At 37.8% G+C, this 57,671-nt stretch carries 48 protein-coding genes (1 of these 48 running past the window's edge); 16 read left to right on the top strand and 32 right to left on the bottom strand.

The window, feature by feature from the left end; all coding sequences use genetic code 11:
* Window positions 1-987, top strand: partial view of a phosphoenolpyruvate carboxykinase (ATP) gene (gene pckA, locus AAOP42_RS07180; protein ID WP_349527799.1) — the 3' portion only. It extends 633 nt beyond the left edge of the window; only the last 987 of its 1,620 coding nucleotides appear in the window; its start codon lies off the left edge, out of view; it ends in the stop codon at window positions 985-987.
* Between the two features lie 59 nt (window positions 988-1,046).
* Here the strand turns inward: pckA and AAOP42_RS07175 are convergent, their stop codons facing one another.
* The 10 genes from AAOP42_RS07175 to AAOP42_RS07130 form a co-directional block, all read right to left on the bottom strand.
* Window positions 1,047-2,975 carry a c-type cytochrome gene (locus AAOP42_RS07175; protein ID WP_349527798.1) on the bottom strand — a complete coding sequence of 643 codons (1,929 nt, stop codon included), beginning with the start codon at window positions 2,973-2,975 and terminating at the stop codon, window positions 1,047-1,049.
* A 5-nt stretch (window positions 2,976-2,980) separates the two neighbouring features.
* Window positions 2,981-4,858: a 3-keto-alpha-glucoside-1,2-lyase-like domain-containing protein gene (locus tag AAOP42_RS07170; protein ID WP_349527797.1), complete on the bottom strand. Its 1,878-nt coding sequence runs from the start codon at window positions 4,856-4,858 to the stop codon at window positions 2,981-2,983.
* 129 nt (window positions 4,859-4,987) lie between these two features.
* On the bottom strand, window positions 4,988-5,947 hold the full coding sequence (locus AAOP42_RS07165) for an ROK family protein (protein ID WP_349527796.1): 960 nt from the start codon (window positions 5,945-5,947) through the stop codon (window positions 4,988-4,990).
* A gap of 178 nt (window positions 5,948-6,125) precedes the next feature.
* On the bottom strand, window positions 6,126-7,931 hold the full coding sequence (locus AAOP42_RS07160; RefSeq protein ID WP_349527795.1) for a sodium:solute symporter family protein: 1,806 nt from the start codon (window positions 7,929-7,931) through the stop codon (window positions 6,126-6,128).
* 171 nt (window positions 7,932-8,102) lie between these two features.
* Window positions 8,103-8,363 (bottom strand): HAD-IA family hydrolase, encoded by a 261-nt coding sequence (locus tag AAOP42_RS07155; RefSeq protein WP_349527794.1) that lies wholly within the window; start codon window positions 8,361-8,363, stop codon window positions 8,103-8,105.
* Window positions 8,335-8,712 carry an HAD family hydrolase gene (locus tag AAOP42_RS07150; RefSeq protein ID WP_349527793.1) on the bottom strand — a complete coding sequence of 126 codons (378 nt, stop codon included), beginning with the start codon at window positions 8,710-8,712 and terminating at the stop codon, window positions 8,335-8,337. The genes AAOP42_RS07155 and AAOP42_RS07150 overlap by 29 nt, the downstream gene beginning before the upstream one ends.
* A gap of 43 nt (window positions 8,713-8,755) precedes the next feature.
* Window positions 8,756-9,391 carry a polysaccharide deacetylase family protein gene (locus AAOP42_RS07145; RefSeq protein WP_349527792.1) on the bottom strand — a complete coding sequence of 212 codons (636 nt, stop codon included), beginning with the start codon at window positions 9,389-9,391 and terminating at the stop codon, window positions 8,756-8,758.
* Between the two features lie 5 nt (window positions 9,392-9,396).
* Complete coding sequence (locus AAOP42_RS07140) at window positions 9,397-10,611, bottom strand: GAF domain-containing SpoIIE family protein phosphatase (RefSeq protein ID WP_349527791.1); 1,215 nt, start codon at window positions 10,609-10,611, stop codon at window positions 9,397-9,399.
* 4 nt (window positions 10,612-10,615) lie between these two features.
* Entirely contained in the window at window positions 10,616-10,870 is a 255-nt protein-coding gene (locus tag AAOP42_RS07135; RefSeq protein WP_349527790.1) for a transporter, read from the bottom strand.
* A 29-nt stretch (window positions 10,871-10,899) separates the two neighbouring features.
* Window positions 10,900-12,027 carry a glycosyltransferase gene (locus tag AAOP42_RS07130; protein ID WP_349527789.1) on the bottom strand — a complete coding sequence of 376 codons (1,128 nt, stop codon included), beginning with the start codon at window positions 12,025-12,027 and terminating at the stop codon, window positions 10,900-10,902.
* Between the two features lie 127 nt (window positions 12,028-12,154).
* On the opposite strand from AAOP42_RS07130, the gene ruvC reads away from it, so the two are divergent.
* A complete protein-coding gene (gene ruvC / locus AAOP42_RS07125; RefSeq protein ID WP_349527788.1) occupies window positions 12,155-12,721 on the top strand; it encodes a crossover junction endodeoxyribonuclease RuvC in 567 nt (188 codons plus the stop codon).
* A gap of 23 nt (window positions 12,722-12,744) precedes the next feature.
* On the opposite strand, the gene AAOP42_RS07120 is transcribed toward ruvC, so the two are convergent.
* Window positions 12,745-13,200, bottom strand: coding sequence for a CBS domain-containing protein (locus tag AAOP42_RS07120; RefSeq protein WP_349527787.1), 456 nt, complete (start codon window positions 13,198-13,200; stop codon window positions 12,745-12,747).
* A 306-nt stretch (window positions 13,201-13,506) separates the two neighbouring features.
* Between AAOP42_RS07120 and AAOP42_RS07115 the strand changes: the two genes are divergently transcribed.
* From AAOP42_RS07115 to AAOP42_RS07090, 6 genes are all read left to right on the top strand, one after another.
* Window positions 13,507-14,379: a sigma-70 family RNA polymerase sigma factor gene (locus AAOP42_RS07115; RefSeq protein ID WP_349527786.1), complete on the top strand. Its 873-nt coding sequence runs from the start codon at window positions 13,507-13,509 to the stop codon at window positions 14,377-14,379.
* Between the two features lie 159 nt (window positions 14,380-14,538).
* Window positions 14,539-15,633 carry a Nif3-like dinuclear metal center hexameric protein gene (locus AAOP42_RS07110; RefSeq protein WP_349527785.1) on the top strand — a complete coding sequence of 365 codons (1,095 nt, stop codon included), beginning with the start codon at window positions 14,539-14,541 and terminating at the stop codon, window positions 15,631-15,633.
* Between the two features lie 6 nt (window positions 15,634-15,639).
* Window positions 15,640-16,416, top strand: coding sequence for a zinc ribbon domain-containing protein (locus AAOP42_RS07105; RefSeq protein WP_349527784.1), 777 nt, complete (start codon window positions 15,640-15,642; stop codon window positions 16,414-16,416).
* 90 nt (window positions 16,417-16,506) lie between these two features.
* The gene (locus AAOP42_RS07100) at window positions 16,507-17,943 is read left to right on the top strand and encodes a tetratricopeptide repeat protein (RefSeq protein WP_349527783.1); all 1,437 of its coding nucleotides are present in this window, start codon (window positions 16,507-16,509) and stop codon (window positions 17,941-17,943) included.
* 56 nt (window positions 17,944-17,999) lie between these two features.
* Window positions 18,000-18,452, top strand: coding sequence for a hypothetical protein (locus tag AAOP42_RS07095; protein ID WP_349527782.1), 453 nt, complete (start codon window positions 18,000-18,002; stop codon window positions 18,450-18,452).
* A gap of 50 nt (window positions 18,453-18,502) precedes the next feature.
* Complete coding sequence (locus AAOP42_RS07090; RefSeq protein ID WP_349527781.1) at window positions 18,503-19,006, top strand: FKBP-type peptidyl-prolyl cis-trans isomerase; 504 nt, start codon at window positions 18,503-18,505, stop codon at window positions 19,004-19,006.
* Window positions 19,007-19,274: 268 nt separating this feature from the next.
* Here AAOP42_RS07090 and AAOP42_RS07085 read toward each other — a convergent pair whose 3' ends face one another.
* The 5 genes from AAOP42_RS07085 to AAOP42_RS07065 form a co-directional block, all read right to left on the bottom strand.
* Window positions 19,275-20,279 carry an LLM class flavin-dependent oxidoreductase gene (locus AAOP42_RS07085; protein ID WP_349527780.1) on the bottom strand — a complete coding sequence of 335 codons (1,005 nt, stop codon included), beginning with the start codon at window positions 20,277-20,279 and terminating at the stop codon, window positions 19,275-19,277.
* A gap of 169 nt (window positions 20,280-20,448) precedes the next feature.
* A complete protein-coding gene (locus AAOP42_RS07080) occupies window positions 20,449-20,820 on the bottom strand; it encodes a VOC family protein (protein ID WP_349527779.1) in 372 nt (123 codons plus the stop codon).
* Between the two features lie 199 nt (window positions 20,821-21,019).
* Window positions 21,020-24,052 carry a PVC-type heme-binding CxxCH protein gene (locus AAOP42_RS07075; RefSeq protein WP_349527778.1) on the bottom strand — a complete coding sequence of 1,011 codons (3,033 nt, stop codon included), beginning with the start codon at window positions 24,050-24,052 and terminating at the stop codon, window positions 21,020-21,022.
* A gap of 181 nt (window positions 24,053-24,233) precedes the next feature.
* Window positions 24,234-26,030: a 4Fe-4S binding protein gene (locus tag AAOP42_RS07070; protein ID WP_349527777.1), complete on the bottom strand. Its 1,797-nt coding sequence runs from the start codon at window positions 26,028-26,030 to the stop codon at window positions 24,234-24,236.
* Between the two features lie 6 nt (window positions 26,031-26,036).
* Complete coding sequence (locus AAOP42_RS07065; RefSeq protein WP_349527776.1) at window positions 26,037-27,368, bottom strand: NAD(P)/FAD-dependent oxidoreductase; 1,332 nt, start codon at window positions 27,366-27,368, stop codon at window positions 26,037-26,039.
* Window positions 27,369-27,505: 137 nt separating this feature from the next.
* On the opposite strand from AAOP42_RS07065, the gene AAOP42_RS07060 reads away from it, so the two are divergent.
* Complete coding sequence (locus tag AAOP42_RS07060) at window positions 27,506-28,231, top strand: DUF547 domain-containing protein (RefSeq protein ID WP_349527775.1); 726 nt, start codon at window positions 27,506-27,508, stop codon at window positions 28,229-28,231.
* Between the two features lie 94 nt (window positions 28,232-28,325).
* Here AAOP42_RS07060 and AAOP42_RS07055 read toward each other — a convergent pair whose 3' ends face one another.
* Window positions 28,326-29,465, bottom strand: coding sequence for an aldose epimerase family protein (locus AAOP42_RS07055; RefSeq protein ID WP_349527774.1), 1,140 nt, complete (start codon window positions 29,463-29,465; stop codon window positions 28,326-28,328).
* Window positions 29,466-29,612: 147 nt separating this feature from the next.
* Here AAOP42_RS07055 and AAOP42_RS07050 point away from each other — a divergent pair, with 147 nt between their 5' ends.
* Complete coding sequence (locus AAOP42_RS07050; protein WP_349527773.1) at window positions 29,613-30,314, top strand: NUDIX hydrolase; 702 nt, start codon at window positions 29,613-29,615, stop codon at window positions 30,312-30,314.
* Window position 30,315: 1 nt separating this feature from the next.
* Here AAOP42_RS07050 and AAOP42_RS07045 read toward each other — a convergent pair whose 3' ends face one another.
* The 9 genes from AAOP42_RS07045 to AAOP42_RS07005 form a co-directional block, all read right to left on the bottom strand.
* Window positions 30,316-31,545 (bottom strand): NAD(P)/FAD-dependent oxidoreductase, encoded by a 1,230-nt coding sequence (locus AAOP42_RS07045; RefSeq protein ID WP_349527772.1) that lies wholly within the window; start codon window positions 31,543-31,545, stop codon window positions 30,316-30,318.
* A gap of 35 nt (window positions 31,546-31,580) precedes the next feature.
* On the bottom strand, window positions 31,581-32,486 hold the full coding sequence (locus AAOP42_RS07040; protein ID WP_349527771.1) for an endonuclease/exonuclease/phosphatase family protein: 906 nt from the start codon (window positions 32,484-32,486) through the stop codon (window positions 31,581-31,583).
* A gap of 102 nt (window positions 32,487-32,588) precedes the next feature.
* A complete protein-coding gene (locus AAOP42_RS07035; protein ID WP_349527770.1) occupies window positions 32,589-34,361 on the bottom strand; it encodes a RagB/SusD family nutrient uptake outer membrane protein in 1,773 nt (590 codons plus the stop codon).
* Between the two features lie 24 nt (window positions 34,362-34,385).
* Complete coding sequence (locus AAOP42_RS07030; RefSeq protein WP_349527769.1) at window positions 34,386-37,835, bottom strand: SusC/RagA family TonB-linked outer membrane protein; 3,450 nt, start codon at window positions 37,833-37,835, stop codon at window positions 34,386-34,388.
* A gap of 169 nt (window positions 37,836-38,004) precedes the next feature.
* Window positions 38,005-39,021, bottom strand: a complete 1,017-nt coding sequence (locus AAOP42_RS07025) for a FecR family protein (protein WP_349527768.1) — start codon at window positions 39,019-39,021, stop codon at window positions 38,005-38,007.
* Window positions 39,022-39,170: 149 nt separating this feature from the next.
* A complete protein-coding gene (locus AAOP42_RS07020) occupies window positions 39,171-39,863 on the bottom strand; it encodes a carboxypeptidase-like regulatory domain-containing protein (RefSeq protein ID WP_349527767.1) in 693 nt (230 codons plus the stop codon).
* 115 nt (window positions 39,864-39,978) lie between these two features.
* Entirely contained in the window at window positions 39,979-41,841 is a 1,863-nt protein-coding gene (locus AAOP42_RS07015; protein ID WP_349527766.1) for a SusD/RagB family nutrient-binding outer membrane lipoprotein, read from the bottom strand.
* 12 nt (window positions 41,842-41,853) lie between these two features.
* On the bottom strand, window positions 41,854-45,630 hold the full coding sequence (locus tag AAOP42_RS07010) for a SusC/RagA family TonB-linked outer membrane protein (protein WP_349527765.1): 3,777 nt from the start codon (window positions 45,628-45,630) through the stop codon (window positions 41,854-41,856).
* Between the two features lie 148 nt (window positions 45,631-45,778).
* Window positions 45,779-46,783: a FecR family protein gene (locus AAOP42_RS07005; protein ID WP_349527764.1), complete on the bottom strand. Its 1,005-nt coding sequence runs from the start codon at window positions 46,781-46,783 to the stop codon at window positions 45,779-45,781.
* Between the two features lie 102 nt (window positions 46,784-46,885).
* Here AAOP42_RS07005 and AAOP42_RS07000 point away from each other — a divergent pair, with 102 nt between their 5' ends.
* The 3 genes from AAOP42_RS07000 to AAOP42_RS06990 all read left to right on the top strand — a co-directional run bounded on the left by AAOP42_RS07000 (window position 46,886) and on the right by AAOP42_RS06990 (window position 50,172).
* Window positions 46,886-48,349, top strand: coding sequence for a DUF1501 domain-containing protein (locus tag AAOP42_RS07000; protein WP_349527763.1), 1,464 nt, complete (start codon window positions 46,886-46,888; stop codon window positions 48,347-48,349).
* A 71-nt stretch (window positions 48,350-48,420) separates the two neighbouring features.
* Window positions 48,421-49,068 carry an AbiV family abortive infection protein gene (locus tag AAOP42_RS06995; protein ID WP_349527762.1) on the top strand — a complete coding sequence of 216 codons (648 nt, stop codon included), beginning with the start codon at window positions 48,421-48,423 and terminating at the stop codon, window positions 49,066-49,068.
* 129 nt (window positions 49,069-49,197) lie between these two features.
* The gene (locus AAOP42_RS06990; protein WP_349527761.1) at window positions 49,198-50,172 is read left to right on the top strand and encodes a sugar phosphate isomerase/epimerase family protein; all 975 of its coding nucleotides are present in this window, start codon (window positions 49,198-49,200) and stop codon (window positions 50,170-50,172) included.
* Window positions 50,173-50,453: 281 nt separating this feature from the next.
* Here AAOP42_RS06990 and AAOP42_RS06985 read toward each other — a convergent pair whose 3' ends face one another.
* The 6 genes from AAOP42_RS06985 to pdxH form a co-directional block, all read right to left on the bottom strand.
* Window positions 50,454-50,840: a hypothetical protein gene (locus AAOP42_RS06985; protein WP_349527760.1), complete on the bottom strand. Its 387-nt coding sequence runs from the start codon at window positions 50,838-50,840 to the stop codon at window positions 50,454-50,456.
* Window position 50,841: 1 nt separating this feature from the next.
* Window positions 50,842-51,981, bottom strand: coding sequence for a serine hydrolase domain-containing protein (locus tag AAOP42_RS06980; protein ID WP_349527759.1), 1,140 nt, complete (start codon window positions 51,979-51,981; stop codon window positions 50,842-50,844).
* A 105-nt stretch (window positions 51,982-52,086) separates the two neighbouring features.
* Complete coding sequence (locus tag AAOP42_RS06975; protein WP_349527758.1) at window positions 52,087-52,854, bottom strand: LytTR family transcriptional regulator DNA-binding domain-containing protein; 768 nt, start codon at window positions 52,852-52,854, stop codon at window positions 52,087-52,089.
* Between the two features lie 49 nt (window positions 52,855-52,903).
* A complete protein-coding gene (locus AAOP42_RS06970) occupies window positions 52,904-54,016 on the bottom strand; it encodes a Gfo/Idh/MocA family protein (protein WP_349527756.1) in 1,113 nt (370 codons plus the stop codon).
* A gap of 83 nt (window positions 54,017-54,099) precedes the next feature.
* Window positions 54,100-55,362 carry a glycosyltransferase family 2 protein gene (locus tag AAOP42_RS06965; protein WP_349527755.1) on the bottom strand — a complete coding sequence of 421 codons (1,263 nt, stop codon included), beginning with the start codon at window positions 55,360-55,362 and terminating at the stop codon, window positions 54,100-54,102.
* On the bottom strand, window positions 55,359-56,006 hold the full coding sequence (gene pdxH / locus AAOP42_RS06960; RefSeq protein WP_349527754.1) for a pyridoxamine 5'-phosphate oxidase: 648 nt from the start codon (window positions 56,004-56,006) through the stop codon (window positions 55,359-55,361). The genes AAOP42_RS06965 and pdxH overlap by 4 nt, the downstream gene beginning before the upstream one ends.
* Window positions 56,007-56,137: 131 nt before the next feature.
* Between pdxH and AAOP42_RS06955 the strand changes: the two genes are divergently transcribed.
* The 3 genes from AAOP42_RS06955 to AAOP42_RS06945 all read left to right on the top strand — a co-directional run.
* A complete protein-coding gene (locus AAOP42_RS06955) occupies window positions 56,138-56,722 on the top strand; it encodes a MiaE family protein (RefSeq protein ID WP_349527753.1) in 585 nt (194 codons plus the stop codon).
* Between the two features lie 12 nt (window positions 56,723-56,734).
* On the top strand, window positions 56,735-57,313 hold the full coding sequence (locus AAOP42_RS06950) for a YqgE/AlgH family protein (protein ID WP_349527752.1): 579 nt from the start codon (window positions 56,735-56,737) through the stop codon (window positions 57,311-57,313).
* Window positions 57,314-57,363: 50 nt separating this feature from the next.
* The coding region (locus AAOP42_RS06945) for a hypothetical protein (protein ID WP_349527751.1) at window positions 57,364-57,671 on the top strand (308 nt) is incomplete at its 3' end.

Below are 57,671 nucleotides of genomic sequence, written 5' to 3'. Positions count from 1 at the left end.
CTTCCTCAAGAAAAAGGTGTCCTTTCAATGCATTGCTCTGCCAATATTGGGATAGAAAAGCACGACTCAGCAATTTTTTTCGGCTTATCTGGTACCGGCAAAACAACCTTGTCAGCAGATCCAAACCGGCTACTCATTGGAGATGACGAACATGGTTGGACCCAAAGTAATATATTCAATTTTGAAGGAGGATGCTATGCAAAGGCTATTGACCTGACCAGAGAAAAAGAACCTGAAATATATGATGCCATTCGCTTTGGAGCACTTGTTGAAAATACCAGATTTTATCCTGACACTCATACTGTAGATTACGAAAATGTATCAGTAACAGAAAATACAAGAACTGCATATCCTTTGTATCATATTGCCAATGCTGTTTCTCCATCTATTGGAGGAATACCAAAAAACATATTCTTTCTAACTTGTGACGCTTACGGTGTGATTCCTCCTATCTCCATACTTACCAAAGAGCAAGCGATGTATCATTTTATTTCCGGATATACTGCAAAAGTCGCTGGTACGGAAGCCGGAATCACTGAACCTCAAACGGTTTTTAGTGCCTGTTTTGGCGCACCCTTTTTTCCGCTCCATCCTACCAAATATGCTGAAATGCTTGGTAAAAAGATGGAAGAACACAATACAAACGTATGGCTAATCAATACAGGATGGACAGGAGGGCCTTATGGTATTGGCTCCAGAATAAAGTTGAAATACACCAGGGCAATGATAACTGCTGCTTTAAATGATTCATTATCGAATGTCGGATTTCGGCAACATTCTGTTTTTGGCATTTCTATCCCTATGACATGTCCAAATGTGCCATCAGAATTGCTCAGTCCACGTGAAACTTGGAAAAATGATATTGGCTACTACCAAAAAGCAAATGAATTAGCCAGGCAGTTCATTGAAAATTTCAAAAAATACACAGAGTTTGCCAATGACAAAATAATGTCCGGAGAACCAAAAGAAAACTTAAAGTATTTGTAAAAACAAAAGCACCCGGATTTGGGTGCTTTTGTTTTTCTATTCTTTCCAACTACCTAAAATCATTTCAGAGAATTGATCCAGGCTGCTATTTTCAATGCCTGATCTCTTGGGACCTGTGGCATTGGAGCCATAGGAGTAGCGTACTCCGGCCAGTTTTTAGGCTGAGGATTGTAAATCAATTCTACAATCTTCTCATTAGAATAGTTGCGCTTTGCTACTGCCTGAAAAGAAGGCCCTACTACTCTTTTGTCTTTCTGATGGCAGGCATTACAGGTGTTTCTTGTCAACAACCGGCCTATTTCAGCATCACTAAGTACTTCTTCTTTTTTAACCACAGCCTTAGAAATTTGCTTTTTTACGATCTTCTTTGGCTTTGCCTGTGCACTTGAACGTTTCGTTGACAACTCACTGACAGGTAGCTTTGTTCCCTCTGGAATATTATTCAATGTATAGTAAAAAGAAGGGTGTAATATGCCAGTTCCTTCTGCATCTTTAACTCCTTCCAAATTAAATTCATGCACATAAAATTGACGCATGTTGTCCATCACTATCCTTACTTTTAACCCATCATCACTCACTTTCACTCCTTTTACTTTGGCTTCTTCCAGATTGGTCTGAGGACTACCGTAAACTGCGTGATATTTATAGATATAGCTTTTTCCTAAATAAGAATCTAAATCTTCAGCTGATTCGCGATCAACAGGCTTGGTAAATTCTACTTCAAAACCATCAGCTTTTGACTTCACTGATTTCATTTCGAAAGGCATTTTTCCTGTCCAGGTTAAATATTCCAATCCGGAATTTTTCGGACCAGCTGATCCCCAACCTCTGTTGGTTTCTCCAACAAACAGGTTGCCATTTTGATCGTAATCCATTCTCATTACCCCTGACTGAAAACCTTGTCTAAAATCAAATGCAACCCCCTGATATTCTCCTTTTACTTTTTCCAACACCACTCGCATAATTTTACTTTGCCCCTGATCTCCTATAAAAACCTGGCCTTCAAACGGACCAAATTTCCCCATCGATTTATCTACAATCAACTGGGAGTTGGAAATACCCAATATACCATGTGGCAAAATCACAGATGGCAATTGAATCTGAGGAAATTTCTCCTTCATTTCATATACAAAATCAGGATCTTCCTCATTCTCAATATTAGCAGGCTTCACATATCTGCCATTTAGTATTACCTGACGCTTATCTATGTTTGCGTAAAATTCTTCCTCTGAGATTTTTACCGGAGAATCAGGATGTCCTGCCCATTTTAAACCCGCCGGATTAGAAGTAAATGCACCTTTTGGCAAATGCCACAATCCACCGGATCCAACCCAATCACCTTGATTCTCAGTGTAAAACAATTCATCGTCAATCAATCCATATCCGGCTGGAGAACGCATTCCTGTTGCCCATGGTGTCATTTTTCCATCTTCCGTAATATTAAACATCCAACCTCTCCAAGGCACCAGACTTTGACCTCTCCACCATTCCTGGCCTTCAAAACCCACATTTGTAGAAACAAAAAATGAATTGTCCGGAGCTATCACAGGGCCATAAGAATACTCATGATAATTTGTGGAAATTGGCCAGGCATATATGGTTTCGTAACTGTCAGCAACTCTGTCTCCGTCCAAATCGGTCAATTTAGTCAGTTCACCACGCTGAACAGTATATAAAGAACCTTCCTTAAATGCCAATCCTAATGGCTCATGTAAACCTGAAGCAAACTTCTTGAAACTTGGCTGAGTACCGCCTTCCATTGTTGGGTTTTCTATGAACCATACATCCCCTCTTCGAGTGGCAATAGCCACACTTCCATCTTGCAAAACCTGTACTCCTCCGGCTTCCAATAAAACACCTTCAGGCACAGCTACGGTTGTTATTCTATAATAATCCGATTCTTTGGGTTCGTTTTGAGCACTTAAATTAGAGGCACAAAATAGAGCCACTGCCAATACTGGCATATATATATGTTTGAAAATATTCATAACCATTACCATATTATTTCATACTTAATTTTTGATCCATCTACCGGCAATACCAACTCCTGGACATTGTCTATTGTTCTGATTTTAGGCACCTGACCTGACAATACATTTACATAGTATTGTTGATCATTGATGGCATAAGAACCGTCAGGCATTTTTCTGATGTTGCCATCGGCTACCTTATAATACCAATTGCTCAAGTTGGATTGTGAAAAAGCTACTTCGTGGATCAAATATGTTTCTGATGCGTCTGCAACAACTTTATTTTCAATTTCTACCCCTTTATAAATATGCTTAAAAACAGGTAAACCTGAAGCCTTATCTAATACATAACCTTTTGGTTTAAAATCAGCAAAATCTGCTTTATCAGGAAATGGGCTCTCTTCACTGGATAATTCAGCTAAAGGTTGATTCAAAAAAGTCCACTGCACTGCTCCTCTTGGTTCAAATGTCGCATTGCCTCTATTGTGCCACATAGGAGTAGCATCTACAAAATCACCTCTCCACACTCCTATCAGGTTTGCTGAATTCAAATCATAGACATAATTGAGTCCATCAGGAGTACCCACACCGATGGTATGCGAAAGTTTCTTACTACCTTCAAAACTCACAAAAGCTCTTAACAAACGTGGTTTTTGTTCTGCATTTACAAAAATCGGTGAAACCGAAGATGGCTTTTCCGGATATGAATCATATTGATGGAAAGATTTTTTGTTGGAATTGTTTCCTTTGATACTAAGACCCAGTCGGGAAGCCCTCCATTCTGCGGATTTATAATTGTAAATGGTAAAAGGATATGTCCCCGAATTCAACTTCAGAGTTTCACTGGAATTTCCCTGTGCTGAAGAAGAAAGGTTTTCTACAATAGTTTCATTGTTTAAAACGAATTTTACTCCTCCGGTATATCCTACAGAAAAGGTGTATTCATCTGTTTCAGGAATGACCAATGACCCTGAAAATATCAAGGCGTAATTGTCTTCATCGCCTGCCAGACTTACATCGATCAACGATGTGCTACCCTCCTTTACAGGTTTTTCATTCTCAAATTCTTCTATTCCTTTAAACTCTCCATGATAACTTTTGAAGGTTAAACCATTCATTTCAACTTTAGAATCTGCAAGCAGTTTATATTTAATGTTTTTGATGGCCACCGGGCCATGATCCCCTTGTATCACTAATGGCCCCATAGCCACTTCTTCCCCTGAAATAGGCCCACCTGTAGGCAATGTTACGTCTGCATTGGTATGTATTCTTACTCCATTGAGATCAACAGATACAAACTTGGCATTTTTGATTTTATTTCCTGCGGCATCAAATCTTGGTGCCTGAAAATGGATTTTCATTTTTTGCCATAAACCAGGTGCCTTTGCTGCATTGGTTGTAGGTGGGATACCTATCATCTTTTTACTATAGTCATTACCATGACTTTGATAAATCCCTCCAATATCGGTGAATTTAGGGCTTTTTACTCCCCAACTGTCGAGCAATTGTATTTCATATCTTCCTTGTAAGTAAATCCCTGAATTTGAACCCTTAGGCATCATTACTTCCAACTCCAATTCTATATCACCATGTTCCCAGTCGGTAATAAGTTTGTCTTTTTTCTCCTTATTATTAATGTTTAGTAAAATACCAGTTCCGGCTGTAAATGTCACCGCTTGTAACTCTTCAACAACGTCTTTCTTCTTTTTCTTCTTTTTTGAATCAGCAGTAGGTTCAGGTTTATAGTGAACATCCACTTGACGATTCATGACAACATCACCAACGATTTGCCAGTTACCTGCCTGAGGTTTAAAATCATCCAGGTTTTCCAGCGAGAGCTGGGTTTGAGCCATCACGCTATTGGCAAAAGCAATGACGACAGCACATAAAAGTATTCTCATTTAGTTTGTATTTATATAAAAAATTGTAGTGATTTTAAAAAAGTGCAAAGTATTTGCTTTTATCTTCCAGTAAGTGGATTTTTTATACATTATATTGGAAAAATTGGCACTTAAAATACTTCATTCATTTTATTTTATCTTATCCCAAACCAGGCTGGCGGCTCCAATGATTGGGGCACCCTGACTGCCCAGCTGTGATGGCAATACCTTTACTTTGTCTCTATAAATTTTCATCAGATTCTTTTCCATATACTTTATCGTCGGCTTAAAAATATGATCTCCTGCCAGAGACAATCCACCGAAAAGAAAAATGGCTTCAGGATTGAAAATCGTGACCATGTCAGCCAATTTCGTGCCAAGAATTTTGCCAGTATATCTAAATGCTTCTACTGCAATTACATCTCCTTTATCTGCTGCCTCGGATATTTCTTTGGTAGTCAACTCATTGAAAGTCACCCCTCTAAACACACTGTCTTCATGACTATCCACTAATAATTTAAAAATTGTTCGATTGATACCTGTTGCTGAAACATAAGTTTCCAGACAACCTTTCTTTCCGCACTTACAAGACCTTCCTCTACCATACTTTACCGCAATGTGTCCCATTTCACCAGCCAGTCCATCATGACCTATCATGAGTTGACCATTAGAAATAAAACCACTTCCCAACCCTGTGCCCAGTGTGACCATGATAAAATCTTTCATTCCTTTAGCTCCTCCAAATACTTGCTCTCCAACTGCAGCAGCATTAGCATCATTGCTTACCACGGTTGGCACACCAAAATTTGCAGTAAGCAGGTCTGCGACTGGAAGCTCTCCCTTCCATGGTAAATTTGAGGCATGAGTTATAGAACCTGTAAAATAGTTGCCAAATGGTGCTCCCACGCCAATGCCTATCAGTTCATAATCAGAAGTATTATTAGCTAAAGATATCTTTATTTTTGAACTTAACGCATCAATATATTTATCAAATTCCTTATATACAGCTGTATCTATTTTGTCCTGAAATAAGACTTTCCCTTCCATATCTACCAAACCAAATTTGGTTCCCGTACCTCCTATATCAATCCCTATCGTAACTTTTTTCATTGGTTTTAAATTCAAGTTCTATGGTTCAACGATCAAGCAAATTAGTGTTTTTAAAAATTCAAAAGTAAAAAACACATCTCAGATAATAATGATAAAACCCCAAATGAATTTCAATAATTCACCCGGGGTTTTCTTATTTAATCAAAGAGTTTTATGATAACTCTTTTAAGAGAAAAAATTAGTTCAAATTAAGTTTGGACAGTATCTTAAACAAACTGATGGTGCCAACAATAGCTACGAGAGACAATATTGCTCCCTGAACAATGTTGCCATAAACAAACCCACCTATAGCAAATAAGGAACAATATATGGTCAAACAACCAATGAAAATCAACAATACCTGTTGAGGCATTTGCCAGGCGACTCCTTCTCCATCATCACATGGTTCTCCATCTGCTTTAGCCTCTTCCACTACCTTTTTCCATCCCGGACCTCCTGGTTTAGTTAGTTTATAAAATCTTCTCAATGTCTCTTTGTCCTCAGGCTCAGTCACCAATGTAGCCACCAGCCATGTGATGGTTACAATTGTCACAGTAAACAAAAGTTTTACAGTAAACCCATCAAACATTTCTGTTGCTACAGATGAATCCTCAACAAACAATACAAGTACAAATGCCACAATTGTAGCGACAATCATAGCCGATATTTCTGTAATTGCATTGATTCTCCACCAAAACCACCTCAATAAATAAATAGCCCCGGAACCTGCACCTGACAACAGCAAGATATTAAATGCATCAGTTGCATTGTCCAAAATAGTGAGAGATAATATACCAGCTAACACCATAAGTGCCACAGTAGTTATCCTACCCATGGTCACCATTTCGTTATCTGTTGCATCCGGTTTTAAAAACCTCTTATAGAAGTCATTGACCACATAAGATGATCCCCAATTCAGGTGGGTACCTATAGTTGACATATATGCTGCAATAATGGATGCCACGACCAGTCCCAACCAGCCAGTTCCAAGTTTTGAAAGCATAACCGGGTAAGCAATATCATCTTTTAGATAGGTAGGATCAAGATCAGGAAATTCAGACTGAATGGATGCCATATCAGGATAAATAACCATAGATGCCAATGCCACAATAATCCAGGGCCATGGACGCAATGCATAATGTGCAAAATTGAAAAGCAAAGTAGCTCCCACAGCATTCTTTTCATTTTTAGCTGACAACATCCTTTGAGCAATATAGCCTCCACCACCAGGCTCAGCACCAGGATACCAAACTGCCCACCACTGCACTGCAACTGGAATCAGCAAAAGAGGCACCCAAACTGTGGGATCTGACAGGTCAGGTAAAACTCCTAATTTATCTTGTATCGCAGGATGACTTATCAAATTACTTAACCCTCCTACTTCTGGTTGCCTTACAGCTACAATAGCGGCATAAACAGCACCGAACATCGCAATACCATACTGAAAAAAATCAGCCCAAACCACTCCTTTTATTCCTCCAAGAGAAGCATAAATAACCACAACAATTGAAGCTCCAACTACTACTATCCATGGTTCAAGACCGAGCATTACCCCACCTATTTTAATAGCAGCCAAAGTCACTGATCCCATTATCAGGCAGTTGAAGAAAACCCCCAAGTAAATTGACCGGAATCCTCTTAAGAAAGAAGCCAGTTTTCCTCCATATCTTATCTCGTAAAATTCAAGATCAGTGACTACATTGGATTTTCTCCAAAGTCTGGCGTAAATAAACACAGTAACCATACCGGTGATAAGGAAAGCCCACCAAGCCCAGTTTTTGGAAACACCATTTTCTCTAACGAATCCCGTAACGAGGTTTGGAGTATCAGCAGAAAATGTACAGGCTACCATTGATATACCCAGCAACCACCAAGGCATTCCACGTCCTCCTAGAAAGAATTCTTCGGAACTTTTACCGGCGGTTCTGGAAGCTACCCAGCCTATTCCCAGCACTATAACAAAAAAGGCTCCTATTATGACCCAGTCGATTGTTTGTAACAGCATTTAGTATAAATTTTAGTAATTAATGATCTTAAAAAATTTTTCTTTAACTCAAAAAGAGCCGAAAGATAATTAAAATTAAATAGCACTTACAACATATATCATTTTTTAATGTTCACGTCAACAATGAGCCTATAGGCATATTTTGAGATTTTTTGATATTTAACAAAGATTTTAGAGTACACTTAAAATATCACTCCATACATATCCGGGTTGAATATGGTATGTATGAATGCCTAGTTCTTTGGCTTTTTTTATGTTATCCCATGAATCATCTACAAACAATGTTTCATCAGGTATCAAATTGGATTTGGTCAATATGTTGGTAAAAGCCTCTGCTTCAGGCTTTCTTATACCTTCAACATGAGAATAATAGATTCGTTCAAAAAGATCAGGAAAAGGAAACTTATATAAATTTAAAAAAATAAGGTTCAAACTGTTTTTGATGTATCTGATTGGTATTGCTTAATAAAAATACCCGGTATTTCTTTTTCAACTCTAAAATAAAATCTACCCTGTCTTTTGGAATATCCAATAACATTTTAGTCCAGGCTCTATTGATTTCCTCATCGGTTATCTTTCTTTCCGACAATGTCTTTATTACATTTCTAAATTCCTGATCTGTTGCTTCACCAATTTCATACTTGTCGAAAACAGGGTCTCTATAATAATGTCCCGTGCTATTGGCTATCTCTTTTATACCAAGATCATCAAAAGCCTTGAGAGAAGCCGAAATATCAAGGTTTAGGATCACCCCTCCAAAATCAAAAATTATATTTTTCATATTGCTATTTGCTTTTTAAAACCCATTTACCGGATTGTGAATCTCAAATTGCTTTAAATTGAAATCCCTGTTTACTAAAATGCTTCAAAAATTCAGGAAGTACAAATGACAGTTTTTTGTATGCCTTCAAACTATCATGAAAAACAACAACGTCATTGTCTTGAGTATTCATCACCGCCTTTTTCAGGCAATTTTCTTTTTCCAAAGAAATGTCAAAATCACCTGTAAGATAAGTCCACATCACTATATCATAGTCACGCTTCAAAACTGCTATTTGCGTTCTGCTAATTCTGCCATGAGGTGGACGAAACAATCTTTTTTTTTTGATTCCGATATGCTTTTCTATTTCCTTTTGGCACTTTTCAGTGTTTTCAAGATACTGAGCTGTGGAAGTGTTCCATCCAATTAAATGATTGAATGTATGATTTCCAATAGAATGTCCCTTTTCTAAAATTTCATTGAATTCCAACGGGTACTTTTCGATATTATGTCCCACACAAAAAAATGTAGCTTTTGCATCGTATTGCTTTAACTGATTCAGTACGAAAGAAGTAACCTCAGGTATGGGGCCGTCATCGAATGTGAGATAAATTGTCTTATCCAAAGAATCAATACTCCATGTAAGTCCGGAATACATCTTTTGCAGCCACATTGGAGTTTTATGGAAATATAATCCCACGGCGTTTATTCTACCCGACAGGTCAACAATGTCACATCATCACGATAAGAAATTTCTCCCCGAAAATGATCTACTTCCTCCAGAACTTTGTCGTTGATATCATTTGGGGAATCGCAAGATATTTGAGTAATCAACTTCTCTATTCTTTCCGGGCCAAATTCTTCATCATTGACATTCATAACCTCAGACAACCCATCTGTGTAACAAAATAGATTAAAAGAAGACACATTCTTAAACGAACCCATGGTGTTAAATGGTAATGGACAAAACATTCCCAACACAGTAGTGCCCTGATCTAAAAGGTGAGTTGAACCATCTTCCAGACAAATTAAAGGAAGATTATGTCCACAGTTAATATACTCAAAACGTTGAATTTTATGATCGTATAAAGCGATGAAAAACGTAATAAAAATCTCACCGTTTCCACTGAAATTTATTTGATAATTCAAATCCTCTACTATCTCCTTTAGGTCATCAGTTTTTCTGACTAAAGTTCGTAAGGATGCTTGAAAATTGGACATCATCAATGCAGCGGGAACACCCTTGCCAGACACATCTGCAATACACAAAATGAATTTATCGTCACCTAGCGGAATGTAGTCATAGTAGTCTCCTCCCACATCTTTATGGGGCAAATATTTAGCAGCTATTTCAACCGGACTTCCTTTAGGTAATTCTTTAGGGAAAAGAAATTGCTGAACCTGTTTTGCAATTTCCATTTCCTTCTTATAGGCTTCTTGCTCCAGTTGCTGATTGGCCAACTTCTTATTTTCGATGGCTACCAAAATAATATTGGTCAGGGCCTCCAAAAAAGTAGTACCTGACCTAAGCGTACCTCCCAATTCATCCTTTTTCAAATCGCCAACAAATACCACCGCAAGCAGCCTTTCTTTATGTAGAACGGGAATTGCTAAATCAAACTCTCCAAATTTTCCTTCTTTACTTTTCAACTCTACAGACTCGGTAAGGCTCGAAAAATCATGAGGAATATTGTTTTGACAAAAATCGTTCGAAACGCCAAAATTAACTTTACAAACCCACTCATCATCCAACACAAAAAGAGCTAATTTTCTAACATTAAAATCAGCAAGTAGTGTAAACTTATAAATTTTATAAAGTGATTCCTCAGGCAGATTATTGTTGATTGCCTGCGTTACTTCAAGCAAAGCATTCAACTCTAACTCTTTGAGATTTGCTTCGGTAGAAAAAGAGTTTTCCAAGTAGTTAGTTTTTATTGTGTGCTTTCAATCCCTCCTTAGAGGCTAAGTAAAAATAATTCCGGAAATTAACCTCTAAGTCAACAGATGATGAATCAAGCTCTACGTCTGGTTCGGAAAAGCATTTGATCCAGCCCTTATTGTAAATTTTCATTAAAATAGGCTTAAGATCTGAGTCTTCAAGATCTGTTGATTTGAGTAACTCAGTGTAGTGGATAACAAAATACAACTCATCCAATACGTCAAATTCCAAATCACTCATTTCAGCATATTTTTTATTCTATTACTAAGTCAATTACCATATACCCTGCCTTTCCAACTGTATTTTCCAAAATTAGAAGCTATTGCAAAGAAAACAACATAAAAAGGGTAAATAATTTCCAGCAAAAAGAATGATAATAATTGGCTTTTTACATCTAAAAATTTAGTAGCAATTCGCATGAATAAAAAATCTATAATGGCCTTACTAGCAAGAAAAGTCAACCAATACGAAACATTAGATAATAGAGCCATTTCAAACATTGCCCAAAGAGCCGAAACATTAATAAGGAATATCAAAATTGGAATGAGTTTAGAATAAATATCCTGATGGTACTTCCATTTTGCACCCCACCTTCTCCTTTGATCGATAAGTTTCTTCAACGAATCCGGAGCGGTTGTTTCTACTATAGAGTTAGGATTCTTCAAAAAATAAATTCCATCCTGAAATTTATTTTTTACTTTTCTAAGTAAAAATTCATCATCTCCGGACGGAATATTTTCATTTCCCTGATATCCATCTACAGCCAAAAAGACTTCTCTTTTATAAGAAAAATTTGCGCCATTAATCATTGTTGGAATACCTCGTTTCATAGTAGCTGCACCAATTATTACCAAAATAGACAATTCTATATTAAGCAGATTCACTAAATAATTTCCATGACTTTCATATCTCACTCCACCAAAAATCAACTTTGAGTTAGGGTTTCCAATGTATGCTTCCAAATAACATTGAATCCAATATTCAGGTACTTTACAATCACCATCTGTACAAAGAATAACATCTCCTCCGGCAACTAAAACTCCCGCCTCTATAGCTTTTTTCTTACCTGAAAGCTCATCCCCAAGATGTATCAATTTCACATTCATATGTTGTTCAGTAATTGATTCTACCAGCTCATTGGTATTGTCGTCTGAATGGTCATCAATTACAATTACCTCATATAATACAGGATCAGCCCTGTTTTTAAGAATAGAATCAAGAGTATTTTCAATATTTAACCCTTCATTTCTTACCGGGATTAACACTGAAATCAATAATTTCTTTGGCTCAGGCCTGACATCTCCAAACTCTGTAGTTTTCATAGAAAACCATGAAGACATTATCCATAAGGCAAAAAATATAAAAAGGATCATTACCCCAACCGTCACATATATCATATCAACTTGACATTTTTATTTCTCTTAAAAAAAGCAGAGTACATCGGGTATGGAACGGTAACGCCAGTGGTACTTGTATCCATATCAAATTGTTTTATAATAAAACTCTTATCTCTAAATTGCATCAATGGTGAATTTAAAAAGTGACAGTAGCAAAGAGAAAATAATACTTGGACTTGATCCCGGTACAAGTGTAATGGGATATGGAATCATCTTAATTCAAAATAAAAAAATAAAGCTTCTTCAGTTCGGCGTAATCCACCTGAGCAAATATACCAATCATGAAATGAAGCTTAAGAAAATATTTGAACGTGTGTTAAGTGTCATAGAAGAATTTCAACCCGATGAAGTGGCACTTGAAGCACCTTTTTATGGCAAAAACATACAATCAATGCTCAAACTCGGCCGGGCGCAAGGTGTAGCTATGGCAGCTGCATTGTCAAGGGAAATTCCCATTACAGAATACGCACCTAAAAAGGTAAAACAGTCCGTAACCGGAAATGGAAATGCCTCCAAAGAGCAGGTAGCCAAAATGCTCATGACCCTTTTACAAATAAAAGACATGCCCAAACTTTTGGATGCTTCCGATGCTTTGGCTGTAGCACTTTGTCATCATTTTCAAGGAGGAAACCCACAATCAGGAAATAAAAGCTGGAAATCCTTCATTAGCGACAACCCCAACCGGGTAAAATAGAAACGTAATCTTCATAAAAAAAACTACCAGGTAGTGGCTTTGATTTTTAAAGCCGCCTTCATAATGTCTCTTCTACTCACCTGCCCTTTCAAAATTCCGTTATGAAGCACGGGGAATCTTCTCACATAAGTACTCAAAAATTCGTTTGCCGCATCCACCACAGAAGTGTCTATGTCTAATGTTTTAACATTCTCAGACATGTAATCGGAGACTAACCCTTTTCCTGACGGTATATTATGATAGGAGGATTGGAATAATATTTTCAAACAATCTTTTTCGGAAAGCATACCAACTAATTCTCGCCTTTCATTCAAAACGGGTCCCCCTGAGATTCTTTTGTCTAACATTATCTTGATAGCGTCTGCTATTTCCTGATCTGGACTGAATGTTATCAAATCACTTTCTCTAGCCATATAATTTGAAATAGGTTCATAAGTGATCACATTGCTTGATTCTTCTTGTACGCCTCTAAAATTCATAGTCTATTTTGGTCTAAGTGTTAATTTTAAAACGAAATCCAACAGATGATATTAACTAAATTTTGTGCTAATTCCAAATATTCGGGGACTATATGTTATATTACCCAACATGGGGTTACAATTTGAACATTTATCGTATTAAAATATAATTCAAAAACCTTTTATACGTTTATGATGTTATATGACATATATGTTTATAAAAATCTTGGCTTAAGAGGGATTAAATACTAACTTTGCGGCTTCAAAATCAAGGAATAAAAAAATCAAATATAGCAACACAATAATAAGTAGGGCAAATAAAAAATCATGAGACAACTAAAGATTACGCAATCAATTACCAATCGCCGGGAAAGCCACACACTTGAAAAGTATTTTACAGAAGTAAGTAGTGTGCCAATGATTACCCCGGATGAAGAAGTAACATTAGCGCAGAGAATTAAGCAAGGAGATGACTTGGCATTGGAAAAATTGGTTAAATCAAATTTAAGATTTGTAGTTTCCGTTGCTAAACAATATCAAAATAGAAGTTTACCTCTTAATGACCTAATCAATGAAGGAAACTTGGGATTAATAAAGGCAGCAAAGAAATTTGATGAAACTAAAGGTTTCAAATTTATCTCTTACGCAGTTTGGTGGATTAGACAATCAATCATGCAAGCATTGGCCGAGCAATCAAGAATAGTAAGGCTTCCTATGAACAAATCTGGTGCCATCAACCAAATAAGAAGAGCATACGCTGAACTTGAGCAAAAATATGAAAGGGAGCCAACAGAAGAAGAATTGGCTGAAATACTTGATATGAAACCAAGTGAAGTAAGAAACACACTTGGAGCCGAAGTAAAACAAATGTCAATGGATGCACCATTTGGAGAGGATGAATCAGGATCACTTTTAGATGTTTTGGAAAACAAGACTACCATTTCTACTGATGGACAAATGGTATTCAACGATTCGCTAAAGGTTGAAACTATCAGAGCCTTGTCAACTTTAACTGCAAGAGAAAGAGAAGTGGTAAAAATGAGCTTTGGAATAGGATCTGACAATCCATTCACTTTAGAAGAAATTGGTGATATCATGGGATTGACCAGAGAAAGAGTAAGACAAATAAGAGAAAAAGCATTGCAAAAATTAAGAGAACCTACTAAAAATCAGAGGTTGAAAGAATTTTGTGCCAGTTGAATAAGAACTCACATATAATATCATTAAAAAGAACCGGAGCAACTGTCTTCGGTTTTTTTATGCCATTTTTTACCCTGACAAATAGAATCAGTCAATACTGCTGATCCTAAAAAAATAATCTATAACATGTAAATTGCACATCAATTATTAACGGAATATATGAAGGTCAAAGATATCATCCACCAACTCGAAAACTGGGCACCACCAGCTTATCAGGAGTCTTATGATAATGCCCGCCTGATTACAGGTGATGCCAATACCATATTAAAAGGAGTATTGATTACTCTGGATTGTATTGAAGAAGTAGTGCAAGAAGCCATTGAAAAAAAATGCAATTTAATTATTGCTCATCACCCTATAGTTTTTAAAGGATTAAAATCGTTGACTGGAAGTAATTACATTGAACGAACTATCATCAAAGCCATCAAAAATGATATAGCTATCTATGCGATTCACACCAACCTTGACAATGTACATAACGGGGTAAACAAAAAAATAGCTGACCTTTTAGAACTTTCCGATCTGAAGGTATTGGCACCCAAGCCATCCACTTTATCCAAATTAGTGACATTTGTACCAAGTGAAAATACTGATTCCGTATTAAATAAACTACATGAAGCAGGAGCCGGTATGATTGGCAATTACGACCATTGCAGTTTTACTACAGAAGGGATAGGTACTTTCAAACCAAATGATATAGCTACTCCATACATAGGAGAGTCCAATAAAAAAGAAAAACTGAAAGAAAACAGAATTGAAGTAATCTTTCCAACCCACTTGGAGAGGGGAATTTTAAATACTCTAAGGAAAATTCATCCTTATGAAGAAGTAGCCTATTATATCTCAGTACTTTCTAACTCAAATCAGGAAGTTGGTGCCGGACTTATTGGCAACCTGAAAAATGAGATGACCAGCCTTGATTTTTTAAATTATGTAAAAGAAAAATTCAATCTAAAAATAATCAAACATACAAAGATTCATAAAAGCAAAATAATCCGTATAGCGGTATGTGGTGGTGCCGGGAGTTTTCTGCTTTCAAATGCTAAAGGAGCTAAAGCAGACGTTTTTATTACTGCAGATTACAAGTACCATGAGTTTTTTGACGCTGAAAATCAGATAACCATACTCGACATTGGACACTATGAGTCTGAGGTATTTACAAAAGAATTAATTTATGACTTTTTAAAAGAAAAAATAGCTAATATTGCACTCAATTTGTCCGAGGTGGTCACAAATCCAATAAATTACTTTTAAGAATACATGGAAAATACGGTTGCGCAGAAGCTTGAAGCACTTTCGAAATTACAGTCTATTGATTCAGAATTAGATGAAATAGAAAAAATAAGAGGAGCACTCCCAGATGAGGTGATGGATCTTGAAGATGAGATTGCAGGTTATGAAACAAGAGTAGAAAATCACAATCAGGTGATTGCGGATCTTGAACTTTCAATATCAAACAACAAAACCAGTATCAAAGACTCTGAGAAGCTAATTGAAAAGTACAAAGAGCAGCAAATGAATGTTCGCAATAACCGTGAATATGATGCGATCACAAAAGAAATGGAGCTTCAGGAATTAGAGATTCAAATTCAGGAAAAAAGAATAAAAGAATCTCAAGCCAAAATAGAATCAAAAAATCTGGAGATAGAGGACACCAAAAATGTCTTGGAAGAAAGGAAGAAAGATTTAGAAAGTAAAAAACAAGAACTTGAAGTAATCTCCTCTGAAAGCCAGGAGGAAGAAGAAAAACTGATAAAAAACAGAACTAAGGCCGCCAAACAAATTGAAGAAAGGCTTCTTAACTCTTACAACAAACTCAGAAACAATTTGAGAAACAAATTGGCAGTGGTACCTGTCGAAAGAGGTGCTTGTGGAGGCTGTTTCAATGTGGTACCTCCTCAAAAACAAGCAGAAATAAGGGAAACCAAAAAGCTAATTGTTTGTGAGCATTGTGGCAGAATACTATCAGAAGTGATCGAAGAAGAAGTAGAAGAGGTTGTGAAACCAAAGAGAACTAAAAGAACTAAAGCAGTATAGTCTAAGCCAATGGTTCAGAAAAGATATACCGGGAAGGTGGGTTTTGCTCACCTTTTTTTATGCCTTTTTATTTTTATGGCAATAAATGGTATGGCAAAAAACATACTTAATGATCAGCCAGATATAATTGATGCACACAACAACATCCTTAAATTAAAAATAAAAAAAGGCAGAGAAACTCTAGAGCGTATAACTCCAAACGATAAATCTCTGGGGCATTATTATTATGTAAAAAATCTGGCTGATGTTGTTGAACTTTTATTGAACGAAGACACTGAATTGTATAAATCTTATGACGACAGGGAAGACGACTATCTAAAAGAGATAAAAAAAATGAGTGACTCTGATCCATTCAAACTTTTCTATACAGCAGAAATAAAATTGATGTGGGCCTTAGTAAAAATTCAATATGGAGATGAGCTAAACGGTGGAATGAACCTTCGATCTTCCTGGAGTTCCATTCAAAAAAACATTAGTACTTTTCCCGGATTTAACGCAAACAACAAAACCTTAGGTTTGCTACATATTGTGTTTGGCTCTATGCCCGACAACTACCAATGGATATTGAAACTACTAGGAATTAGAGGCAATATTCCTAAGGGCATTGAAGAACTGAATATGATTACCGAAATGAGTCCGTTTTGGTTGGAAACTGCTATAATAAAATCAGTCGTTTCAGTAAATATTTTGAATACCCCTCAAGAGTCACTTGCGTTCATAGAAAAACTATTGAGTGAAAACCCGGATAACATCATCATTAACTACCTTTATAATACCACACTCATCAAATATTCTAAAAGTCAGGAAGCACTCAACAATCTAACAAAGTTGCTCTATTTGGATAATGACTATTTATTTCTCAATTTGATCTATTATCAACTTGGAGAAATCTACTTACAAAAGCAAGATTACAACAGAGCACGTTTATTTTACTCCAAATTTCTAAACGACCATAAAGGTCAGAATTTTGTAAAGGATGCATGGTGTAAAACTGCGATCACCTACTGGCTGCAAAACAATGAAAAATTGGCCGATGTACATGCTGAAAAAGCCGACGATTCCGGAAGAACATTTGTCTCAGCAGATAAAAATGCTGACGAGATATTAGGTGAAGACCAATTACCCAACAAAGAATTGATGAAAATCAGACTTGCTACAGATGGGGGATACTTTGACGAAGCTGAACGAATGTTTTCATCATTAAACGAAAATATGTTCGAGACGAAAAAAGAAAAAACGATATACTATTACCGTCAAGCCCGCCTCAAACACAAACTGGGTGAAGAAGACAAAGCCATATATTTCTATTTATATACTATAAAAAAAGCTGGCAATGAAAATTGGTATTATGCTCCCTATTCCTGCCTAAATACCGGATATATATATATGGACAAGGGAGAAACCGAAAAAGCAAAGTTTTATTTTAACAAAACCCTCTCCTACAAAAAACACCAATACAAAACAGGAATAGATGTAAAAGCAGAAACGGCTCTCAATGCAATCGCAAATGCCCAAAGCATAAAATAAGTTTCTGCCTGAAATATTCAAACAATTAGATATATTTTTGAATCAAAATAAAAATTATGTACCCTACTATTATATTTATACACTCCTGGCTAAGATGGATCATCCTGGCTCTCTTTCTTATTGCTATTGTTAAGTCGTTTATTGGTTATACCAATCAAAAAGAATATGGTAAAGGCGACAATGCGCTCGCCGCTTCATTAGTGGGTACATTGCACTTACAAGCTTTGATCGGTTTGCTTTTGTACTTTGTGTTTAGTCCAATAACTACGAATGCATTCGGGGGAGATGTCTCTCCTATGAAGGATGCAGGTATCAGGTATTGGGCAGTAGAGCATGTCTTTATGATGGTTGTAGCAATAGTAGTTGCTCAAACAGGAAGGTCAAAAGCAAAGAAGAAATCCAATTCCACAGATAAATTTAAAACGCAGGCAATATTTTTCACCATTGCATTTATTTTAATTCTCTCAAGAATACCCTGGTCTGAGGCTGGAAGGCTATTCAGGATATAACTCAATAAAAATCATTTTTCACCATAGCCAATAAGGCAAAAATTTAAACTATGGAAATAGGAAGTAAGAAAGTAGTAACCATTACATACAAACTCACAGAAAGTAACAGCGAGGGAGAATTGGTTCAGGAAGTATTTGAAAAAGAACCCTTTGTATTCCTATTTGGAGAACAGCAGGTATTACCAGGTTTTGAAAGCAATCTTGAAGGAAAAACCGCTGGTGATAATTTTGAGTTTGGTATTAAAAGTGAAGACTCTTACGGTCCTGTGGAAGAAGAAGCGATAGTCAACTTGCCGATTAATATTTTTATGGTAGATGGAAAACTCGCTGATATTGTGAAGCCCGGTTCTTTTGTTCCTATGAATGATCAAGAAGGCAATCCCATGCAAGGCCTGGTACTTGAAATAGGTAAAGAAACTATAAAAATGGACTTTAATCATCCAATGGCAGGTCTCGATTTATTTTTCACAGGACAAATTCTAGACGTGAGAGATGCCACACCTGAAGAATTGGATCACGGGCATGTGCACGGAGAAGGGGGACATCACCATTAATCTTTGTAGTACCGTAGATCAGGCAAAAAAATAGCCGGATAATTCCAGCTTCTCTTGAGGCGTTCTGTTCGTAAACCTCGGTTGCGACAGTCTGCTCTTATCTTGGCCACTACCGCTTATTTTCTAGCACAACTGCTGTTGTGTTTTATTAATGCAAATATACGGTAAGCATGACCAAAGGTTGATTCCAATGTGTTAAGTTTTTATTAAGCAAAAAAGTATATCATAGATTGAGGCTTATTTTATCATGACTCAGGCTTTCAGTCTATCAAATATTATTTTGAACATTCTTTAAAATTTCATAAGACATCAACCTATCAGTATGTTGGTAAATATGAGAAACAACCATAAGTTCATCTACTTGTGTTTCCTCAACAAATTGGGTAAGTGATGCATTGACTTCATGTGAATCGCCAACAAACGAATAAGTCATAAACTGCTTCATTGCTGCCTTAGCCTCGGGGCTCAATGTGAAGTTTTCATCCGGTGGCTGAAGTGGACGCCTGCTATTGGTGAGTATTCCCAGAAAGATCATTTCCATAGAAGTGGCAATCAGTTTTGCTTTTTCAGTCGATTCAGCAGCTATTACATTCACACAAGCAATGGCGTATGATCGTTTTAGCTGATCAGAAGGCACGAAATTGTCTCTGTAAATCTTTAGTGCCTGATGCAATTGTTGAGGGGCAAAATGACTGGCAAATGCATAAGGTAAACCTAATGCAGCTGCCAGATAAGCACTATCTGTACTAGAGCCCAGTATCCAGATTGGAATATCCAGTCCTTCTCCGGGAATGGCTCTAACCACACCATCTATATTATCTTCAGAAAGGTAGAGTTGCAATTCTCTGACAGTATCTCGAAACCGAAAAGCCGCCTGATCATTTCGGTGCAATGCCCTTGCTGTCTCCTGATCTGTGCCTGGTGCTCTACCAAGCCCCAAATCAATCCTTCCCGGATACAAAGAAGCAAGGGTACCAAATTGTTCCGCTACAATCAATGGTGCATGATTAGGGAGCATGATACCTCCAGAGCCCACTCTGATGACAGAGGTGCCTCCTGCTATGTGACCTATCAAAACAGAAGTAGCCGAGCTGGCAATGCTAGCCATATTGTGATGCTCGGCCAGCCAAAATCTTTCGAATCCCAGTGCTTCGACTCGTTGTGCCAGATGAAGGCTGTTTTTGAACGAGTCGGCTGGTGAATGTCCTTCTAATATCACAGCCAAGTCCAAAACAGACAATGGAATTTGTTTAAAATCCTTCTTAATATTCATTGATTGATGTTGATTAACGAAAGCCTTGATGAAGACTGAGTATATGCAACGAGAATATCAATCCGAGGTTAGCTATAAACAGTAATTCCTGTTTGCAATTAGGTAAATAGACCCCTTTCATACAAGCATTTATACCTGTATGATAATGACATATCTGATATTGTGACAGCTAAATATGTTGATCCAGCAAAATAGAATTGCCGTCGGGATCGATGATACTTAAATTAGCCGGGCCTTTACCAGATTCATCTATTTCATTTTCTATTTCAATGCCCTTTGCTTTCAACTCTTTCTGAATCTGCCTAATGTCGATATAACTACTCTGCTCTTGTGCGTTTTGATCCCAACCAGGATTAAAAGTCAGTATATTTTTTTCAAACATACCCTGAAACAACCCAATGTTACAACTTGCGTTTTTCATGATGAGCCATCCCTGACTTTCATCTCCATGAAAAACTTCAAAACCCAATGCAAGGTAAAAATCCTTTGATTTTTTTATATCCTTTACTGCGAGACTAACAGAAAATGCACCTAATTCCATATCTACTTATTTAAAGTTGTACAATTTACAATATCTTTATTCACTCTTGCCTTAGACCACTCGCTCTAAGTCAGTTGGTTTAAGGAAACAAGGTGCTCTCATCAGATCATAATTTTATAATCAGAGTTTCTAATGAATTGTCTATCTAAAAAAGACTTATAACTTACCAATCGCAATACCACAATTTTTTACGCCGATTTTATTTAAGTTGCTCAAGGTATGAGACCAAATCCACCAATTCCTGCTCTTCCATAGCCACTGCCATAGAGGTCATTAAAGAACCATCCATAGGCACTGTTTCCTGAATGTCATTTTTCTGATAACGATTTTTCAATCCTCCCATCAGCACCAATTCGATGTAATTTTCAGTGTTGCTGGCTATATAACCTCTCACCTCAGAACCATCTTTCATTTTCAAATCAACACCTTCATATCCAAAACTAATAGCTTCTGAAGGGTCTAATATAGCTTTATACAAGGCACTTTTTGCCAATTTACTCCCGATTTCTGAAAGCTTAGGGCCAAAGTCTATTCCTTTGCCATTGACCTGATGACATGCCACACAAGTCCGTTGAAATACCTTTTCTCCATTGGCAACATCTCCATCCATTTTCACCAGTTGATTAATAGGTGAAAATGTTTTTCCATTGGCCAGTTCGGGGCTTTGCAACAAACCTGAAGCCTGTTTGCGTAAATCTTCATGTCCGGAAGCTAAAAATACTTTTATAGCCAAAGAATCCATAGTGGTAGGCAAATCTCCATTTTCTATGATACTTATTAATTTTCTTTGTCCCCGACGACTTTTGCCCATTGAATTTAATGCATGCTCACGCAACTCACTATCATTAGAATCATCTAAAATTATATCAGTCAATAAGTTCATTGCATCCCAATCGTCTATATTACCTAGTAAGTCAACAACTACACCTGAGTTGGATTTGTTAATACTTGCAACAATCAAATCTTGTTTGTCCATGTCAATGAGCAACTTGAAGGCTTCTATTCCAATTTGGCTTTGAGCACTATCAAGCGCAAGTTCAAATACTTCTTTGGCTTTAGATTTCAGCGCAAACTTTTTCACCAGTTCCAGATATTCCGTAGTGCCTTGATAAGACTTTAAAGAAGCATTGAGCATGTTTTTAATTTCCGGATTTTTAGCAGCAAAGTCGTTGGAAAAATGCGGTAATGCAGTAATAACCACCTGATCTTTATTTTTACTATCTTTCTTGACCAAACTCAACAAAGCTTTGTTTCTGGCTGGCTCAGAATGAAAATCAAACGCTCTGAAATACCTGAGCTTGTCATCCCAAGGCTCTGGGGAGGTACTGATAAGCTCCACAAGTTTGTCAAGTGTCTGATCATCTCTCAGCCTCCACACTATATCTCTTCCCAGTTTTTCGTTCCATTTACTTCCAACTTTAGCCAACCACTTTCGGTACAGTTTGGCTGACTTATTCTGCGCTCCGATTCCAAGGGCTTCCAGATACCACCTGTCTTTTCCATCGTATTGCAGTGCCAAATCAATCCATAAATCTTCCGCCTCTGATGAATTGTCATTTCTAAGTGCTATTGCCACTTCCCTTCTCACCTGTGGACTGGAATCTTTCGATAATTGTTTCAAAACAGGATTTAACGTTTCAGGATAGTTCCTTGCTATGCGGATAGCCGTAATTCTGATGTCTGCGTTTTTATCACCAATGGCTTCATTTAGATAGGTTTGCCTTTTGTCATCCATTTTGGTCAACAACCATAGTGCCCTGGCTTTAAATATTGGATTAGAAGAACTCCACATGTCCTTCAAAGCGGCTTCAGCTTTACTTCCCATTGATTCCAGCAAAGTAAATCCTAAATATCTGGTAGCCATATTAGGACTTTGTAATGCCTGAATGGCTTCCTTTTCCGTTTTTATTGTCGGTGTTTCTATATCATATCGCTTTCCTTTTGGAGCTATTCTGAATATTCTTCCCTGCTTGAGGTCGCCTACTCCATGCCCTCCCACCCCGGGATCATACCAGTCAGACACCATCAGCGAACCATCAGGAGCCACACAAACATCCGACGGACGAAACCACTGGTCTTTATTTCCTTTCAAAATATTTACAATAGTTGCTTTATAGCCTGCACCGTCATCTTTCACAGGATAACTCCTTACAACATTGGGACCTGCATCTGTGTGTATGATTTGTCCCTGAAATACATTTGGCAATAAACTTCCTTCATATAAAACAATTCCTGTAGGTGACCCAGCACCAGTTTGAAGCAGGTTAGGTACAACTCCCGGATCATTTAGATGCCAGTGTCGCAGAGGAATACTATCACTCATGCCTGTCCTCTTTGACCTCCATCCGGCACCAGTCATTTCATCTTTATAGCCAAAATTCCCATATTCCATTACATAGTTGATACGTACTCCCTGATTGCCATCATCGTCATTGTCTGACTGCCAAAGCGTACCATAAGAATCCACAGCTACTTCATAATTATTTCTAAAGTTGTTTCCCAGGACTTCCAATTCGGATAAATCCATATTGCACCTGAAAACCATACCTTCTCTGAATGGATTTCCTGAGTTGTCAATAACAGCACCCGTTTTGTCTTTCAAGGGATTGCCATCTTTGTCAAGCAGTTTTTCTCCCGAATTTCCAAAATTGAAATAAAGCTTACCATCAGGTCCAAATACAAAGGCATGTGCTCCATGGTCGTGTTGGATTCCTTGGATGCCCGAAAACAAAATATCTTTCTTGTCGGCTTTGTCGTCACCATCTGTATCGGTAAGCATGATAACCAAAGGGCTACATGATACAATCACCCGGTTGCCTAAAACTAAAATCCCTAGCGCAGAATTAATGTCTGTTCCCTGATAAAAAACCTTGGATGTGTCTGCTTTGCCATCACCGTCTTCATCTTCCAAAATCACTATTCTATCACCCTCTTCCTTGACCGGATGATTCTTATGAATTTGAATTCTATAGTTAAATCCCTCAGTCACCCAGACCCTGCCTCTGGCATCAATATCCATGTTTGTTGGATTGACCAGCATAGGTTCAGAAGCAAATAGAGTGGTTTCTAACTCAGGATTGGTTTCGAGTCCAAGAAGCGCATTTTCCGGCATTCTCTTCTCCTGGTCGGTCAACGTATTGTAATCTACTGGTTCTGCTTGTTCAACTTCGTTTTTGCAGGAAAAAATAAATAAAATACAAAGGATAAGCACTCCGGTAAGTTGTGATTTCATAATAGTTTAGGTTGAATGAAATAGGTATATTGTAAACACACATCAAGGTATAACAATATTTACTTTTTCAAAAGTAATGTCCGCAATTAAGCCACAACTCAACAATTGCTTAGAAAAATAGTACTTCAATATTTCTTCACTATAATTCAATCCTACGTCAATAAAAAAGAACAGAAATCTCTTATTGCTCAATAGCAATACTGTCGTTTCCAATAAGGATAGATTCATTAAAACGCCCTTTCTCGTCTCTGTTTTCCAGATTCAAAACTCCTCTCGGGCAAACGGAAGAACATACCCCACATCCTACACAGGATGAGCGAACGATATTCTGACCTCTCTGGGCATACCATCTCACATCAATTCCCATTTCACAATGAGTGGAGCAATTACCACAGGAGATACACTGACCACCATTGGTAGTGATTCTAAACCTTGATTTGAAGCGTTGCACCAAACCCAGATAGGCTGCCAGAGGGCAACCAAACCTGCACCAGACTCTATTTCCCATCAGGGGATAAAAACCCGTACCTATTACTCCGGCAAAGCCAGCCCCAATCCATGCGCCATAGACAGAACGAATGCTATAAGTATTTAAACCCAGCAACTGGCTTTCTCCCGTCCAAAAAGTATAGAGCACCGCTACTGTCATTACCACCGCAAACGCCAATACAGCATGAATCGAAATGCGTTCAAATTTCCATGCTTTCAATGATTTGTCGGACAATTGACGATAAGGATCACCCAAGGTTTCTGCCAGTCCTCCACAGCCACAAACCCAGGAGCAGTACCATCTTTTTCCGAAGAAATAAACAAACACAGGAACACCTATCAATACCAGCGCAATACCCCATGACAACATAAACATTCCTAAACCACCATTAGCAATCAGCGTGTTTAACTCATTGTCGAAAAAGAAATCGTAATCCAGTGGCCATATATTTTTAAAGTCAAAATAGGGCTGATTGAGACGCAATAGTATTTCTGGAATGAGGAAAGCAAATGAAGTTTGAAAAAACATGACCGAAGCAGTCCTGAGTATTTGGTACTTGCTGTGCCGGTATTTGATGATCATTCGAACTCCCATCACCAGTATGGTAAGGGTATATAAAAACCCATAAAGGAAAAACCTACCAGCTTCACTTCCTTTTAAAAATATACTTACCGGATCAACTGTGATAATCCAGGCTGTCATATACTCAGGATAGAAGTACAGAAACACATAGAATGCGATCAGAAAAGTCCCTGTGAAGATTCCCAACCAGCCTCTGTTTTTCATAGCACTATGAAAAATACCATTATTTTTTACACCAGCTGCACCTTCCAACTTTACTTTTGGCAATAAGTACATAACGGCTCCCACGATACACATCAGGTATGTAAGGAGAAGAAACAAAACCTGATTGCTACTCACGGCTCCTTGGGAAGAAGCCTTGGTTATTTCATATTCCAGATTTTTGACTTTGTACTTATCAAATCCTTTTTCATTGACAATACCATAGCTCACAATATTGTCCCGAACTCCTTTAAGCTGATCGGACAGTTCTTGCCCAGAACTAAACTCTCTACCATCCAGCCAGCTACCATACGACTGAAAAGATGCCCATTGATAAGCTTCATTTGGATTTTCTGCATTAAAGAGATTACCTGTATCATTGAGTGAAAATTCACTTCCCGAATCACCAATCATCTGAGCTATTAACTCTATTTTTTCATCAGAAATGGCATATTTTTCTATCTGAATTTCATTTACTTTTTTAAAAGTACTTTTCAGGTCTTTTAAAAAAGTAAATGAACTGGAATATTCCTTTCCGATCATGGATTGGATTTCAATTTTCAAAACTTTAGAAGCCTCATTAGCTTCCAACTTATCATTTATTATGTTTTCGGAAAGTGTGTAGTTTTCAAAGAAAAAACTGGCTAGAAAAATCCCAAAACCAAGAAGAAATATGAACAATCCACTTTTTTGAATAATCTGCATAATGGCTTAATTGAATATGCTTTGTAAAAATCCCTTTTTCACTGGTTCTATCTTGTTGTCTGGAAACATATTATTGTACACCTCTCTGATCTGATTTTCGTATCTCTTAAAAAACTCAGGATCAAAATTGGCTTCTTCCAGATTTTTCATCACGTAATGCAGGTCTCTTTTTTCTCTCAACCATTTGTCCCACACCTTATGCCTCATTCTGATTCCAAACGTATTGATGCCAATAACTTCCTGTGTACTTGAATCAAAAACCACTTTCAGACATATTTTACCTGAAGCATGTTCCCAATACAATCGGTTCTCATTTTCCTTTAGGTTGACAAGCACTGTCCCATAGGTTTGGTATTCAATATTGAAAAACTTAGCGGAATTGAACCAAATTCCCGGGCGATATGCTGTTTGTTTTCCCGTAAGAGTTCTAGCCAATGTCTCTCCCTGCATTCTGCCTGTGTACCAAACCTGCTCAATTGACCTTCTGCCGGGCAGTGGATTGCGAAACTCCGCACAATCACCAACAGCAAACACATTGGGAATATTCGTTTGCAAATATTCATCCACAAGAATGCCACGTTTAGATTCTATACCTGAATTTTCTACCAAAGCAATATTAGGGGAAACTCCGGCAGTTAACCCTACAAACTGACAAGGAATGGTTTCTCCATTCCCGGTTACTATTGCCTTCACCCTTCCATTTTCATCCGAAACTATTTCCTTGAGTTCAGTTTCCAACCTCAGGTCGATATGATGGTCTAAAATCTCTTTATTGATCATAGCTGACTCTTCTTTGGGCAACATTACATCCCAAAAACTCTTTTCTCTGACCAAAAACGATACATCAATTTTTCGGGAATGAAACATTTCCGCCAATTCCACACCAATAAGTCCTCCTCCGACTATTACTGCTTTGTCAATGTCTTTGCTATGCTTCTCGATGTACTCCAGATCCTGATAGCTGTACAGTCCACTTACACCAATAAGATCTTCCCCTGGCCATCCAAACTTGTTAGGTTTAGACCCTAGTGACAAAACCAATTTATCGTAAGTCATCTTTTCACCATCAGCAAATGACAATTCTTGTGCATTGATGTCAATGTTGGTAACCCATGCTTTTTTGAGTGCTATCTTATTCTTTTCCCAAAACCAGTCTTCATAAGGTTTGGTATGCTCGTATTTCATATGCCCCATGTATATGTACATCAGGGCTGTCCTTGAAAAGAAATAATCTGTTTCCCCAGAAATGACTGTTATCTGATCATCCGATAGTTTTCTAACATGACGAGCAGTAGTAATCCCGGATATGCCATTGCCAATTATAATAATGTGACTCATGAATGAATATTAATTTGATTCGCACCCAGACGAACTTTTTTGATTCTTAAATGTTTAAGGTAATATGAAATTTAGAATTTTAGTTCCATTGTTAACCGAATTAAATAACAAATAGCCTCACATTATTCATTAAGCCAATGCGATATCTACTTAAAATACTTGCAATCATTGTTTTATTAACGTCATCCTATTCTCTGTTGACCGCACAGGAAAATCCCTTTTTCAACGGTGCAGACCAATTTTTAAGAACTTACGTTGATAAATCCGGAAATGTGGATTACAAGGCAATTGTTAAAAATCCTACCCTCCTTAATAAAACAATTACTCAAATTGAAGAATATGATTCAAAAGGTAATTCATCCGACGAATTGAAAGCATTTTATACCAATGCCTATAACATTTTGGTCATCAAACAGATAGTAGAAAGGTATCCTATAGTTGGGCCATTAGCAGTAGATGGTTTCTTTGATAAAATAAAGAATAAAATTGCCGGAGAAGAGTTAACCCTCAATCAAATAGAAAAGGACAAGAACCTATATGTCAATAGAGATGAACGCCTTCATTTTGCTTTGGTATGTGGAGCCAAGGGTTGTCCTCCTTTGGCAAACTTTGCTTTCACGCCTAAAAACATTGAAAGTCAGTTGGAAGACAGAACACGTCTGGCACTTAATAACGACGTATTTATACAGGTAAAACAGGATAAAACGGAAGTTTCTCAAATATTTTCATGGTACAAAGACGATTTTGAAAAGAAGGACGTTAAAGGAATAGTGGGATATTTAAATAAATATAGAAAAAATCAAATCCCTTTTGACACAAGGATCGTATACTACGAATATGATTGGAATTTGAATATCCAATAAAGGTTTATAAAGTAAGTTTAGGTTAGGTTGGTTTAGGGGCTGCAACGAGTTTGCAGCCCCATTTTTTTTTGATTTCTTTTAGAGTTATTACAATTCAATCTACCACTCCAAACTTATAAGCACAAACTGAATAGTACTCTTCTCCGGGATTTAATACTGTGCTTGGAAAATTTTCTTTATTTGGACTATCAGGAAAATGTTGTGTTTCAAAACACAAGGCTTCCCTGTATTTATGAGCTTTGTTTTGCTTGCCAATATCTGATCCATCCATAAAATTGCCTGTATAAAACTGCATGCCAGGTTCGTTGGTAAACACTTCCATCACCCTTCCAGATTTTGGTTCTTGTACTCTTGCCGCCAAATTTATGCCTTCTGCAGATTGATTCAACACATAGTTATGATCATATCCCAAGCCTATTTTCAATTGATCAAAATCGTCGTTTATCCTGGCTCCCACTGCTGTAGGAGTTCGGAAATCCATTGGAGTATTCTCTACTGGCTCTAATACACCAGTAGGTATCAGCCCACTATCTACAGGAGTATATCTATCAGCATTAATGTGTACTATATGATCGTAAATAGTACCACTAGCCACACCATTGAGATTGAAATAAGAATGATGCGTAAAATTTGCCAAAGTGGTTTGATCTGTAGTAGCCCAGTATTCCACTTTCAATTCATTGTCATCCGTCAATTGATAGACCATTTTTATCTTCATGTTTCCAGGATAACCTTCTTCTCCATCTTTTGAAAAATACGTAAGTTCAAGTGTCTGATTATCAATTTGCCTGGCATCCCATACTACATTGTTAAACCCATCTTTTCCTCCATGTAAATGATTTTCTCCATTGTTAGTTGCCAAGGTGTATTCTACTCCGTTTAATGTAAACTTACCCTTCCCTATTCTATTAGCATATCTGCCCACAGTAGCACCCAGATAAATGTCATTAGAACTCAGATAGCCTTTCATGCTGTCGTACCCAAGTACCACATCTTCAAAATCACCATTTTTATCAGGTGTCCACAAAGTCACTACTCTGCCACCATAATTGGTAATCTCACTGACCAGGCCATTGCTATTTTTAAGAACAAAAAGACTCACAGCCTTTCCATTTATTTCCATTTCAAAATTTTTCTTATCTATCAATTGAATAGTTTTCTTTTCTGGTTTCATGCAGCCGGTAATGTTTATAGTCAGTAAAAATAAAATAGTCAGGTGTTTCAGTTTTCTCATAGTTGTATAGTGTATTTGAATCAATTTCCAATTCAGGTATTGATTGTTTAAACAAGTTTAATAAGAATAAACGTAATTAGAACGTATGACAAATCATTATTCAAATTATTCGTCATATTTGTATTCGAGCCATTTTAAAATTCCTGAATGCCTTTCTCTAAAAAAACATTTTATCCCGAAAAAAACAAGCTCTTGCTTGCGGTAGATTGTGTCATCTTTGGCTACAATGAGGGAGAATTAAAACTATTGGTTTTCAAACGAGAAGTGGATCCATTAGCAGGACAGTGGTCTTTGATAGGCAATATAGTATCCAATGAAGAAAACCTGAACGATGCTGCTCATAGGATTCTTAAGGACATTACCGGTCTTGAAGAAGTTTTTTTAGAGCAACTCTGTAGTTTTGGTGATATGGATAGGGATTCAGGAGCAAGAGTAGTTTCAGTAGTATATTGGAGTTTGATTCAAAGTTCAAAAAATCAGGGTTTCTCTATAGAAAACCATGAAGCCAAGTGGGTACCATTCGATCAGGTGCCGGATCTCGTACTTGATCACAATCAAATGGTGGAAACTGCCATAACCAAACTGAGAGATGTTGCCAGATACCGACCTATAGGATTTGAACTACTCCCAGAAAAATTCACCCTACCTCAGTTACTCAAAGTCTATGAAGCCATCTACCAACGTCCCATTGATGATAGAAATTTCAGAAAGAAGATATTGGCTACCGGACTCTTGATAAAACTGGACACCAAAGATAAAACCACTTCAAAGAAAGGGGCTTTCCTCTACAAGTTTGACAGTGAAAAATACCAACATTTGCTAAAAAGTGGTTATTGGTTTGAAGTATAACTTATCCTGATTTTTTAACAGACCTTGCATCCGCACACCTTCTCATGAAATCATAATTGAAGGGGTCTATGATTCCAAACCTGTCTATTCTAAATGGCTCAACATTGCAAAAAGGATCCTGTCCCATTACCATTTCACTGATGATCCTGCCCATGCCACCAGACACAGCCACTCCGGCACCAGAACAACCAGTAGCCGCTAAAAAACCATTTGTCTCAGTTATCCCACCTAATACAAACATACCATCGGGTGTGTAAGTGGATACACCTGCTATATAGTGTTGGATTTCTATTTCATCGAATTTTGGAAAAAACTTATGAAACCGTCCCCACTGTTCTACCAGAATATTCCACCGATCTTCAGGGTCTCCAAATACATATCCCGTCAGGTCTTCGGGCAAATTCCTTGGATCAAAATGAACAGACTTTGATTCCCTCAATCCAAACAGCAGTGCACCTGATTCCGGCCGGGTGTAAGCAGAAGCATCCGGAAGAATCACAATTGGCTGATGTGGCAAAAATAATTTCGTATCGGGCTTGGTTATCCAATAGTTACTTCTGACGGGTGTCATTGGCAAACCTATTCCTGCCTTCATAGAAAGTAAATTAGCCCAGGCTCCTGCTGCATCTACTACCATATCACATTCTATATCGCCATTTTTGGTTTTTACACCCCTTACATTTTTTCCTTCTGTGATCAAACTCTCCACATTAGTCCATTGCTGAATATCCGCTCCATATTTTTTTGCTGCTTCAACAAAAGCATTAGCCAATACATAAGCATCCAAAAAGGCATCTTCAGGCATATATGTCGCTTTTTGTATTTCATCTGTTTTTAACCAAGGTACCATTTTTTGAATTTCACTGTTAGTGAGGTCAGCGTAATCAATTTTAAAATCCTCTGCAATAGAAATCAATTCATTGAGTGCACTGACGCTGGCATCAGAAGCCGCAACATGCAAACTGCCAACTTTCTGCACATCAAGTCCATTCCCTATTTCTTCTTCGAGACAACTGATTGATCGGTATGTCTCTTCCACCAGTGGTATAATTTCCGGTTTGCTTCGAATTTTTGTTAAAAGAGAAGCAGCCAGGCTTGTATTTCCTGAGCCTACTGTATTCCTCTCCATCAAGGTCACCTTTATTCCATTTTTCGCCAAATAGTAGGTGATAGCACACCCAATTGTTCCTGCACCAATAACCACAACATTAGGTTTGTTTTTAGTGTTCATCTTTAAATTATTGAATAAGACTAAAACTCAACTCATTAAATATCTGTAGTAGGAATTTTAAAAATGGCTTCTACAGGATAGTGATCAGAAATGTAATCATTTGCTTCTCCGTTGTGGATGGTAATACTCTTGCAATAGGGACTCAACTCGACACTAGTCAATATGTAATCGATCCGCTCGGGAGTACGCCCTATATTTCCGGCAGTACGCCAAACACCTATCAATATAGGTGTGGGAAATGTATGGCGATTGTACGAAGGCACAAGCCGTTGAGTAACGTCTATCAGAGGAAATGACAAAAATCTGGACATGACACTGTAGTCAATATGGTAATCCACTAAACTACGATGGGCACTCCCCTTAGCTTCATTGCCTTTATCTCCTTTGGCATACTTAGCCAATAGCTCAGGATTTTGATCGTGTATTTCTGCATCAAAAGGAGAATGTGCATTGAAATCACCCAAAAGCATGTATTTATGAGTATGTTGTTTTACTGAATCAATGATATCCTTTATCAAATTGGCTTCTCCCAATCTAAACTTCCAGTCTCCCGGATGTAAGTGAACGGCAAAGAAATCTAAACCATATACCTCTGCTTGCAATACAGTATTCCTAAAGCCCTTATTCTTATAAATCTTTTTAAGTACAATTGGCTTGTTGGACGTCATGGCAATCGGCCCGCTTTTGACATAGTAGTCATGCCCCCATTTTTTAGCATCTTCAGCGAGCATTGCCTCACTTCCGTACCATTCCTGCAAGGCTATCACATCTGCTTTTTGCTCCTTAAGCCATTGCACACATAGATCACGTCTGCCTTCACCATAACTGGCATTATTTCCCAAACCTTCCAGGATATTATAGGTGATTACTTTGATTTCATCCTGAGCGTAAAGATTCAGTTGAAAAACAGTACTTAATACAAAAAATACAAGTAGTCTCATTGACATTTAATTTGGAATTATTTCTAAATGTAAAAAAAGATCACCTGCCAGTCCATTAAAAAAATAAATTAGCAGGCGATCAATTAATATAATATTAAAGTATTACCAACCTGGAGCCTGATTCAGCTTTGGATTGATCGTAAGAGCCTCCGTATTGATAGGAGAATAATACAATTTAGTTTCGTTATCCGTCCACTCAGGTTGTCTTTCAACATAAGGCAACACGTATCCAACTTTTGTACCTGCCGGCAATACATTACCATCTCTGTCACCCAATCTCACAGACGCTTTATTAGAGCCATCACCATTGTATTCTGAAGCAGGCCTGTCATCAAGGTCAACATAGGCACCAACAAATGGCTTACCAAAGTAGCTTGCTTTTTTCCATCTCATGATATCATCAAACCTTGAGCCTTCCAGCATTAATTCTACTTGTCTTTCACGACGAATTTCCCACAACAAGTTAGAAATTTCCGGTGCAAACTCTGCTTTTTTAGGATCATTGATGCTATTGGCTATTGCTACAGTTAATTTAGGCATTCCTACTCTCAACCTCAAAAGATTGATACTCTTATCCAAAACATCATCGTCTGCCTGACCCAGTTCTGCTTTTGCTTCAGCATAATTCAACAGAATCTTATTCAATGAATATAAAGGAGCATCAAGGTAACCATTGACATCATCGACAGGCGTATCTGTGGACCACCATTTATACAAAGGATATCCTGTAGGATTGGAAATGCCGGATTCACCTATAAATGCCGGAGAATAGGTAGGATAGACAGAGGTGCTGGAATTGTAAATAGCAGGATCGTTTTGTGGATCCATACCTTCTCTGAAAGGGACTACCAATGTTTTACCCATACGAGGATCTCTGTTTTCAAATTCCTCATAAACAAACTCAGGATCGCCTGCTATCGCCTTAGGATGCAGGTTGCTCACCCCATAAGGTAATCCGTCTGTACAAAGAAAACTCTCTACAGCATCCTTTGTCGCTCCAAAATAATCCCTAAGCCCCATCATTCTTGCCTGTATATTTACAATCACGCCTGCTTCATAGTGCTTATAAAATATCACTTCAGGGTTACCTGCCAGATTTACAGAAGAATAGATATCCCTGAAATCCGGTGACAATGAATAGTCTCCACTTGTCATCAATGCTTCTGATGCAGAAGCACTTTCTGTCAGCCATGCATTGGCATCACTTAGGTTCAACTCCGTATGGTACTTTCTAAAGGTTCCTTCGAAAAGGCAAATTTCAGATTTTATGGCTAAAGCTACATCTTTGTTCACAAGGTTGTCTCCTGCATCCGAACGAATGTTTTGAACAGCGAAATTGAGGTCTTCCAGTACATGTCCCATTACAGTTGCTCTGGAATCTTGTGCCGTGAACAGCTCAGGACTCTCTGTTCCCAATTCATGATCAATCCATGGCACATCTCCAAAACTTTGGACTTTGTCGAAGTATTCCCTTGCCCGAAACAAGCGACCTACTCCCTCCCAATGTTTCCTGGCCTCATCATCCAAATCTGAATCTTGAGCCTCTCTGATCATGATATTGATGGTACGCAAAGTACTCCAAGACCATGCGCCTCCGGTGGTAGGAACGGTTATCCGGTCAAATATTCTACTGCTCTGACTCTGATTTCCCTGTACTACTTCATCTGAATTGACTGCTATAGAATAAGCATTGCCAACCCCGTATCCATAGAAGCTATATAGTCCCAAGGAATACGTTTGAAAATCACCATCAGTTTTCCAATAGTTTTCATTTGTTACCTGATCTTTAGGAATTTTTTCTAAAAAATCGTCGTTGCAGGAAGAAGCATTCAACATTAATCCTGCTATTGCTATATAAATAAATATATTTTTCATGTTTATTCAGTTTAATGATGCTACTTAAAAAGTAATGGTCGTACCAATAGAAAAGTCTTTTGCTAATGGGAAAGTATGAGATGCCCCAAGCTCCGGATCCATGCCTTTTGGCAAACCTGTAAATAAGAATAAATTCTCACCAGTAACGTAAATCTTAACTGATTCCAAGTTGATCTTACTGAGTACATTTTTCGGTATAGAATAACCCAGCTTAATCATTTTCAACCTCATGTAAGCAGCATTCAACAAATACCTGGTTTGAGGTTTTTTATTGTAACTACGATCATCAGGGCGTGGATAAAATGCACCCGTATTTTCGGCAGTCCAATAATCAAGGGTATGAGCAAATACCGACTCGTATTGAGAACCCGCAGTGAATGCAAATGCACCACTTGTCCAATAATCCTTCTTGGCAACTCCTTGCAAGAAGATAGATAAATCTATACCCTTATAATTTGCACCAAGTCTGATTCCATACTGATACCTGGAACGTGAATTCCCAATTACTTTGTAGTCACCGTGATCGTCAAGCGTATAAGCATCACCATAATCAACCTTGCCATCGTTGTTCAAATCCTTGTATTTTACATCCCCTGGAAATGGGACTCTGTTAGAAAATATAATATCCTGAGTTGGTATTCCTTCAGCATACTCCCTCGTGCCGCCATTGTCCACAAAATCGTCTTCCTGAAACAACCTGTCTGTTTCGTAACCCCATATTTCACCTAACTGCTGACCTTCATATATACTTCCCAGGTATTTAGTCTCATTTCCTGCATACTTGGTGATTACTGCTTTGTCATCATACAAAATCAAACCTGCAGAATAAGAAAAATCCGAAGAAATATTGTCTGCCCAATTCAAACTAAGTTCCCATCCATTCACTCGTAAGTCTGAAGAATTTTCGTTTGGTACAGATGTTCCAAGTGTTGCCGGCAATACTTCTCCGGCAGTAAGCATTCCAATCGTTTCTCTTTTGTAAATCTCTGCTGTTGTTTGTAATTTGTTTTTAAAGAAAGCAAAATCAAATCCGAAATTGGTTGTGTTCACCTTCTCCCAGGTATAAGAATCACTCACCAATCCACCCGGACTACTGTAAAGAGGTCTTTCTCCGTTGATAATCCAGTTGGCAGTTCCGGTACTCATCGAAGGAATATAAGAATATGCACCTACCTGCTGGTTGCCTTGTGAGCCATAAGATACCCTGATTTTAAGGAAATTCAACCACCCTTCGGCTCCTGACATAAAAGACTCTTCAGAGAGTACCCAACCGACAGAAGCAGAAGGCATAAACACAAAACGATTGTCTTTATGAAATCGGGATGATCCGTCATATCTTCCCACAACCTCCAAAAGGTACTTTCCCTGGTAATCATAGTTCAATCGGTACAACCCGGATCGGGTAGCCCATTCAGTAATATCATCGCCTACGCTTGAATTACCCACTGCCAAACTCAATGATGGTACATCATCTGTAATCAACTTTTGCCTTTGTGCATAATATGAACTATAGCTGCTTTTTTCCTGACTGTATCCCACCATCAATTTAAAATTGTGGACATCAGAAATTGTTTTAGAATATTCAGCTGTTAGAAAAAGGTTGTCATAGTTGTCAAAAGAAGCAGTTTTTCTTAGGCTATTGGGGTCATTTCTATATTTATAGACTACACCAGGGCCGTCTGTAGGATTTGCCTGTTCATAAGTATTCACGTGGTAACTGTCGTTTCCGGTAATGCTTCTATGAGTATAAGTTCCATTAATTTTCATTCCTTCGAATGGTGAAACAGTAGCCCGTAACTGAAGGTTCGTATTGTCTGTAGCATAAGTATTGTTGGCACCAAGCCCTATCATAGCCGGAGAAAATCCCCAAGGTGCTCCTGAAACTTCATCAATACCCGTCAACCAGAAAGTTGGGCGTAAATAAGATACATCATACATATAGGAAGCGTTATTCGGAATATACGGCATGTTTTGAATACCTCTTGTAAAACCCACCGATGTACCAACTGCCAGCCACTCATTGATATCTGTATCTACTTTAGCCATAATGTTCTTACGAGAGTATTTGTCTTTGTCCAACGCCAAAACTCCATCCTGATTCATAATTCCTGCGCCTAAATAATAAGTAGTATTATCCGACCCACCAGAAATAGAAAAATCATGCCTGACCGTCATACTTGACTCGGTCATCAACTTGATCATGTTATTGTTATCCCCCAAAGGATAAGCCACTCCATTTATAACCGGAATGGAATTGGGCACATAGTCAGGTGCATTGTATAAGTCGATCCAGGTCTGAACATTTCTACCCCAGTACCACCCGGGGGTTCTTCCCGCATTTTCCCATTGAATACCTCCAACTTCAATTTGAGTAACCGGATCAGCTTTATCTGGAAGCGTTGTGGGTCTGGTACTTGAAATGTTATTGGTATATTTGAACTGCATATTTGAGTTCTTTTTTCCGGATTTTGTAGTAATCAATACAACACCAAAAGCTGCACGAGCTCCATATATAGCTGCTGAAGCTGCGTCTTTCAGTACAGTTACACTGGCAATATCAGAAGGTGGAATCAGGTTTGGATCCATCTCAGATCCATCCACCAATATCAAAGGGGATCCTCCGTTGAGTGAATTATAACCACGAATATTAAAAGAATAACCTTCTCCGGGTATGCCGTTGGATTTGGTAATCGTCAGACCCGGAGCAACTCCCTGTAATGCCTGACCTACAGACATTATTGGTCTTTCATCTACAAAATCAGCACTTTTAACCTGAGATACAGCACCTGTTAAATTTGCTTTTTTCTGTGTGCCATAACCTACCACAACAATCTCATCCAACCTCGCTTCATCTAAAACCATTTCTACATCGATCACATTTCTACTGCCGGGAATGATTTCCTGAGTAACATATCCAACATAAGAAATCACTAATACTCCATCTTCGGGAGCACGCAGCTTATAATTTCCATCTAAGTCTGTGGTAGAACCATTGGTTGTTCCTTTTACCACCACAGATGCTCCGGGAAGGGCTTCTCCATTTTCATCTGTAATCTTTCCAGAGATGTCTATATCAGCAGCAATCACAACTATAGCATCTTTGCCCTTTAATTTTGATACTGTGATGTTGTTGTTGAATTGCTTAAAACTCAGTTTAGATTTCTCAGAAATATCCAAAAGCACCTGATACAAAGGCACATTTGTATAGTTTCCACTAATACTGATATTTTTATCAAATTCCTTCTGGTAATAGGTGAAAATATAGTTCGTATTGTTTTCTATTTTTTCAAATACTGAAACCAGGTTATCTGATTCAAAGTTGAAGCTTACCTTAATTTCTTTTACGCTAACATTCTTTTGGGCGTTTGTGACACTTGTAGCCATGAGTATGCTACATAAAATTAATTGTGTCACCAAACCGTAAAAAGAGTACATAATAAATTTTTTAAGTAGGAGTAATCTTTTATTTTTCATAATTTTACTTGGTTTTGATGATATCAAATGCATTGAAACTTCCTTTTTCTTTCCTGCTGAAATATGATGTGTGGAAATGTTACATTTCTTCTGGAAAGATTTTATGCAGCAGTGCTCCTTGAGCATTGCTGTTTTTTTGTTCTACTTTTTTTCTTTTGTCATATTTTGTTTAGTTGCTTAGGTATTCTATTGTTACTTTTTTGTCTTCTATTTGAAAATTAAATTTTGCCTTAAATCCAATTACCTTGAGCACATGCTCTAGAGATTCATTTTCAAATCTGGTGGTAAGATCCCATTTCTCAGGACTTTTGTTTTGCAAAGTAAACTTCACACCATACCAGTTTTCCAGGTCTCTCAGAACTTTTTCCTCAGCAGCATTTTTAAAAACCAAAATCCCGTCTTTCCATGCGATATCTTCTTCAATATCAAAAGAACGAGCATCCAATTGATTACTTTTCTTATTTAATACTGCCGCATAACCGGGGGTTAAGTACACAGCTTCATTCTTAGAAATGTATTCTACTTTAACCTTTCCTTCTGTTAAGGAAACTATAGATGTAGATGATTTTGAAAATGCATTCACGTTAAAAGCTGTTCCGATAGCAGTAGTTACAATATCTCCTGATTCTACTTGAAAAGGCCTTTTGGGATCCTTCGTTACTTCGAAAAAAGCTTCTCCTACAAGTCTTACTATTCTACTGCTATCGGTAAATCCGGATGCATATGACAAACTACTGCCTGAATTTAGCCATACGTCTGTACCATCAGGAAGTACAATCTGGCGTTTCACTCCCTTGGGAGTCTCTTTAGTAATAATCTCGTTCTTAACAACTTCTTTCGATTCAGTCTTGAAGTAATTCTCATAAAATAGAAATGACAAGGCACTCACAAGAACAATACTGGCTGCTACTTTTAACCAAAATGCTCCTACACCTGGCCTTAGGTCACTTAGATGTCGAACTTTCGATTTTTCAGACTCATTAATATTTGCTGCAAGGCGATCGAACACTCTTGCTTTTGAACCCTTAATGCTTTCGTTCTTTTGAATCCAATTTAACCGCAAGAAATTGTATTCAATTCTATGCTCTGGTTTCTGCCCTAACCAACTCCTGAGTATTTCTATTTCCTCCATCGTGGCATTCCCGGATAACTCTTTAGCGATAATATAGTTGATGTCTTCTTTCATAAGTTGGAAGGAGGACGATAAAAAAAAATAAAACCCCTAGTGAGAACAGGAAATATATTTAAAAATATCTCATACGGCTTCCTATTAAACAAAAAAACCTCCTAAAAAGGAGGTTTTCACCATATTTAAACCATTAATTTATTGTAACATTATTTTGTGGTAATCACGATTACACCGGAACCACCACTGCCCCCATAAACAGCTGCAGCTCCTCCTTTTAATAAGGATACATCTTTAATATTCCTTGGGTCCAGATTTGTAACTGTAGAAGATGCGATCCTTGAACCGTTCAACACTATTATTGCTGGTGTGCTTTGAGTACCTACACTTCCTGACAAACCTTCTCTAAAGTAGGCATTATTGTTTTGCACGACTACTCCTGATATTCTGCCCCTGATAATATCCCATACAGAATTGTAAGAAGCAAATTCCTGAGCACGCCTTTCTTTCAAACGTTCAATAGTGGTAGTCCTGTGGGCTTGTGGGATGTAGCGAAACCCATTATTAACCTGATCTCCCTCTTCTGAAAAATCATCGGACAAAAGTTCCATTTCTACATTAATTTCCAAGTCATTACCTTTAATGTTGACCTTTTGGGTAATAAACCCATCTCCAGAAAACCGAAGCTTGTCTTTACTGTTTACTTCTATGGTAAACTCCCCATTACTATTACTTGTTGTTTCTTTTTTACTCTTAGATGCGTACACCTGAATATTCTCTAATGGAATATCATTCCATATAGTAACTCTACCAGTTACAACAACAGGATCAGCCTGCACTCTATTAAAAGAAAGTAAACAAGTAAAAATGAAGAAAGTAGTTAATGATTTTATCTTGTACATAATAAACGAATTCATTTATTTGGTTTGAGACTATTTGTGCATTATAGACTTACAGGGGGTTAAAAATAAAAAAAAGATGAGTCCATAAGGACTCACCTTTATAGGCTAACTAATCTTAATCTTTAAAAGTCTCGGGAATTCCCGGATATTCAGGATAATAATATAAATCATTTTCCACATAAGGACTAACTCCCTTTTTACTGTCGGGCACCCAAAATATTGGAGTTGAATAATTGTTTTGATCTCTCACTCTTGAGAAGCTCTCAGCATTAAAATCAGACGCATCAGAAGGATAAATTACTCTTTCTACCATGCCATTATCTTCTCTCAAAACTCCACCCTGATCACGGAATTTACCCAAGGTAGGATGTCTGGTTCGTCGTAACTCAGCAAATAATTCAAGTACCTCATGTACATTAATATCAATGTATTTTTGTTGCATCAATATTTCCATCTTAGCTTCTGTATCGACAGCATTTTCAAAATCCTGCCCAATTTTAGAAGCCCAATCCTGAATAACAGTACCAGAAGGTTTCGTTGGAAACGTCATGGAATAGAAATTAACGCCCTTGCCATTAGCGTTATCTTCAGTCGGAATACTGGCTTCTCCTGTTGAAGTCAGTTTTCCATAATTATTGAGCTTGTACCAATAATTTATAGAGCTTGAAACTGCATTTTCTATATGCTGACGAGCACTAGAACCTGTACTGGTTAAATTTTTCAGTGCCGCTTCTGCCAACAAAAGTTGTACTTCAGCATAAGTAAATATTCTGATAGGTTCAACTAAATTATGGAGAGTATGTCCATTCCAATGTGCCCAGGTATCATACCGATAGTGCAAATCTGACCTGGCATACCTGTCATTAGCAGAGTACCAGAAATTATTATAATTATAATCGGTTTTGTTCCAGTCTTGTACCGTAGTTGACATAATGGATGCAATTTCCTGATCATAAGAAATAGGTGTATATAAACCTTCTCTATTTGGAACAACCAGTGCCGGCAATCTGGGGTCATCCTGACCTTCCGTATATACATGATCCTGATCAGCATCCAGCCAATACAAAATTTCAGGAGTCACCCAGGTGTAGTATAACCATCTTGAGAAATTCCCTTTGTATCCCGGACCTCCATTTGCAGTCGATACCCACTGTTCTATAGGAGTTTCCAAGTCTTCAGTCGGAAGGTTTCCACTGCTTACAATATCAGCTATAATTGCACCAGCCTCGGTCGGATAAACATCACTCACTCTAATCGCAGCACGCAAACGCCATGCTGTAGCCATTTTAGCCCATCGATCAGTATCTCCTCCAAAGACTATATCGTAACGAGAGAATAAAGTCTGCCCTTTTGTAGACAATTTTGAACCAGCAGCCTTGATACCATCAGCATATTCTTTGAATTTGGCTAAAGCATCCTGATAAATTTCCCATCCATCATCAAATTTCGGAAAATAATTTCCCTCTGATGCTTGTAATGCCTCACTGTATGGAATCGAGTTATATACATCCACGCTTTTCAACACACTATTGAGGTAAAAAAGTCTGATCATGTAAGAATAAATCATATTATCGGCCTTATCCTCTTCACTCATTTCTGAAATCAGATTTTCCATAAATGGAAGCTCCTGATAATTGTTTACACCAAAGTTATACAAACGCCCCATTGCAAATGTTTCCGGAAAACTGGCGATATGGTCATCATAATTTTCAAATCGGGTAGTTGATACATGAGGAGGTGATACTAAATGCGTCCTGATTGGAAACCCAAGACCTGGAGAATTGATATTTCTATAATAAGAAATATTCTGATCTTTGAAATTAGCTGCGTCACTCATCATTTGAGCAAACATTCTAGGCACTAGTTCTTCCTGAGGACCATAAATGTTTGGATTTTCAAAAAGCTCATCTATTTGATCATTGCAAGCTGTCGAACTTATCAACAGAATGGCAATTATTGTTATAATATGTTTTTTCATAATATCGTATGATTATATTCCTAAAGAAATCTGAAATCCAAAACTTTGAGTAGAAGGTAAAACAGTTTCTCCTTTGAAAGTTTTTGTACCGGTAGATGCTTCTGCATCAAAATTTGGCATAGTCTTATACAGATAGCCAATATTTCTTGCAAACAGAGATATAGACAGGTTTTGTAAGCTTAGCTTCTGAGCAGTGTTGTATGGAAAGCTATAGGATAATGAAACTTCTCTAAGTTTAATGTAATCATTATCGTATCGATTATTTACACCGTCTAACAACTGTCCACCTGTCCAGTAAACATAGTTGGTGTAATAATAGTCACCAGCACTTACAATTTCCTCGTTTTCTGTATATACCACATTCTCAGGATCAGATGCATCTTCCTGAACACCATTTAAAACTATTCCATCATGATACACAAGTCCGTCTTGTGCATTGGCAGGAGCTGCCTGATTGTGTTCCCATGGCACATAATCTCCTGTAGCATCATCGATATAATAGGCAATTCCACCATATTCTTCATTTCGACCTGGTAAAGACTGAGCACTTGTGCCTGTCCCTTTCAATACGTAATCAGCAAAGTTATAAACACTTGCTCCGTAAGAATAATCTAAAAATACTCCAAGATTAAACCCTTTATACCTAAGGTTGGAAGAAAAACCACCTAAAAGATTTGGATAAATATTGCCTGTAAGTATATCTTCCTGATCGTCTAGTACATAACTCACTCCTCCCGGCTCTACAACTGGCCTTCCGGCAAAGGGCCCTTCTTCTACTGTTCTTGGGCCTACAGCATATATATTTCCTGAACGTTCTCCCTCTTTAGCCAAAACCTGTATCCCATGTCCTACACTAGTAATTACTTTTTTAGGTAAACCGGGAAACAACTCAACTATTTTGTTGTGTTGACTTGCCATAGTTAAGGTCATATCCCATCTTATATTGCTGGTTTGGATTGCTGTACCATTTAATCCTACTTCAAAACCCCAGTTTTGTACATCCCCAGCATTCAACTTAATAGCAGTCGCTCCACTTGTTTCTGTCAATTGAACAGACATTATTTGATCATAAACATGGTTGTTGTAATAAGAAAAATCAAAACTCAAACGATTTCCTTTGAAAAAATTCATTTCAGTTCCTATCTCAAATTCTCTCTTTCGTTCAGGTTTAATAACTCCTCCAAAAAGTGCAGAAGGCACAGACACCCTCAATGCATCTGTTCCGTTTACTAAACTACCTGCCTGCAAACTTTGAGTTGCAAAATATGTACTCGGTGCATCCCGCCCTACGTCTGCGAAAGACATCCTCAATTTACCAAACTGCATTGCCGGAAGAATATTCTTTGCAGGATTTGTAAAATTCCATGTAAATGCTGCACCAGAGTAGAAGTAAGAATTATTATCAGGGTCTAAAGTAGAAGACTTATCATTTCTGGCATTTAACTCCAGTGTATATATATTATCCCAGGTTAAAGTAGCCAACCCAATATAGCTGAATGTTTTTCTTTCATCAGTTGAATAGCCCCTTACATTTCCAATTTCATTGCCATTATCAGGCCATACATTACCATCTATATCTACCACCTGATTTCCCAAGTTGTACCAATCTGCATAAGTAAACCCTGTATTGCCCGGTGCTGCAGAAATACCAGCATATAATTTATCCCTATACTGTTGGCTATACGCAGTTCCTCCCATCACAAAAACCTTCAATCGGTCATCAAGCACACTTTTATCAAAATTTAAAAATGCCCTGTATTCCTGGTTTAATGCTTTTTCCTTTTGAACTCTGTATTCTCCTCCCAAAATCACTGGATCAACAGCTATTGGTTTTTCCCTGTTTTCTATATCTGTATAGATTTGATCTATACTGGCTTGCCCCACAAAATACAGCCAGTCAGTAAGGTAAACGGTAGGTCGTATGGAAGAAATCAAATGTGACTTTTCATCAACATACCTGTTGTTTTCTCTATGATAAAGCTGTCCGGCCATAGGGCTTTGAGGATAATATTGCTGTAAGATGCCGTCAACATAATCCGGATCGTTGAAGTCACGATAATCAGCTGTATAAGAATAACCATAATTAGGATCATCCGGATCGGTTACTTTGTATTTCCCATTAGCCATTAACTCTTCGTAAGGAGCATCTCTGTTCAAACCATTGACCATACCCACTGCCCACTCGGTAATTCTATTTTGTGTTTTTACACTGTAAAAATTTGAAGAAAAATCAAGGGTCACTTTTGGAGAAATATTCAATTTTCCTGCAAAACTGAGTGTGTTTTTCTTTTGGAAAAAATCAGGTACAATTCCCTGATAATCATAGTTGGTATATGAAAACCGAGTATTTCCATAGTCTCCCCCATTGCTCACAGCAACATTGGTACTTTGTGTATGTCCATTTTCATAAAAGAACATATAGTTATTGGGATATGCCTGGTATGGACGGGTTACACCGTCCCAATATAACATCTGCACATCTTCATTTCCGGCAAATGCAGGCCCAAAGCTAGCAGCAGCAGTGTTTTGAACCCTGGTCTCAACTCCATCAATATCTAAATAAGATTCATCATATTCATTCCATCCTGTTCCGAATTCATTTTGAAAGTCTATATAGTTTTTAGGCCTTTCAATAGAATACTGGTAATTGATATCAACACCAAATCCTTTCGTTTTTTTACCTTTTTTGGTAGTAATTAATACTACTCCGTTACCACCTGCACTTCCATAAAGAACAGAAGCTTTAGCTCCTTTTAAAACTTCAAGGGATTCGATATCAAGAGCATTCAAATCATTAATTCCACTACCATAATCTCCCTGACGCTCTGCATTACCTCCTGATGCGTTAGTACTACTTTCAGTATCATACATAGGTACACCATCAATCACAAATAACGGCCTGGTGTTGGCTTCAAACTCCAGGGCATTAGTACCTCTGATATTAATTTCCACACCTCCTGTAGGCCCGGAAACGGATTGTCGTACATTTACTCCGGAAGCTCTTCCTTGCAAAATACTAAACGGGTTCACCGGATTACCAGCTTTCACAAGGTCTTTCCCTTCTACTTTACTTATAGCATAACCAAGAGATTTTCTATCTCTCATTACACCCATAGCAGTTACCACTACTTCTTCAAGCTGAGTAAGATCCGGTTCTAAAACGACATCTACAATTGACCTTCCTGTAACATCAATTTCCTTAGAAACATATCCGATAAAAGAAAATACCATCACAGCGTTTTCCGGCACATCCATTTTATAATTACCTTCAATATCGGTAACAATCCCTGTAGTGGTGCCTTTGACAATTACATTAACACCCGGCAAGCTGTTGCCTGTATCATCAGTAACTTTACCTGAGATAGACACATCAGCATTTAAAACTACTTCAACAGGGGTTTCATTCTTTAGCAGAAGCTTATTATTCATAGGTGAAGCCGATATAATATTATTCACCTGTCTGAATTTCAACTTTGCCTGTTTAGAAACTTCTACGAGAACGTCATAAACAGATCTGTTTTTTTTTGATGATAGTTTAATAATTAAATCCTGATTCAGGTCATCTTTCACGTAGAAAATTTCCAAATCAGTTTTTGCTTCGATCAAGTCGAATACCTCTATGAGTGTCTGCTCATTTTTCAATTGATTTATGAATATATCATTTGCGCTTTTGAATTGGGCTTTGCCTTCATGAGCATAGATCACACTGATGAATAACGCCTGTAAGAACAATCCATATAATGTGAATTTAGTGGTCATAATAAGTAACCTTAGTACTTTTTTTTTCATACTTTTGCATTGTATTTAGTGAAACATCTGTTTTGCTATTTTCCTGGAAAATCATTTTAGCGAGTGGATTCCCGGAAGTAAGACCTACCCCGAATGCCTGGCATTTGGGGTTCTTTTTTTAACTGGTGTTTGTATTTCTTGACATACTTTAAAAATTTATTGATACTTTTCTTTCTGTTAAATCATACTGAAAATTCATAGAGTGGCTCAAAACCTCAAGTATGGTTGTCAATGTTTGTTTTTGAGTATTGAACTTTCCTGTTCCTTTCAAACGGTGACCCTCCGATTCACTCAACCCATTCACTTCAAAATCAACATCGTACCACCTTTCTAATTCACTAACTATTTCGTTGAAATCTGTATCTTTAAAGTGAACCACACCATCTTTCCACCCTAGTATTTCTAATTCATCAAAGGTTCTTTTAAAACCCTTTGTATTTCTAATCACCGCCTGCTCTCCTGGTATCAGTATCAAATCGGTATTTGATTCTTCATTATGCACATTCACTTTACCGGTAACAAGAGATACTTCTATCTCATCCAAATTAAGTTTATCTGTATTAAAAGCCTTTACATTAAAAGATGTCCCTAAAGCAGTAGTCACTACCCCGGAAGAAAACACTCTGAAAGGTCTTTTTGAATCTTTTACAACATCAAAAAATGCTTCCCCCTCCAGATAAACCTCTCTCTTATCAATATCAAAAGCCTCATTGAACCTGAGCCTACTGTCGGAATTAAGCTTTACAATAGTACCGTCAGGCAACCTAAAAGTGGATCTTTCACCTCTGGAGTTAGACTTCTCAACCTGAGTAATGGATTCCTTTTGGATACTTATAACTTCTGATTTGTTATAAAAAAGGTATGTAAACCCCAATAGCAAAACGAAAGAAGCTGCAATTTTTAACACAACAGGTAACACTAAGGATCGACTTCTTCTCTTCAGGGTTTCATCGTAATTAGAACTATTATCAAAAACCTTTTGACTAATTGATTGGAAAATTTCCTTTTTGATTGTTTCTTTATCTGGTATTTCCTGCAATTCTTTTCCGTTGCTTTGATACCATTTATTGAACAACTCTCTACCGAGTTTTGATTCTTTCCCCTGAAAGAATTCATCCACGATTTGTTCAATATTTTTTTTATTATTATCCATTAGTTTTTAAAAAAATGTTCTATCGTTACAGTGTGCCTTGTAATGAGGTCGTATATAAAATAAAAATCCCTCAATTGATTTTTAAAAAACATTAAGGAAATCATGAAAGAAAAAGAACTCTTAGAATATTTTTCACCCTTAGAACTAAGCAGAAGGGCATTTTTAAAAAGTGCGGGAACGGGAATTGGAGTTGCTGCTTTAAGTAGTTTAATCCCCGGTTGCATGAGCAAAAACGAACCCTCTGCAATTTCTCATCAAAAACTACCACACCATGCACCCACTGCGAAAAGAGTGATCTACCTTTTTCAAAGCGGGGGGCCGGCACAAATGGAATTGTTTGACTATAAACCACTGCTCAAACAAAGAGAAGGGGAAGATTTGCCGGATTCTGTCAGACAAGGACAGAGATTGACCGGAATGACTGCCAATCAAAAAGGTTTTCCGCTAAAAGGTGCGGTACATAATTTCAAACAATACGGCCAAAGCGGTGCGTGGCTCAGTGACCTCCTGCCCCACACAGCAAAAATTGCGGATGACTTATGTTTTGTAAAATCACTGCATACGGAGGCTATCAATCATGATCCTGCAATGACTTTTTTCCAAAGCGGCTCACAATTGAGTGGGCGGCCAAGTATGGGATCATGGTTGAGTTATGGATTGGGTAGCAACAATGAAAACTTACCTGCATTTTGTGTACTGCTGTCGAAAGGTACAGGAAGAGTAGCTGCTGCACAACCTCTATCATCCCGACTCTGGGGTACAGGTTTCCTACCTTCGCTGCATCAGGGAGTGCAATTCCGGTCAGGAAAAGAACCTGTTTTGTATCTGACCAATCCTGAAGGGGTTTCTCATCATAGCAGACGAAGGGTTTTGGATCATCTGAAGGAATTGAACGAACTCTATCATGCCGAAGTGCAAGATCCTGAAGTAAACACCAGAATAGCTCAATACGAAATGGCCTACCGTATGCAAACTTCTGTACCAGAGGTAATGGATGTGTCCGATGAACCTGAAGAGGTTTATGAATTGTACGGGCCGGAATCACGCATACCGGGCACCTATGCCGCCAACTGTTTATTGGCAAGAAAGCTGGCAGAACGGGATGTCAGGTTTATCCAACTCTACCATCAGGGTTGGGATCATCACAACGACCTGCCTGACCACATCGGCAAACAATGCAAGGATACTGACCAGGCTTCTGCTGCCTTGGTCACTGACCTCAAACGGAGAGGCCTACTTGATGACACTCTGGTGATTTGGGGAGGAGAATTCGGTAGAACCAATTTTTCACAGGGTAGTGATGTTCATCGCTATGGCCGGGATCACCATCCAAGGTGTTTTAGTGCATGGATGGCTGGCGGTGGCGTAAAACCCGGTATCAGCTATGGCGAAACGGATGAGTTCGGATACAATGTGGTTAAAGACCCGGTTCATGTTCACGACTTTCAGGCTACCATACTGCACACGCTTGGCATCAATCATGAAGCACTGGTATTCAAGCATCAGGGACGCAGGTTTCGCCTCACGGATGTTCATGGCAATGTGGTAAAAGACATTTTGAGTTGAAGAATAACCCTATCAGGGTTGATTAGATTCTTTTTGAATAATTAAACAATGTATATTCCACCTTCATCAGAATGAACAACAAACAATTCAAAGAGCTAGATAAGTCAATACTTCTTGATGGAGCGAAAAAGAGTGGAGAGAATGCTCGAAATTTATATTCCAATGGAATACACCTTGCCAAGGTAAATCAATATGCGTCAGCAAATTCATTGCTAATTTTATCAATGGAGGAATGTGTTAAATCAATAGTACTTTTTGCAGGATATGTGGAAATTGATTTACCATTCGATGTAAACCCAATATTTTATAAGCATAAGTTTAAACATATTCAAGGAAAAGAAATGATGCCTATTGTTAGTCTTTTAGCAACAGGATTGAGAACTATTGAATATTTAGAAGCTCCTAAATCCAACAAAATGAAATCAATAATTGAGAGTATTAAACCCTTTATTTCAATCCTAAGTCCGTATTTTAAAAAGAAATTTAACAATTGGTGGGATTCTGCTGATCAATTGAAAAATGAGGGTCTATATGTTGGATATTATAATAATTCTTGGAATACACCTTCAAAAATTACAATCAAAGAATTTCAACAAACAAGAAATATTGTTAGACCATTTGTTGATATTCTAAAACTAATAGATCAGATAGATTCTGAGGATTATAAAATGTTAAATCCCAAAATAAAAAATCTTAACCTTAAAAACAGAACACACTGATTACTATTGAAAAATTCAATACTTTGATGCATTTCTTCTCTCTTTGAAATAATTTATCAATATTGCTTATAAAAAAAAATCTGTTCACAAATTGAATTAATTCATCATTCACACTATAAGATTATTTTCATGAAATTAATTTTAAAAAAATATCAATCGGCTTTCTTTGTGATATGCCTTTTATTGGCATTCAGTACGTCCTATAGCTATAGCCAGGGGAAAAAACCAAATTCTAAAATTGATGGCGTACAAATTGGTGTAATCACTTACAGTTGGCGATCAATGCCCGGTAGTATTCCTGACATAATCAGCTACTGCAAACAGACAGGTATCAGTTCTTTAGAACTAATGGGCAATGTTGCAGAGGAATACGCAGGAATTCCCGGCATGCCGGATCGCCTGAAAAAAGGTGCAAACATCACTGACAAACAGCGTGCAGAACACGAAAAAGCCACGAACGAAGCAAAAGAAAATCAAAAACAATGGCGTATTTCTAACACTCTGGAAAAATACAAAGAGATGCGAAAGATGTTTGATAAAGCCGGAATTAAAATACACATAGTAAAGTTTTCTCCTGCCAACTGGTCTGATGAAGAGATTGATTATGCCTTCCAAGCCGCTAAAATACTGGGAGCAAAAGGTGTCACTAATGAAATAGGAACAGAGGCTTGCAAACGTCTCGGAAAATTTGCCGAAAAGCATAACATGTACGCCATCTTTCACAATCATTCCCAACCCGGAGATCCTGATTTCAGCTTCGATGAATTTCTTTCCTACTCTCCCAACAACATGCTCAACCTAGATGTGGGGCATTACTACGGTTCTACCGGAAAACATCCCAATGAAGTAATCGAGAGGCTCAACAAAAGAATTGTGAGCATTCACATGAAAGACAAAACAGGCAAAAACAACAGCGACCCAAATCAAAACAGAAACTGGGGTGACGGAGAAACACCGTTGGGAGATATTTTACAATTGATCAGGGATAATAAGTATGCGATCAATTGTGATATAGAAGTAGAATATACCATTCCAGATGATTCTGACGCAGTGAAAGAGACCAAAAAATGTCTGGAATTTTGCAGAGCTGCCATAGCTAAGTAAAAATTCAGAGAATGATTTTAAAAAAAGCTGTCTCAAAAGGGTTAAACAGTTGCCGGACTCCTGACTTCAGGCAGGTGTTCCGGCATCCCTTTGGAAATGCAGCAATAGCTGTTTCTAGGACATATTCCAGAATATCTGACTAACGGCAGTCAAGAATCTGGGAATCTGGGAATTATTTGACTTCTGAGACAGCCTCTTTTTTTAACACTTTTGGCATTTACAACTCATCCAATACAATTGAAAAATCGCTTAAAATACCGGAAAAAGGACTAAAGATACTTTTATCTCTTATGGATTAATTTGAAATTCTCTTGCCTTGGAGTGCCTATTCCAGTCCAAACAGTGCTACTGTCAGTAAAACTGATTTTCCATTCACTATCGTCATCATCTATTTTACTATCCAAAAAAAGTATTGATTTTTCATTGTCCAATTCCCAATTTCCATCATTATATCCGTAGGGATCGCCACCACTTTCATAAGATCCATTTCTATTGAATTTTATCCATCTGTTATTCTCAGGATTGTGTTTAGACGTAACATCTTCGTCTCCGTCATATACCTTGTGCATAGTCCATTTTCCAAGTATTTTTTTATCCAAACTTTCTCTGAAAGCGCAAGAAGTGAAAATCAGAAGTATAGACAACAGGCAATAAGTAATTCTTATCATTTTATTTATTAGTTAAGGTTTGAACAATTTTTTGTGTAAGATTAATTTCGTCGGTTTGATTTCCTGTATTCATCAATATTGCAACAATAAATTCACCTCTTTCTATATTGACCAGCATGGATTTAAAACCTTCGGTGTTGCCACCATGTATGATATATTTTTTTTCAATCTTAAGATCTCCCATTTTATAGGTTCTCTTTCCATCAAAAACAACCCATCCATAGCCATAAGAAATACTTTCAGTAATACCCGATAAATGATTGCTTTGCATGATTGCTCTCGATTTTTCACTCAACAGAGAATTGTCACCCATGGCTTTTCCCCATTTGTATAAATCTAATGTCGAAGAAAAAATTCGCCTACCCAAAGTCAGATCAATAAATTCATTACGGTACCAAACATTTGCTTGTTTATCATAATTGTAGGCTTCTGCCACATTGGAATTTACATCCTGGTTGGAATCAGTGCTAAAAGTATGCTTCAGGCTCAAAGGCTTGCATATTTTCTCATCCAGCAATTGTGAAAAAGGAAGTTGATATATTTCTTCAAGCAAAATAATAAGTAAATGGTAACCAAAATTGCTGTAATAAAATTGCTTTCCCGGTTGATTTACCGGCTTTAGTTCACTGATGAAATTTGCATACTCATGATTGGAAAAGTGTAATCTTTTGAAAGATCTAAACTCATTTGCAGAAAGTTTATCATTGACACCATCATAATCCGGCAACCCTGAAGTATGTGTTAGCATCTGATGAATAGTTATTTGCTCACCAAACATACTATTGTAACCATACGCACTTAATACATCCACCAGCCTGTCATCAAGTGCTATTCTGCTTTCTTCCACTGCCATTAATACCAGTGCAGCAACAAATGATTTATTGATAGAGCAAATATCAAAACGATGATCTGGTTGCAATGGAATATTCCAGACTCTGTTCGCAATACCCAAAGCTTTACTATAAATGATAGAATCATTGTTACCTACTACAACCGTTCCATTAAATCGATTGAATTCATGTTCAGTCACTAGAAGGCTATCTAATAGCTGAGTAATACCACTCTGGATTTCATCTTTCTTCCTTCCACATGAAGCTATAAGTAATACCAATATGGAAAGCCAGAAAATGCAGTACTTCATCAATTGCAGTTATTTATTCTCCATGCAAAAAAAACTTTATAATATCATAAATTATGATTTTGAACCTTTTTGGGGTGAATTTTCCAAATAAGGGGTGAAATCCATTCATATAAAGTTGGAGGAATATTTATTTGAAACCGGAATCTCAATATCCTTTATCCGGAGTTGAATCATTTTATTGCCTTTCACAATGCAATCTATATTATTTGGGTTGACAATGTAACTTCGATGACATCTTACTAAACAGGGATTAGGAAGGTGTTTTTGCTCAATATGCTTCAAACTGGTACGGAGTAGCTGTTTCTTAACTTCACCATTGGCAGTATAGTGGATTTCTACATAATTGTCAAAGGATTGTAAATAAAGCAAATGCTCAGGTTTAATACTGAAATGTTTTTTTTCATTCTCCGAAGTAAATAAAATATGATTGTCAGGTTGCTTCGTTTTATTACCAATTAGCCGGGCAATAACAATAGGAAATATGACAATCAAAGGGTATTCATAGTAAAACTTGCCATAACTACTCCAACGCAATTCTGCCCAATTCCAAAAATAATTGTATAGTAAAAAGGATATATTGATCCCAACAACGACTATTCCTGTTGTCCATAATATTCGCTTTTTAATGGTATTGACTCCAAAAAATGGACAAACATGAAATTCAAACAAATAAAACAATACTGAAGTGGCAGCAGCATACGCAACTGCCCTGAAAAACAAACCATGACCAGAATAAGCGGGAATTTGATCTATATTGTATGCCCTATATACATACAGCACAACAAACAAGAATAGCCCGGTAAGCAGAGTTACCAGCCATTTCTCAAGGTCAGGCTTTATATGAAAAATAATTTTAGAAAACACCAAGTTCACAACCTAAATATATTTGTTTGCTGCGACAAAATTGGGAATCCTTTCTAAATCACTTCAACTTCACTTCTTTGCCACTCTTAGAACTACGGACAGCAGCATCTAGTATTTCAACCACTATCATGTTGTTTTCCAACGAAGACAGGCTGTTGGCGTCAGCTTGAATCCTACCCCTGACAATACCTGATAGATAGGCAAATGGGTCGTTGTAAGGGTCTTCCCTCTTTTCCAAGACCAAAGACTTTTCCGGCACTTTTGCTGCCAGCTTAAACCTCATATTGTATTTATTGTCTGCTGAGATGTAGCCTGTTTGTCCAAATACATCCATGTCCTTTCTGGAAAACGGCCAGTTCCAGGAAGCCTGAATAATCCCTTGTGCCTCAGGATAATTCACTATAATGGTGGCCTCATCATCCACTTTGGGATATATGTCAGGCTTCAATTGCTTGGTCAATGCGTAAACAGAGACAGGTTTTTCTCCTTTCATCAGCCACGTTATCAGATTTGCACCATAACAACCAAAATCAATGATTGCTCCACCACCATTCAAAATGGGATCGGTAAGCCAGTCTAAAAATTCCTGATTCACACCTATTTCCATCGGCCCTTCATGCCCATCTCTCACTACTACCTTACGAACCTTACCAATGGCACCATTCTCTACCATTTCGTATGCCTTGTGATTGGTAGAATACCAGGTGGTTTCAAAATTTGTCAACAAATGAATTTTATGCTGCCTGGCCAATTTTTCCATCTCCTGTGCATGCTGCAAATTCACAGCAAGCGGTTTTTCCACCATCACATGAATGTCTCTCGGAGCACAAGCCTGCACCACTGCCAAATGTTCATAGATAGAATTAAATGCCAAAACAGCCTCAGGTTTGATAGCGTCCAGCATTTCCTCCAAACTGGCATAGACTATATCCATTGAGTAGCCATACCGATCAGAATACCTCTTAGCCAGATCCATGTCTGATTCTACTATTCCCACTATTTCAATATCTCCCTTATCAGGTCTGTTCAAAATCCCACGCACATGAGAGTGCGACAGTCCGGCTATTCCAACCCTCAAAGGTTCGGAATCTTCACCTGCCTGACTGTAGGTCAAATGGCTTATCATCATAAAAAAGAAAACCAGACAGAAAAAAGCAAAGCGATAGATCATTAGAAGAATGTTTAGTTGATCTTTTAATGTTAGTCAATACTCTTCAGAGAAGCAACTTTGATGAAATCAATTCCAGATCGTACCTACCAAATTTTTGATTTGTCTGCTCGCCGCAATTCCAAAAGCATCTCTTTTGGTTCATGATAGGCTTCTAAGTTATATTTTTGAAATAGCCACTTTACTGCCTCCGAAGTAGAAATATTGGGATAATAATGATCTCGTGCAAAATGGACGTACTTCAATACCCGAAACCCATCAAACCACTGATAAAACCGTTTTCTAAAGGTGTCAATATTCGTTGACTGGCTTTTGACTTCCGCTATTTTTTGATCAAAATCAGAAATAGTCAAAAACTCTCGAATACTCTCAGACAAATGCCCGACCTGTTTTTGTATGTCCTTGTGATTGATTCTAAAATAAGAGTCAACCTGTGCAAGAAAATTTTTAAGGTCTTCAAAAATCTGATGATTGTAGGTCAGGTATTCACGCTGATCGCCTGACAACCACTCTCCTACTGCTCGCCCCGTACCAAAAGGTACTCTGTCTGATGCTCTTGGAGAAGGGTATATCGTGGTAGTATTTACCTCACCAAAATCTCCCAAAGGAATGATTTTATGTAGAAAGTAAAAATCTTCTCCGGCTTTTCTCCGGTTCATTCCGCCTTGTTTTTGGTAAGCCGCAGAACGAACAGCCATACTCGAACCTATCGTTTGAAAAGCATAAGGAAATACAGCATACTTCAGTGCATCTACATAATACCTCAGGTGCATTTCATAGAAAGTAATCGCTTTATATACTTGCTCCGGTAATTCCCCTTCCAGAGGATGTTCAAAATTGATCGAGCAACCCGGTGAAGAAGGGTTTTCCTTAAAAAAATTACTTACTTCTGTCAGCAGGTTTTGCTCACACGTGCAGTCCGCATCAAAGCACAAGATCACTCCATTTGGTTTGTCAATTGCCTCAAACATACGAACAGCCTCATCCATTCCTATTTTCCTGGCGAGCCCTACTCCGGCATGTTTTTTAGGCAGGTCATTTTCCAATATGAAATGAAAATTCTTATTTAACTCTTTTTTACCCCTTTGCCATTCAATGACAGCATTATAAGTATTAATGTTTTGCTGTTTCACTTCCTCCGGAGCATCTTCAGCGGCATTGATTACCACTATAATTTCTACAGGGTACTGGCTATCACAATCATCAATGGCAGCCAATGAAATGAGCAACTCAGATTCGTTATGACACGGTAAGACTACTATTAGCTCTGTTGTGGCATCAGGTTCATAATCCAAATAGAACTTTGGATAGGCATAGCGAGTGAGGTATATATTGGGGTCTTTTATCAAGGAGCCAAACGCTTTATTTTCCAGTCCGATCCTTCCAACTGATAAACAATTCTATCGTGCAACCGGCTTGCACGCCCCTGCCAAAACTCTATCTTTTGAGGGTTTATTATAAAACCACCCCAATGTGGAGGCCGGGGAATACACTCTTGTCCTTGAAATTTATTTTTATAAAAAAGTTCATTCTCTTCCAGTACACTTCGATCTGCAATTTCCTGGCTCTGTGGTGATGTCCAGGCTCCTATCCTGCTTTCTCTGGGCCTGGAATCAAAATAGTCATCAGAAATAATAGGATCTGTTTTTTCTACTGTTCCACGGATTCTCACTTGTCTTTCCAGTGTTTTCCAATGAAATGTGAGAGAAGCATAAGCATGATTTTCAAGCTCCTGCCCTTTCATGCTGTTGTAATTAGTATAAAATGCAAAGCCATCCTCAGAATAAAATTTCAACAAAACAATCCTTCCTTCAGGATGTCCGTCGAGACCGATAGTAGAAAGCGTAGTAGCATTTGCCTCTTCTCCCTCTCGTTCATAAGCCTCTTTAAACCAACTTTCAAATTGTACGATTGGATCGGAATTCACATTCTCTTTGCTCAATTCCCCAATCCCATATTCTTTTCTTATTGATCCTATTTGCTTGCTAGCCATAACCCGGATTATCTTTTTTGAATCTTTTACTTTTATTCTACAAATATCAATTAATTGATTAAATATGTAGTTGAGTTCCCTGTAAACAAGGGATTTTTTTCAATAAATTGTTACCAATCAAAACAAACTAAATGCAACTACGAGTACCGCTATGTTATGAAAGCTCCCCTGCATGGATCAACGCAGTAATGTCCGACTTTGACTCTTTTTTGAAAGACCATGCCAATTGCGAACGAAAAGCATCCGCCATGGCCATGAGTTTTGTAGCCAAATTTCCGGACAGGGTAGAAATAATACCACTGCTCATAGACACGGCTGTTGAAGAATTGGAACATTTCAGGTCTGTATATCAAATTATGGAGAAAAGAGGCCTAATTCTCCCACATGAGATTGGAAAAGACCATTATGTAGCACAGCTTGTTCAAAAGTGCAGAAGTGGCAGATTGGAGCGATTCATGGACAGGTTATTGCTGGCTTCAGTAGTGGAAAACAGAGGAGCAGAAAGATTCAGGCTTGTATATGAAAATCTTGAAGATGTGGAGTTAAAAAAATTTTACCACGACCTGTGGGCATCAGAGGCCAAACATGGTGAAATATTCGTACAAATGGCACTAAATTATTTTGAGGAAAAAGAGGTGTATGACAGGCTGGTAGAGCTCAATGAATTGGAAGGTGAAATTATTTCAAAAATGCCCATAACTCCGGCGTTGCATTAAATAAAGTGAAAAATGGACTACTTTTTACCAAAAAACGAATTCAAAGCAGAGCGGGGAGATTTACTCATTTCCGAGCCCTTTCTTCCAGATCCCAACTTTGAGAGAACGGTGATTCTACTTTGCGAACATGACGAACATGGTTCATTTGGTTTTGTGCTCAACAAACAATCCACTGTAGAGTTTCAGGAGGTAATAGAAGGTGGTGCTGACTTTTCTGAAAAACTATTTATAGGTGGGCCGGTACAACAAGATACCCTCCATTTCATCCATCGTGCTCCGGATCAAATGGAATCGGGCAAGGAGATCGTTAATGGGATTTATTGGGGAGGAGATTTTGAACGCTTACTTTCATTGATCAACACCAAACAACTAAATGTAGCAGATTATCGGTTTTTTCTGGGCTACTCAGGTTGGTCAGAAGGACAGTTGGAAAATGAACTCAAAGCCAAATCATGGATAGTATATAAGCAACCTACCGCTGAAAAACTATTCGATTTAGACCCTGAAAAATTATGGAAAGAGGCTCTAAAAGAACTTGGAGGCAAGTTTAAAATGTTTTCAAATTATCCCGAAGACCCAAGATTGAACTGAATCCTTAAAAATGAGTAGATTTGTATAGATAAAAGTGTTATTTGCATATTATGAGTGATGAGAAAAAGCCCGCTACCGAGGAAACTAATGTAACTTCTCAGGTAGAATCTGTTCAGGATTCCCCTGAATCAAATGAATCTTCTTCATTGAATAGTGATCTAGAGGAGAACAATCAAAAAAAATCAGTCGCCGAAATGGCTCGTGCTTTTTTGGAGGATTCAGATATAGAAAAAAATTCGAAAAGTGCTGAGGTAGAAAGTGCTGAGGTAGAAAGTGCTGAGGTAGAAAGTGCTGAGGTAGAAAGTGCTGAGGTAGAAAGTGCTGAGGTAGAAAGTGCTGAGGTAGAAAGTGCTGAGGT

The sequence above is a fragment of the Reichenbachiella sp. MALMAid0571 genome (assembly GCF_040151475.1).
Classification (GTDB): Bacteria; Bacteroidota; Bacteroidia; order Cytophagales; family Cyclobacteriaceae; genus CAXBNB01.
This window is presented reverse-complemented; position numbering and strand designations above follow the sequence as displayed.

What these genes read in the sequence shown, in the direction of transcription:
- AAOP42_RS07175 (WP_349527798.1), bottom strand. Translation starts at nt 2,975, where the DNA reads ATGAATATTTTCAAACATATATATATGCCAGTATTGGCAGTGGCTCTA.
- AAOP42_RS07170 (WP_349527797.1), bottom strand. Translation starts at nt 4,858, where the DNA reads ATGAGAATACTTTTATGTGCTGTCGTCATTGCTTTTGCCAATAGCGTG.
- AAOP42_RS07165 (WP_349527796.1), bottom strand. Translation starts at nt 5,947, where the DNA reads ATGAAAAAAGTTACGATAGGGATTGATATAGGAGGTACGGGAACCAAA.
- AAOP42_RS07160 (WP_349527795.1), bottom strand. Translation starts at nt 7,931, where the DNA reads ATGCTGTTACAAACAATCGACTGGGTCATAATAGGAGCCTTTTTTGTT.
- AAOP42_RS07150 (WP_349527793.1), bottom strand. Translation starts at nt 8,712, where the DNA reads ATGAAAAATATAATTTTTGATTTTGGAGGGGTGATCCTAAACCTTGAT.
- AAOP42_RS07135 (WP_349527790.1), bottom strand. Translation starts at nt 10,870, where the DNA reads ATGAGTGATTTGGAATTTGACGTATTGGATGAGTTGTATTTTGTTATC.
- AAOP42_RS07130 (WP_349527789.1), bottom strand. Translation starts at nt 12,027, where the DNA reads ATGATATATGTGACGGTTGGGGTAATGATCCTTTTTATATTTTTTGCC.
- ruvC (WP_349527788.1), top strand. Translation starts at nt 12,155, where the DNA reads ATGGTGAATTTAAAAAGTGACAGTAGCAAAGAGAAAATAATACTTGGA.
- AAOP42_RS07120 (WP_349527787.1), bottom strand. Translation starts at nt 13,200, where the DNA reads ATGAATTTTAGAGGCGTACAAGAAGAATCAAGCAATGTGATCACTTAT.
- AAOP42_RS07115 (WP_349527786.1), top strand. Translation starts at nt 13,507, where the DNA reads ATGAGACAACTAAAGATTACGCAATCAATTACCAATCGCCGGGAAAGC.
- AAOP42_RS07110 (WP_349527785.1), top strand. Translation starts at nt 14,539, where the DNA reads ATGAAGGTCAAAGATATCATCCACCAACTCGAAAACTGGGCACCACCA.
- AAOP42_RS07105 (WP_349527784.1), top strand. Translation starts at nt 15,640, where the DNA reads ATGGAAAATACGGTTGCGCAGAAGCTTGAAGCACTTTCGAAATTACAG.
- AAOP42_RS07100 (WP_349527783.1), top strand. Translation starts at nt 16,507, where the DNA reads ATGGCAAAAAACATACTTAATGATCAGCCAGATATAATTGATGCACAC.
- AAOP42_RS07095 (WP_349527782.1), top strand. Translation starts at nt 18,000, where the DNA reads ATGTACCCTACTATTATATTTATACACTCCTGGCTAAGATGGATCATC.
- AAOP42_RS07090 (WP_349527781.1), top strand. Translation starts at nt 18,503, where the DNA reads ATGGAAATAGGAAGTAAGAAAGTAGTAACCATTACATACAAACTCACA.
- AAOP42_RS07085 (WP_349527780.1), bottom strand. Translation starts at nt 20,279, where the DNA reads ATGAATATTAAGAAGGATTTTAAACAAATTCCATTGTCTGTTTTGGAC.
- AAOP42_RS07080 (WP_349527779.1), bottom strand. Translation starts at nt 20,820, where the DNA reads ATGGAATTAGGTGCATTTTCTGTTAGTCTCGCAGTAAAGGATATAAAA.
- AAOP42_RS07075 (WP_349527778.1), bottom strand. Translation starts at nt 24,052, where the DNA reads ATGAAATCACAACTTACCGGAGTGCTTATCCTTTGTATTTTATTTATT.
- AAOP42_RS07070 (WP_349527777.1), bottom strand. Translation starts at nt 26,030, where the DNA reads ATGCAGATTATTCAAAAAAGTGGATTGTTCATATTTCTTCTTGGTTTT.
- AAOP42_RS07065 (WP_349527776.1), bottom strand. Translation starts at nt 27,368, where the DNA reads ATGAGTCACATTATTATAATTGGCAATGGCATATCCGGGATTACTACT.
- AAOP42_RS07060 (WP_349527775.1), top strand. Translation starts at nt 27,506, where the DNA reads ATGCGATATCTACTTAAAATACTTGCAATCATTGTTTTATTAACGTCA.
- AAOP42_RS07055 (WP_349527774.1), bottom strand. Translation starts at nt 29,465, where the DNA reads ATGAGAAAACTGAAACACCTGACTATTTTATTTTTACTGACTATAAAC.
- AAOP42_RS07050 (WP_349527773.1), top strand. Translation starts at nt 29,613, where the DNA reads ATGCCTTTCTCTAAAAAAACATTTTATCCCGAAAAAAACAAGCTCTTG.
- AAOP42_RS07045 (WP_349527772.1), bottom strand. Translation starts at nt 31,545, where the DNA reads ATGAACACTAAAAACAAACCTAATGTTGTGGTTATTGGTGCAGGAACA.
- AAOP42_RS07040 (WP_349527771.1), bottom strand. Translation starts at nt 32,486, where the DNA reads ATGAGACTACTTGTATTTTTTGTATTAAGTACTGTTTTTCAACTGAAT.
- AAOP42_RS07035 (WP_349527770.1), bottom strand. Translation starts at nt 34,361, where the DNA reads ATGAAAAATATATTTATTTATATAGCAATAGCAGGATTAATGTTGAAT.
- AAOP42_RS07030 (WP_349527769.1), bottom strand. Translation starts at nt 37,835, where the DNA reads ATGAAAAATAAAAGATTACTCCTACTTAAAAAATTTATTATGTACTCT.
- AAOP42_RS07025 (WP_349527768.1), bottom strand. Translation starts at nt 39,021, where the DNA reads ATGAAAGAAGACATCAACTATATTATCGCTAAAGAGTTATCCGGGAAT.
- AAOP42_RS07020 (WP_349527767.1), bottom strand. Translation starts at nt 39,863, where the DNA reads ATGTACAAGATAAAATCATTAACTACTTTCTTCATTTTTACTTGTTTA.
- AAOP42_RS07015 (WP_349527766.1), bottom strand. Translation starts at nt 41,841, where the DNA reads ATGAAAAAACATATTATAACAATAATTGCCATTCTGTTGATAAGTTCG.
- AAOP42_RS07010 (WP_349527765.1), bottom strand. Translation starts at nt 45,630, where the DNA reads ATGAAAAAAAAAGTACTAAGGTTACTTATTATGACCACTAAATTCACA.
- AAOP42_RS07005 (WP_349527764.1), bottom strand. Translation starts at nt 46,783, where the DNA reads ATGGATAATAATAAAAAAAATATTGAACAAATCGTGGATGAATTCTTT.
- AAOP42_RS07000 (WP_349527763.1), top strand. Translation starts at nt 46,886, where the DNA reads ATGAAAGAAAAAGAACTCTTAGAATATTTTTCACCCTTAGAACTAAGC.
- AAOP42_RS06995 (WP_349527762.1), top strand. Translation starts at nt 48,421, where the DNA reads ATGAACAACAAACAATTCAAAGAGCTAGATAAGTCAATACTTCTTGAT.
- AAOP42_RS06990 (WP_349527761.1), top strand. Translation starts at nt 49,198, where the DNA reads ATGAAATTAATTTTAAAAAAATATCAATCGGCTTTCTTTGTGATATGC.
- AAOP42_RS06985 (WP_349527760.1), bottom strand. Translation starts at nt 50,840, where the DNA reads ATGATAAGAATTACTTATTGCCTGTTGTCTATACTTCTGATTTTCACT.
- AAOP42_RS06980 (WP_349527759.1), bottom strand. Translation starts at nt 51,981, where the DNA reads ATGAAGTACTGCATTTTCTGGCTTTCCATATTGGTATTACTTATAGCT.
- AAOP42_RS06970 (WP_349527756.1), bottom strand. Translation starts at nt 54,016, where the DNA reads ATGATCTATCGCTTTGCTTTTTTCTGTCTGGTTTTCTTTTTTATGATG.
- pdxH (WP_349527754.1), bottom strand. Translation starts at nt 56,006, where the DNA reads ATGGCTAGCAAGCAAATAGGATCAATAAGAAAAGAATATGGGATTGGG.
- AAOP42_RS06955 (WP_349527753.1), top strand. Translation starts at nt 56,138, where the DNA reads ATGCAACTACGAGTACCGCTATGTTATGAAAGCTCCCCTGCATGGATC.
- AAOP42_RS06950 (WP_349527752.1), top strand. Translation starts at nt 56,735, where the DNA reads ATGGACTACTTTTTACCAAAAAACGAATTCAAAGCAGAGCGGGGAGAT.